The organism is Streptomyces sp. NPDC037271, from assembly GCF_055603605.1.
Map to the genome: position 1 here is coordinate 176,454 of NZ_JBVJVN010000012.1, position 55,253 is coordinate 231,706.

Here is a 55,253-nt window from a genome sequence, read left to right on the forward strand (position 1 = left end):
AAAACCCCCCCCCACCCCCACTCGGCGGCGAGCACCCCCCCCCCCCCCCCCCCCCCCCGGGGGGGGGGGGCGGCCCCCCCCCCCGGCCGGTGATCGCGGGGCTCAGTCCTGCTTCGAAGGGATGATCTCCCACTCGGAGTCGTCGGAACCGGCGCAGTCGAAGATCACCAGCCTGGCGTCCATGACACCGACGCTCGAGCCGGCGACGTCCAGGCACGCGTTGTTGCTGGCGAAGTTGCGGATCCAGTAGTTCCCGCTCTCCTGCTTGTCGACCCACCAGAGCTGGTTGTCGCCGGTGGTGCCGTTGCAGGTGAACTCGGAGACCGGCGTCGTGAGGTCGTTCGCCCCGTAACCGGGAAGGTCCATGCAGAGCTGGTCCTTGACGTTCCGGATCTGGAAGAGCGCCGCCCCGCCGGGGCCACCGTTCGGGACCTTCACCTCCAGGTCCCAGAGCTGGTTGTCGGCGTCGGTCGGATCGCAGTGGGACTGCCAGACGGGACCGTCGATCTTCCCCATCTCGTGTCCCGGGAGTTCGGCACACATCGTGGTGACGACATTGCGCAGCAGGACCCTGCTGGCCGGCACCACGCCGGGCTCCTTGGCCGGCTCCTTGGCCGGCTCCTTCTCGCCGCCGCCACCGCCGCCACCGCCACCGTCATCGCCGCCACCGCCGTCGCCCTTCGGCTCCTCGGAGGAGGGCTGCTCCGGCGCGGGCTGCTGGAGGGGCGCCGACTCGCCCGCACTGGGCAGCGCCTGCGGGCCGGCACTGGCGTTGGGGCTGGGCGCGAGGGCGCTGCCCGCCTGCTCGAGCTGCTCGGTGGCGCTGGTGCGGACCTGGGGTTTGTACGCGATCCAGATCATCACGAAGGCGATGGTCAGCGCGAGGGCGATACCGAGGAAGGTCGCCAGCCAGCGAGGCAGGAAACCGCGCTGGACATACGTGCCCTCGACCTCCGTGGGGTCCACCCCGGACCGGCGCACCGCCAGGGTGTACGGCCGTTCCTCCTTGGACCCGAACCAGATGATCTGCCGCGGCTTCAGCGTCGTCTCCACGAACGCCGCACGGCCCGGCTCGATCTGCACGTTCCCCGGGCGGATCTCGTACGACAGGTGGTCCCCGTTGTCGCTGCCGGCGACCGACGCCGTCACCTTCGTGTTGCCGAGGTTGTCCACCGCCAGCCGCGGACGCCCCCGGAACCGCCCCTTCACGGTCGGCGGCACCAGCTCCGCGCGCACCTCGGTGAACGGCGTGACCGTCAGATTGCCCTCCGGAACGGTCACCGCGTCCGGATGCTCCGTCGGGGTGATCCGCACCGCATAAGGGTTCGGCCCGGCGACCGAGTCAGGGGTACGGGGCGGGGCGAACGTCAGCTCCACCGTCCCCGTCGTCCCGGGATACAACCGCAGCGTCTGCGGCTCCACCGTCGTCCAGGGCGCCACGTCCCCCACGGGCTCGAACCGGTACTCATCCACCACATCACCGGTGTTGCGGACCCGCAGGCGCACACGCGTGCTGCTGCCGGGGTCGACCGTGGCGGACGCGGGCTCCAGGGAAGTCCAAAGGCTCACACGAAGACGCTACGGGTTCACCGATGTTTCGTCAGGAGCCGTTGGGGCAGACTGATTTGCCCGAACGCACCGCCCCACCCGGCTGCCGGAGCACTACTCCGCGTCGTCGACGTGGTCAGTGGCCGCCCGCTGGGCGAGGACGGACGGGGCCGTCTGCACCCCCGCGGCGAAGGCGGCGCCGTCGGCAGCCGCGGTCCGCTCGGAATCCTGGCCCGGGTCGGTCACGGTGACTCCGGCGCCGTTGTTGTTGCCGGTTTCGCGGTTGCCTCTGAGGTTCTTGTCGACGTGGCCCAGCTCGTGGCCGATGAGGTCCTTCCGGCCGGCCGCCTGCGGCCCGAGGAAGACGTGGGTGCCGACCGTCATGGCCTGGGCGCCCAGCGCCACGGTCGCGCGCTGGGCCGTCGGGTTGTCGTGGATGCGGGCGGCCGAGAGGTCGTTCTGGTAGAACGACCCCGCCTCGGAGAGCAGCGACCCGGACAGCGGACGGCTCGGAGTGGCCAGGGCCGCGTCCAAGAGCTGGCGCTGGCCCGCCGGGCTGCTGTCCTCGACGCCGCCGTGCCCGCAGCCGGCACCGTGCACGTGCTGGTCCTCGTCGACGAGGCGCGAGACGACCCGGTTGCCGACGGAGCGCTGGAGCGCCAGGGCCGTCGCGGGGGTCATCGGCCCGCCTCGCGCGCCGATGGGCGCGGTCACCGCGCGGCGCGGGGCCGCACCGGTCCTGGCGGCCTTCTCGCCGGCGGCTTCCTCGTACGCGCGCACCATGCTCCCCTCCACACCTGACGGTTGGCCACCCACCCTTACCCGAGCACCCCGTTCCCCGGCAGGTCCGCGCGGGCAACCACGAGGGCAGCACCGCCGGACCGGGCCGCTGCCGGACCGGCGCGGACCGGCGTGCCCTCGGCGGGGCGTCGCCGGCCGGCCGCGGCGGTGCCGGTCAGGCGCGGACCGGCGTGCCCTCGGCGGGGCGTCGCCGGCCGGCCGCGGCGGTGCCGGTCAGGCGCGGACCGGCGTGTCCTCGGCGGGGTGTCGCCGGCCGGCCGCGGCGGTGCCGGTCAGGCGCGGACCGGCGTGCCCTCGACGGGGCGTCGCCAGCCGGCCGCGGCGGTGGCGGTGGCGGTGGCGGTCAGGCCGAGGAGAGCTGGTTGGTGATCTCCTTCTCCCAGGCGCTCTGCAGTTCGGGCTTGTTGAGCGACTCCTCCCACTCCTGCTGCGACAGCCTGTGCTGGACCGGGCCGGCCTTGAGGACCACGAGCAGCGCACGTGCCGGTGTACGGATCTCGGCGGGAACGCTCTTGCCCACGGGGACGTCCGGTCCGGCGGCGAGCGCGTAGAGCTGCTGCGCCATGAAGTGACGCTTGCCCTGCTTGACGGATTTCGTCACCTTGAAGAACTCCTTCAGCGCGTCGCCCCGTGGGGCGCCGTCGGCCGACGGGGCCTCGGGCATCCGCGTCTCGCCCTGGGCCAGGGTGGGCCGGGCCCACCGGTCGGGGTGGCGCGCCTCCTCGTACCGGTTGCTGCCCGCCCTGGATCCCTTGTAGACGGCGTTGCCGAGCAGGAACGCCGCTGCCACGCCGGCCACGGCGGGTGCGGCCGGACCGCTGACCGCCCCGGCTGCGGCCGCGATCGCCAGCCCGCCGCCGGCGGTACGCACCGAGTTGCCCCCCAGGTTGGCGATGCGCTTGCCCACCTTGGTGTGCTGCTTGTGCCGCGCGTACCGGCCCACTTCGGCGAGGTGGGCGTGGAGTTGGTTCGTGAAGCCGTTGACCTGCCGGGCGAACTTCGCCATGTCCTCCTCCCTCGCGGCGGCGAGATGGAGCAGCCGGCGGGGCGGCAGGGCCTTGACCCGGTCCAGTCCCTCCTGCGCCTGCCCCAGCCGGTCGAGCACCTCCTGGAGCCGCCCCGCGGCCTCCGGAGCCTCGCCGGGGGCTTCCTGGACCATTCCCTTGAGTGCGCGGTCCTTGTGGTAGGTCTTCCAGATGGCGGCGGCGTCACGGGTGGCGATCAGCACGGAGAAGACCACGGTGGCACCGCCGGTCATCTCCGCGAGGGCGGTCACCCCGCCCAGCTGGCCGGCGTTCCTCGCCGCGGCGTTGCCCACGCTCCCGACGTCTCCGACGACCATGGCGGTGTTCTGCGCCGCGCCGAGAGGCTTGCCGTTCACGTCCTTCCTGGGCTTGTGGGACTCCGGCCCCGTGGCGTTGCGGCCCTTGAACCCGGCCGCCAGGGCGCGCAGGTCGTTGAAGAGCCCCAGGGAGTCGGTCACGAGGTTGATCCCGGAGCCGACCTGTCCCTGGATCGCGGTGTCCTGCACCTGACCGGCGTTCGACGTGGCCAGCCCGTGCGACCGGACACCCCCCTCCGTCGGCCCGTTGATGCGGGTGGCCATCGTGTCGGGCACGTCGAGGACCTTCTTGGACTTGTCGGCTTTGGAGGTGCCGAGGATCTGCGTGAGCTTCCCGGTGGCCTCCTTGAGCTTGTCCCGGGCACCGAACAGGCTCCGTGCCCCGCTGCTCTGCCGGGCCTCCGCCGCAACCTCCGCGCCCGCCGCTTCCGGCTCCCGGCGCTTCTCCGCCGCCGCGGCCGCCAGCTCCGCCCGCCGGCGCCGCTCCGCCGCCGCGGCCCCCTCCTCCCGGGGTCCCGCCGCCGCAGCCTCCTCCGCCTGCGGCCGCTGCTGCGCCGCCGCGCCCGCCGCTCCCGGCTGCCGGCGCCGCTCCGCCGCCGCGGCCGCCAGCTCCGCCCGCCGGCGCCGCTCCGCCGCCGCGGCCTCCGCCTCCCGGGTGGGAGCACTCGACGCGCGCTGGATCGCTGCGGTGACGGCTCTGTTTCCCGCGCTGGCCTGCAAGGAGGCCAGCGCGGGCTGCGGCCGCTGAGGGCGGCGCCGAGCCGGATCGGCGGCGCGGCGTGTCTGCGTTTCGTGCGAGCGGTCCAACACGGGTGACTCCTCCTAAGGGACCGGCTGAAGGACCGGACCGGCCTGCGGCCTCTCACCAGGCGGCCGGCAGCCGTGGTCCCGGCAGGGCGCCGGATGGCCGGCACCCCGTTGCGGCACCGAGGACGCCGTGGAACCGGCGGCCACCCCGAGGGCTCCGTGCCCCGGCTGCCGCACGGCTGAGGCCGGCGGACGGCTCCGGCCGGCGCACGCCGCTCGCGCGGACCGCGGCGGCCGGCACCACGGGCCGTGACCCGCCGCGCCCGCGCCGGCCCCGGCCCGTCCCCCGATCCGTCCCCGGCCCGTCCCGTGTCGCGCGCCCGCATCCCTGAACGGCGACCACGACCGCGGCCGGTTCCGTCACCGTTCCCTCCCCCGCGGTGCCGCGCCCCGGCGCGGCTGGACGGCTCACCCGGTCCGGACATGGCCACGAGGTGTCATCCTGGCGAACTGATACCCAACACCCGCTGTTGAACCAGAAACGGCAGCCGTCCACCAGAGAAGGACGAGGAGTCTGCCCCAACGGGCACGACCAGGGGCAGCGGACATGCCCCCACTCCGGCACCCGAGGACGTTTCGCCGGCGCGGACGCGCGCGCGAGGCTGAGGGGCGTCCTGTCTCGTACCCCGAGGAGAGCAGAGCATGCCGTCCTACCTGTCGCCCGGCGTCTACGTCGAGGAGGTGGCCAGCGGCTCGCGCCCGATCGAGGGAGTGGGCACCTCGGTGGCGGCCTTCGTCGGGCTCGCGCCCACCGGCCCGCTGAACGAGCCCACGCTGGTGACCAACTGGACGCAGTACGTCGCGGCCTTCGGTGACTTCACCGGCGGGTACTACCTCGCGCACTCCGTCTACGGGTTCTTCAACAACGGGGGCTCCGCCGCCTACGTCGTCCGGGTCGGCGGCTCGCCCGAGGACGCCTCCGGCGACGCCGTGGACACGGGCTCCGCCCCCGCCGCGGTGACGGGTTCCGCCGCCCCGGCCGCCCTCCCCGCCGCCGAGCCCAGGCAGCTCGGCACCTTCGCCGTGACGGCCACCGGCGCCGGCCAGAACGGCCCGCTGACCGTCGAGGTCGCCGACCCCGAGGGCGAGGGCCCCGCCGAGCGCTTCAAGCTGATCGTCAAGGACGGCGACAAGCCGGTCGAGACGTTCGACGTGAGCGCCAAGAAGGGCAACCGCTCCTACGTCGTCACCCAGGTCAAGGAGCGCTCCAAGCTCATCACCGTGACGGAGGCCGCGCCGTCCGCGCAGCTGGCCCGCCCGGAGAACCAGACCCTGACGCTGCCCGCGCCGCCGGCCGCCGCCCCCGCCGTACCGGCCGGGCAGGACCGGAGCGCCGCGCACCCCGGGCCGGCCCAGTACCTCGGCGACTCCGCGGACCGCACCGGTTTCGGCGGCCTGGAGGCCATCGACGAGATCTCCATGGTCGCGGTGCCCGACCTGATGGCCGCCTACCAGCGCGGCGCGATCGACCTGGAGGCCGTCAAGGCCGTCCAGCTCGGTCTCATCGCCCACTGCGAGCTGATGGGCGACCGCGTCGCCATCATCGACCCGCCGCCGAACCAGAACGCCCGTCAGATCCGCGTCTGGCGCCAGGAGACGGCCGGTTACGACTCCAAGTACGCGGCCCTGTACTACCCCTGGGTCAAGTCCTTCGACCCGGCCAGCGGCCAGTCCCGCCTGGTCCCGCCGAGCGGCCACGTCGCCGGCATCTGGGCCCGCAACGACTCCGAGCGCGGCGTGCACAAGGCCCCCGCGAACGAGGTCGTCCGCGGCGCCGTCGACCTCGAACTCCAGATCACCCGCGGCGAGCAGGACCTGCTCAACCCGATCGGCGTGAACTGCATCCGCTCCTTCCCGGGCCGCGGCATCCGCGTCTGGGGCGCCCGCACCCTGTCCTCCGACCCGGCCTGGCGCTACCTGAACATCCGCCGGTACTTCAACTACCTGGAGGAGTCGATCCTGCTCGGCACCCAGTGGGTGGTGTTCGAGCCGAACGACCACAACCTCTGGGCCCGCATCCGGCGCAACGTCTCCGCGTTCCTCGTCAACGAGTGGCGCAGCGGTGCCCTGTTCGGCGCCCGCCCCGAGGAGGCGTACTACGTCAAGTGCGACGAGGAGACCAACCCGCCGGAGTCGGTCGACCTCGGCCGGGTGATCTGCGAGATCGGCATCGCCCCGGTCAAGCCCGCCGAGTTCGTGATCTTCCGGCTGGCCCAGTTCTCCAGCGGCAGCGGGGAGCTGGAGGAGTAGGCCCCGCGCCTGCGCCCGTAGCGCCCGCACGCCTCTTCGTAGGCAACCTCGTACGCAACCGCCAAAACGCCTCAGAAGGACAGAGAACACATGAGTCTCAGCCCCGGTGACTCCCTTACTTCACATAATTTCGGCCTCCAGATCGACGGCGTGATGGTCGAGTACCTCGCGGAGGTCAACGGCCTCAGCATCGAGCAGGACGTCATCAAGAGTTACCAGAACACCCAGGCGGGCAAGCCGGAGGTCAGCCTCCTGCCGGGTACGCAGAAGGACGGGCAGTGCACCGTCGTGCGCGGCATGACCCAGTCCCCGGCGTTCACGTCGTGGATCAACGACTCGATCGCCGGTCAGATGAGCACGGCCCGTAAGAACGCCTCCATCATCATGATGGATTACCAGAACAACCCGGTGAAGCGTTACAACATGCGCAACGCCTGGTGCAGCAAGATCGACGCCAGCGCGCTCAAGGCCGGCGAGGCCTCCCAGCTCTCCGAGACCGTGACCATCGTCTTCGAAGAGCTGGTCATCGAGTAATGCGGCGTTCGGCTGCCGGGGCGTCAGCCCCGGCCCCCCAGACCGCGGCGGCGGGAGCGGACTTCCCCCGTTCGGCTCCCGCCGCCGCTCCGGCGGAGACACCGGCCGGTCCTCCGGCCGGCCCGCCCGTCGACGTGGCACCGCGGCAGCGGTTGCAGACCGAGTTCGCCTTCGAGCTGCCGCGCGGGTACGTCGACGACTCGGGCACGGTCCACCGGGACGGTGTGATGCGCCTGTCGACGGCACGGGACGAGCTGATCCCGCTGCGCGACGTGCGGGTCCAGGAGAACCCGGCGTACCTGTCGGTGGTGCTGCTCGGCCGGGTCATCACCCGGCTGGGCACGCTGGCGATGGTGCACGACGGGATCGTGGAGAACATGTTCGCCTCCGACCTGGCGTTCCTGCAGGACTTCTACCGCCAGATCAACGCGGAGGGCCACACCCGCGCGGCCGTGCAGTGCCCGCACTGCACGGAGCCTTTCGAGGTGGAACTCGGCGGGAGCCGCCTGGGGGAATCGTGACGTACGCGACCGACCGGCTGCACGAGGAGATCGCGTACGTCGCCTACCACTTCCACTGGAGCCTGGAGGCGATCCTGGACCTGGAACACCAGGACCGCCGCCGGTACACGGACCAGATCGCGTCGCTCGTGACGCGTGGCACGGCGGAGGGCTGATCGGTGGGATTCCTGGACCGGCTGCGGGGACGCCATGACGGCACCGGCGGGGGGCGGCAGACGCCCCCGGCCGAGGCCCCGGGCCCGGCGGGGGGCGGGGGCGAAGGTGCGGCACGTACCACGCCCGACCCCGCGCCGCCCGTGGCCGTCGCCGCCTGGGCGGGCCTGCCGCCGATCCAGCGGGCGACGGGCACCTCACCCGCCGGTGTCGCGGACGCCGGGTTCGGAGGACGGCTGCCGACGTGGCAGAACCCGTCGTTCACGGGGACGCCGTCCCCCGCGGTACTGAACCCGGCATCGGGCGACAGCATGCTGTCCGGCGCGCTCGGCACGCCGGCCCGCCCGGCGGGTCCCGAACGTCCCGCGCAGGCGCTGCCGTCGGCGTCCCCGCCCGGCGCCCCCGCGGTACAGCGGATGCCGGTCGCACCACTGCGGGCGATATCCGGGCCGACCCCGTCGCCCACGACCATGCCCGCGCCCACGACCATGCCCGCGCCCGCGCCCACGGCTTCCGCGCCGGACACGCGGACGGGTCCGGCCGCCACGCCCGCACCGGCGTCCGCCCTCCCGGCGACGCCGGTGCAGCGGTCGTACTCCGCCGGGCCGGCGTCGTCCGCGGCTCCGGCGAGCACACCGGCGCCCCGCGCGTCCCGCGGCGTCCGCGTGACACCGGTGCCGCCCGCCCCGCCCCGCCCCCGGAACCCGCTGACCAAGGCCCCGTCCGGGCCGTCGGCCGTGCAGCGCCGGGCCCTGCCCGCGACCCGCCGGTCCTCGGACGCCGGGCCCGCCTCCTCGGGTACGGCGCCGTCGTCGTCGGGTACGGCGCCGTCGTCGTCGGACGGTGACCGCGGGGACCCCGGCTCGGCGCACCCCCGGGGCACCTCCCCGAGCCGCCCGTCCGGTGACGGAGCGGCCGCACCCGCGGCATCCGCCGACGCCCCGGTGCAACGGGCCGTACGCCCGCACCAGCACCGGCCGACGGCCACCGACGCCCCGGCAGGCCTCCCGGTGCAGCGAGCGGTGCCCGGCCCCGGTGCCGCGCCTGCCGCCGGTGCCCGGGGCGGCTCCCCCGCACCATCCGGCTCCGGCGACGGCGCGGCGACCGGTACGCCGGTCCAGCGCGCCGTGCCCCGGGCCGACGGCCGGACCTCACCCACGGTGAGCAGCGGTACGGCCTCCGGCACGCCGGCCCAGCGAGCGGTGCCGCAACCCGACACCCGGACGACGCCCGCGCCGGGCGACGCCCCGGCACCCAGCACACCCGTACAGCGCGCCGTACCGCGGACCGGCGGGCGGACGGCTCCCGCGGCGAACGCCGACGCGGCCCCCGCTGCTCCGGCACAACGCGCCGTACCGCAGTCGGGTCCGGCTCCGAGCACCCGCACCGGTCCCGCCCACGGGGCCGCTCCCACCGGCGGACGCCGGGCCACCCCGCCGCAGGCCACGACGCCCGGCGCCCCCGTGCAGCGGGCGGTGCCGCAGCACCCCGGCCCGGATTCCGCCACCCGCGCCGACCCCGGGCCCGCCACCTCCCGGCCCGGCAGCCGGACGGCGTCCGCACCCGGCAGCGACACGACGACCGGCACGCCAGTGCGAGGCGCCGTGCCGCAGCCCGGCCCCGCACCGGCCGGTGCGGCGGGCGACCCCCCGGTACAGCGGGCGGAGTCCCGGCCCTCCACCGGCTCCACCCCCGCCGCCGCCCCCGGCACCACCCCGGCCCCGGCACCCACCCCCACGCCCAAGGCCGGCCCCGCCACCGACCGGACGGCCGCCCCGGCCGCCCCGGCCGACAGCGGCACGACCGGCCTCCCGGTGCAGCGGGCGGCGTCCCGGCCCGCCGGCGGCACCCCGCGCACCGGCAGCACGGCGACACCCTCGGCGTCACCGTCGTCAAAGGCCGTACCGCCCGCCGGACAGCCGGCTCCCCCGGTCGGCGACAGCACGGCCGGCGCGCCCGTCCAACGGGCCGTGCCCCCGCGCGACCAGCCCGCCGTTCCCGCCGTGCGAGCGGCGTCCGCACCTGACGGCGGCGCGACGACCGGCGCCCCGGTGCAGCGGGCGACCGCCCGCACCGACCGCGCCGCAGCGGCCTCCGGCGCACGCGACGACAGCCGCGGCAGCGCCTCCGGAACCGGTGCGACACCCGGCACCCCGCCGGTACGACGCGCCGTGGCACGGACCAGCCCCGCGCAGGGATCCGGCAGCGGCAGCGGCGAAGGACGGCCCACCGCGTCCCGGCCGGCCGGCACCGACCTGCCGTCGGGCGGCCCCGCGGGGCAGGGGCGGCACGCGGGCGCCCGCGGAAACACTCCCTCCGGCGACGCCGGCGCGGCGACCGGCGTACAGAGGTCCGCGACACCTCCCCCGTCGGCGAACCGTTCCCCCGCGGCCACCGGCCGTCCCGTCGCCCCACGCGGCGCGCAGTCCCCTGCCCCGAGCGGCGCGCAGTCCCCTGCCCCGAGCGGTACGCAGCCCTCCGCCCACAGCGGTGCGCGGCCCCCCGTCCAGCGGCAGGCGGCAGCCCCCGTCCGACCGAAGGCACCGCAGCCCGCGCATCCCGCGCCGGTCCGCCGCGCCCCCGACGCCGCCGACCCGACGACGCCCGGCACGGCACCGCGCTCGCCTTCCAGTTCCGCCGGCCCCGTCGGCCCCGCCGCCGTCACCTCGCACACGACGCCGCCGCCGGTTCAGCGCGCCACGGACCGGTCCGCCGCTGCGCCGAACACACCCGCGGCCGGGCCGACGCCTGCCGCTCACCACGCCACCCGCGACACCCGCGACACCTACGTCGCCCCCGCCCCGTCCGACCCGCCCGTCACGTCCGCGCCGCCCCTCGTCCAACGGTCCCTCCCGGCGCCCGCCGAACCGGCGGGACCGGCCGGCCCGGCCGCCGTACCCCTCACCAAGAAGGCGGCCACCCCCGCCCCGGCACGTCCGGTGCAGCGCAGCGCCACGGCGCCCCGCGTCGGCCTCGGCGCCCCCGTCTCCAGGCCGGTCACCGCCGTACGCCCGAACACGGGCCCCGAGGCCACCCCGCAGGCATCCCCCGCCGCCGGCCCGGCACCGGCCACCCCGGCCCCTCGCCGTTCCCCGCTCGGCGCTCCCCTGGCCACTGCGCCGGCCGGCACCGCGCCGCTGACGGCCCGGACCCCGGCCCCCGACGCCCCCCGCACCGAGGGACGTACGCCCCCGCCGGTCCAACGGGCCACCGCCCAGGCCGCCGCCCCCTCGGCACCGCCCCTCGCCCCCACACCGCCCTCCCCCGCCGCGGCCTCGTCGCCCCCGGCGTTCCCCGGAGCGGCCGTTCTCGCGCCGTCCCTCGCGCAGGCCTCCCCCACCCTCGGCGGCCCCACCCCCGGCGGCCCCACTCCCGCGCCCCCTGCACTCCCCGCGCCCTCCGCGCCCCCCGTCCAGCGCGCCCACGCCACCCCGCCCGCGTCCACCAGGGCCGCCGTACCTCTGCGCCGGCCCGCGCCCCCCGGCGCCACCGCCACCCGGACCGCGCTCCCGGTGGCCCCCCTCACTCCGCCCCGGCCGGCGCCGCCCGCCCCGCTCCCGGCCGCCGGCGCACCGGCGGCGGCGCCCGCGCAGACGACGCCCGAGCTCCCCGTGCAGCGCGTGTTCGGCCGCGGCCGCACCACCGGTGCCCTCGCCGCGGCGGCGGCGTCCACGGTGGCTTCCAGCCTCAGCCGCTTCCGGCACTCGTCGTCCTCGCAGCACACCCCGCCGGCCGACCCGCCGTCCGGCCCCCCGGCCGACCCGCCGCCCGCGTACAGCGCGTCCCCGCCCGGCGGCCCGCCCCCGTACACGGCCGTGGCCGCCTCCTCGGGCGCGGCGCCTGCCGACCCGCCGCCCGCGTACACGGCGGTCCCGGACGGCGGGTTCGACCCGCGCGAACTGACCGACTTCCAGCTCGACGAGCTGGTGCACCGGATCATCGGCCGCGTCACCCGCCTCGTCCGCACCGACCTGCGGATGGATCGCGAACGGATCGGCAGACTCCGCGATCCCCGCTGACCGGTCCCCTCCCGGCCGGCCACACCCCGACCGGCCCACCGCCACCGCCGCCGACGCCGACGCAAGCCGAGCCGCCACGGCACACCCGACAGAAAGGCCCACCCCCGATGCCCCGCCAGGACCCGGGCTCCACGATCTGGTTCACCCTCACCATCGACGGCGAGAGCCTCGGCTACTGGAACGGGTGCGACGGCCTGTCGTCCCAGGTGGAGATCGAGCAGCGCCAGGAGGGCGGCAACAACGGGTTCGTGTGGCAGCTGCCCACCCGCGTCTCCTTCTCCAACATCCGGCTGACCCGCCCCCTCACCCCGGACACGGCGAAGGTCGCCAAGTGGATCTCCTCCATCCAGACCGGGATCAACCGGCCCACCGCGCAGATCTCGGCCCTGCGCGCGGACGGGTCGCTGGTCGCCCGCTGGGGACTGATCGACGTACTGCCCGTCAGCTGGCAAGGGCCCAGCCTCGACCCCAACAGCCCGGCCGTGGCCACGGAGGTCCTGGAGATCACCCACCACGGATTCACGGACTGACGGCGCCACAGAGCAGAGAGGAACACCCATGGCCAAAGGCAGCAAGGGCGCCGGCAAGAGCCTCGTACGCGCCAACCTCGCGATCCACGAGCCCCCCACCGGCACGACCACCACACCCGGTGCGCTACTGCGTACGTTCGACTTCGAGTTCAACCCGGCCCAGCTGTCCCTCACCCAGCGGACCCAGTGGAAGGCGACGCCGACGGCGGCCGTGCGCAAGGCCGCGAAGCCGCAGTTCATGGGCGCCGAGCCGCGGGAGATGACCCTGGAGATCTTCCTGGACTCCTCCATGAGGCCCACCGGCAACACGGTGATGAAGAAGGTCGAGTCCCTGCTCACCTGCTGCGAGGTGACCTCCAACAGCCTGTCCGCCAAGCAGCCGTCGCCGCCCTGGGTGGTCTTCGAGTGGGGGTCGTTCTCCACGGCCCGGTTCACCGCCTACGTGGCGTCCGTCGAGGCCTCGTACACGCTCTTCAGCACCACCGGCGTCCCCATCCGCGCCACCTGCCAGGTGCATCTGGTCGAGATCCCCGGCCCGACCCGCGGGCAGAACCCGACCTCCGGCGCGCTCACCGCGCGGCGCGTGCACCGGGTCGTCGCCGGCGACTCGCTCGAGTCGCTGGCCTGGCGCGAGTACGGCAGCGCCAACTCCTGGCGGGCGATCGCCGAGGCCAACGGCATCGACGACCCGTCCCGCCTGACGAACGGCACCGAACTCATCCTGCCGGCCGCCGAGGAGGTGCCTCACTGATGGTGCGCCCCGCGTTCTCCAGCATCGTCGAGGTGCGGATCGGCTCCGCGAAGCTGCCCGACGACATCGCACCGATGCTCGTCGAGGGCTGGGTCGACCAGGGCGTCGGCGTGCCCGCGGCCTTCCGGCTCACCTTCCGCGACCCCTACCACCTGGTCCTCGACAAGCTGGCCGTGAAGTTCGGCACCAGGGTGGTCATCACGCCGGTCGCCGACGGCCAGGGCGTCGGCAAACCGCTGCTGACCGGCGAGGTCACCGCCATGGAGGTCGACTACGACGGCACCGGCAGCTTCACCGTGATCCGCGGCTACGACTTCGGGCACCGCCTGATGCGCCAGCGCCGGGTGGCCGCGTACCGCAACCAGAAGGCCTCCGACATCGCCCGCAAACTCGCCGCGATGGACGGCCTGTCCATCGGCAGGATCCAGCCGACGAAGGGCATGTACGGGTTCATCAGCCAGTCCAACGTGACCGACTGGGACTTCCTCTCACGGCTCGCCGACGAGAACAACGTGGTGATGTACGTGGACGCCAAGGGGAAGTTCCGGTTCGTCACGGCGAACCCGTCCGCCGGCGCGCCCTCCCCGAAGACCAAGGGCGAGGAGAGCGCCTTCGTGCTCCAGGCCGGCCACGACATCCTGCGGCTGCGGGCCGCGGTGACCGCCGCCGACCAGGTCGGCAAGGTCGAGTCGCGCGGCTGGAACGTCACCACCAAGAAGAAGATCACCGAGATCGCGCCGGCCCAGACCGACCCGGGCATCACCATCGGCTCCACGCCCGGGGAGGCCGCCGGCAAGTTCAAGGCCGCCAAGCTCGTCGAGACCGCCAACCCCTACGACAAGCAGGACGAGGTCCAGCACGCCGCGAAGGCCCTCGCCGCCGACGTCACGTCCTCCTTCGCCGAACTGGAGGTCGCCGTCTACGGCAGCCCCGACCTGCGGCCCGGCGTGCCGGTCGCGCTCAGCGACGTCGGCAAGCCCTTCGAGGGCAAGTACACCGTCACCTCGGTACGCCACCACTTCGGCGACGGCAAGGCCTACGAGTCCTGGATCAACGTCAGCGGACGCCAGTGGCGTTCCCTGTACGGGCTGGCCTCGGGCGGCAGCGGCGGCACCGACCCGGCGAGCGCCGCCCGGCTGCCCAGCGTCGCCAACGCCATCGTCACCGACGTGCAGGACCCCCTCAAGCAGGGCAGGGTCAAGCTGCAGTTCCCGTGGCTGGACGACACCTACGTCAGCGACTGGGCGCGCAGCGTGCAGATGGGCGGCGTGGGCGGCGGCGGCGTCTTCCCCATGGACGTCGGCGACGAGGTGCTGGTCGCCTTCGACCGGGGCGCCCTCGACCACCCGTTCGTGATCGGCGGGCTCTACAACGGCCGGGACGTGCCGACCAAGGTGAACGACGTGCCCCTGCACGACGGCCTGAAGAAGCAGGCCACCCGGCACACCCTGTCCGACCGTCAGGGCAACCGCGTCGACCTGCTCAGCCAGCGGACCGGCGGGCGCAAGCAGGGCGTCCGGATCGCCAGCGGCAACGACAAGCTGACCATCAACCTCGACCGCACCAAGACCGAGATCACCGTCGACAGCAAGGGCACCGTCAGCATCACCGGCAGCCGTTCGGTGTCGATCGACGCGGGAACGGACCTCAGCCTCAGCGCCGGGCGCAGACTCAGCATCAAGAGCGGCGGGATGCTCGACATCCAGGGCCGCGGCATCGTCAACGTCAAGTCGCTGACCGGCGCCGTCACCGTCGACGCGATGGGCGCGCTCAACCTCAAGGCCCTGGGCGCCACCATGATCTCCTCCGGTGGCACCCTCCAGGTCAACTCCATCGCCAACGTCGGTATCCGCGCGGCGACCCTCATGCTCCAGGGCGTGGTCCTGGTCAACAACAAGCCGTACCCACTGCCATGACAGCGGCACCGAAGACTCTCCACACGACAAGGGCGGTTCTCTGATGGCCGAGCAGTTCGTCGGCTCCGGCTGGGCGTTCCCCATGCGCATCGGGCCCACCGGCGGGATCGCCCTCGTCAGCGGCGAGCAGGAGGTGGAGGAGGCCATGCGGCTCGTCCTCGCCACCGCTCCCGGCGAGCGGCCGATGCGGCCGGAGTTCGGCTGCGCCATCCACGACCTGGTCTTCGCCCCGGTCAACGAGCAGACCGCCGGCCGCATCCAGCACGAGGTGTACGTCAGCCTGGACCGCTGGGAGCCGCGCATCGAGGTCCACGACGTCGAGGTCTCCACCGGCGAAGGCCAGAACGTCCTGTACATCGACGTCCGCTACTCGATCCGCGGCACCAACAACCCGCGCAGCCTCGTCTTCCCGTTCTACGTCATCCCCTCCCACGACGAGCCGGACCTCCCCGACGGTCCCGCCGGCCTCCCGGGCTCTTCCGAAAGCGACCGCTGATGCCCCTGCCCTCCCCCAACCTCGACGACCGGCGCTTCCAGCAGTTCGTCGACGACGCCAAGCGTTACATCCAGCAGCGCGCCCCGGAGTGGACCGACCACAACGTCTCCGACCCCGGCATCACGCTCGTCGAGACGCTCGCCCACATGGCCGACCAGATCGTCTACCGCCTCAACCGGGTGCCGGAGAAGAACCACCTCGCCTTCCTCGACCTGGTCGGCATCACCCTCTTCCCGCCCTCCGCCGCCCGTACGGACGTCACCTTCTGGCTGTCCGCGCCGCAGGAGGACACGATCCTGGTCCCGGTCGGCACCGAGGTCGCCACCCTGCGCACCGAACGCGACGAGGCCGTCGTCTTCGCCACCGAGCGCGACCTGAACATCGTCCCGTGCTCGCTCGGCCACCTGGTCGTGCAGCACCGCGGCGAGCCCGTCACCGACCGCACCACGGACCTCGCCGAGAGCAAGGACGTGATGTGCTTCGCCGAGGCGCCCGGCCCCGGCGACTGCATGCTCATCGGCCTCACCGCCGCCACCCCGCACTGCGCGCTCGCCCTCGAACTCGACAGCCGCGTCGACGGCGTCGGCGTCGACCCCCGCCAGCCGCCGCTGGTCTGGGAGGCCTGGACCGAGGACGGCTGGCAGCCCTGCGAGATCGACCGCGACGGCACCGGTGGCCTCAACCGCCCCGGCGACATCGTGCTGCACGTCCCCGGCGGCCACGTCCTGTCCCGCAACGGCGGCCACGAGGCCGGCTGGATCCGCTGCCGCGTCACCGAACCGCTGCCCGGCCAGCCCTTCTACACCACCTCGCCGACCATCCGCTCCGCCGAGGCCTACACCATCGGCGGCACCACCGGCACCGTCCACGCCGAGACCGTGTACGACGAGGCCCTCGGCGAGTCCACCGGCCTGCCCGGCCAGCGGCTGACGCTCGAACACGCCCCCGTCGTCGCCGACGACCCGCCCGTCATCCTCCAGACCGCCGCCGGTGACGGCGGCTGGCAGGACTGGCAGGTCGTCCCGCACTTCGCGGGCTCCCGCCCCGACGACCACCACATCACCCTGGACGCCGCCACCGGCGAGATCGCCTTCGGCCCCGCCGTCCGCGAACCCGACGGCACCCTGCGCCAGTACGGCACCGTCGCCCCCAAGGGCGCCGTCATCCGCGCCCGCCGCTACCGCACCGGCGGGGGCAGGGCCGGCAACGTGGCCCGCGGCGCCGTACAGGTGCTGCGCACCTCCATCCCGTACGTCTCCGAGGTCGTCAACCGCGAGGCCGCCCGCGGCGGCGTGGACGGCGAGACCGTCGAGGAGGCGAAGCTCCGGGCGCCGATCACGCTGCGCGCCCAGGAACGCGCCGTCACCCTGCGCGACTACGAGGAACTCGCCCGCCACGCCGCCCCCGAGACCGCCCGCATCACCTGCCTGGAGGGCGAGGAGAACGAATACGGCGCCCACGCCGTCCGCGTCCTCGTCGTCCCCCAGGCCGTCCCCGACCCCGGCGGCCGGCTCCGCTTCGAACAGCTCGTCCCCGGCGACGCCCTCCTGAGCCGCATCACCCGCCACCTCGACGAACGCCGCCTCATCGGCACCCGCCTCGCCGTCGGCCCGCCCTACTACCAGGGCGTCACCGTCGTCGCCACCGTCCACGCCTTCCGCGGCGTCGACGCCGACCGCGTACGCCGCCAGACCCACGACGCCCTCTACCGCCACCTCGACCCGCTCACCGGCGGCGCCGACGGCAAGGGCTGGCCCTTCGGGCGCCCCGTGCAGACCGGTGAGGTCTTCGCCGTGCTCCAGCGCGTGCCCGGCGTCGAACTCGTCGACGAGGTCGTCCTGCACCCCGCCGACCCCCTCACCGGCAAGCGCGGCGACCCCACCGACCGCATCGACCTGCAACCGCCCGCGCTGGTCTTCTCCTTCGACCACCGCGTCCGAGTGATCGGGGACGGCGCGTGACGGCCACGACGTACCGGGGTTCCGTCGACGGACTCGGCTCCTCGCTGCCCATCAGCACCCTGCTCCCGGCCGTCTTCGCCGACGACGACCTGGCCCAGCGGTTCGTCGGCGGACTCGACGACGTCATCGCCCCCATCCTGAGCGTCCTGGACTGCCTGGACACCTACTTCGACCCCGCCCTCACCCCGGCCGACTTCGCCCAGTGGCTCGGCACCTGGGTCGGCGCCGAGACCGACGGCACGGAACCCGAGGACCGGCTGCGCGCCGCCGTGGCCGCCGCCGCCCGGCTGCACCGCGTACGCGGCACCCGGCAGGGCCTGTCCGAGGCCGTACTGCTCGCGTTCGGCGTCGAACCCGACATCACCGAGAGCGGCGGTGCCGAATGGAACGCCCGCCCCCTCGGCCCGTTCCCCGGCAGACCCCGCCCCCGTCTGCACGTCGCCCTCCGGCTGCCCGACCCGACCCCGGCCGACACCCATCGGCTGGCCGCCCTCGTCGCCGCCGCCCGCCCCGCTCACATGCCCTACACGGTCGAAGTGACCGCCTCCGAAAGGACCCCGGAGAGATGACCACGCAGAACTGCGCCGAGTGCGGAACCCGCGCGGAACCGGGCCAGTCCTTCTGCGACGCGTGCGGCGCCGTACTCCGCTGGGACCAGTCCGGCGCCCGCACCACGCAGCCCGCGGCCTCCTCGGCCGACCAGAACCCCGGCTGGGACGCCTTCGCCCGCCCCGGCCCCGGCGGCACGGGCGTGCCCCCCGCCCGGCACGACCGCCCGGCGCCCGCCGCCACCGGCGGATCGGACGACGACACCGCGGAGACCCCGTGGGTGCCCAACCCGCGCCACCCGGCGGACGCCTCCGGGCCCGGCGGGACGGCCGGGACGGCCGGGACCGACGCGGCACGTCGCGACACCGACGGTGCGTGGAGTGCCGGGGGCGCCGCCGTAGCCGGGGGTGCCGCGGGAGCCGCGGGAGCCGCGGGAGCCGCCGCGGCATCCGGAACACCCGGGTCTGCCGGGACCACCGGAGCGGGCGGCGCGGGCAGCGCACCCGCCGCTCCCGCCTCCGCCTCCACCCCTGGCCGCGCTCCGGGCGCCGACGAGACCGCCCCCACCACCCCCATGGCGTCCGCTCCGCCCCCGAACGCCCTCACCGACACGATGTCCGACCGGGCCCGCTCCCTCCTCGTCCCCGTCGCCGAACCGGAGGCCCAGGGCCCGACCCCGCCCCCCGCCGTCGCCCCCGTCCTGCCCGGCCGCCCCGACGCCGACCGGCCGCAGGTCCGCGCCCCCGCCCACCAGCCGGACATCGCCAACGGCCCGCCGTGCCCGTGGTGTTCCACGCCCAACCGTCCCGACCGCCACTACTGCGCGCGCTGCGCGATGCCCCTGGACCGCACCGACGAGCACACCACCGCACCCGCCCCCTGGTGGCGCCGCCTCTTCGGCGGCCGGCGCAGCGAGACCCCCTGGGCGGGCGACCGCCCCCGCCTGCGCCGCGTCTTCGACCGCATCGGCACCTGGATCACCGTCCTCGTCGTCATCACCCTGGTGGTCCTCGGCTTCGTCTACATCCCCGACGGCATCCAGGCCACCCGCGACCACTTCGCCAAGCGCGCCCCGGTCTCTCCCGACCGGATCACGGCCTCACGTTCCTTCACCGGACACAATCCCGAGCTCCTCATCGACAAGCGGAGCAACACCTGGTGGGGCCCGGGCGTCTCGGAGTCCGGCCAGGGCCAGTGGGTCGAGGTGCACTTCACCGAGCCGACCCGCCTCCTGGACCTGATCATCACTCCGGGCACCTCCACCAAGGCCGACAAGCTCACCGAATCGGCCCTGCCGCACCGGGTGAACGCGACGATCACCATGAAGGACGGCACGACCAAGACCCGCGACATCACCCTGGACCAGGGCGCGGGCGGACAGCGCCGCCCGTTCCGCGTCGGCGAGGTCACCAAGGTCCGCTTCACCATCGAGTCGGCCCACGCGGCCTCCGCCAACAAGCAGGTCGCCATCGCGGAGATCGAGTTCTTCGGCCGCTCCAGCGCCAACCGCACCTGATCCCAGCGGGAACGTCAACGGCCCCCTGGCTTTCGAAGGCCAGGGGGCCGTTTTCCTTGAGCCCCCTGTCGGATTCGAACCGACGACCTACGCATTACAAGTGCGTTGCTCTGGCCATCTGAGCTAAGGAGGCACTCGCGCGGCAGAGCGCGCGGAGGCTGCTCCACTGTACACAGAGCCGGTGAACGATGGGGTTCGAAAATTTCGGCGAAGTTCACAGCCTCACAGGTACTGACAGATCAGGTGAACGCCAGGTACCGTCCTGCCCAGCTTCACCTGTGTGGACTACACCACACCACCTTCCTACAACGGATCGTCCGGCACGTTCCTGCCGGTAGAAGGGGGCCCATTCACCATGGCCACAGTTACGTTCGACAAGGCGACCCGCGTCTACCCGGGTTCCACGAAGCCCGCCGTCGACGGTCTCGACATCGACATCGCGGACGGCGAGTTCCTCGTCCTGGTCGGCCCCTCCGGTTGTGGCAAGTCCACCTCGCTCCGCATGCTCGCGGGCCTCGAGGACGTCAACGGCGGCGCCATCCGCATCGGTGACCGCGACGTCACGCACCTGCCGCCGAAGGACCGGGACATCGCCATGGTGTTCCAGAACTACGCGCTCTACCCGCACATGACCGTCGCCGACAACATGGGCTTCGCGCTCAAGATCGCCGGCGTCAACAAGGCGGAGATCCGCAAGAAGGTCGAGGAGGCCGCGAAGATCCTCGACCTCAGCGAGTACCTGGACCGCAAGCCGAAGGCGCTCTCCGGTGGTCAGCGCCAGCGTGTGGCGATGGGCCGCGCGATCGTGCGTGAGCCCCAGGTGTTCCTCATGGACGAGCCGCTGTCCAACCTGGACGCCAAGCTCCGCGTCTCGACGCGTACGCAGATCGCCTCGCTCCAGCGCCGCCTCGGCATCACCACCGTCTACGTCACCCACGACCAGGTCGAGGCCATGACGATGGGCGACCGCGTGGCGGTCCTGAAGGACGGTCTGCTCCAGCAGGTCGACAGCCCGCGCAACATGTACGACAAGCCCGCCAACCTCTTCGTCGCCGGCTTCATCGGCTCCCCGGCCATGAACCTGGTCGAGGTCCCGATCACCGACGGCGGCGTGAAGTTCGGCAACAGCGTCGTGCCGATCAGCCGCGACGCCCTGAAGGCCGCCTCCGACAAGGGCGACCGCACGGTCACCGTCGGCGTCCGCCCCGAGCACTTCGACGTGGTGGAGCTGGGCGGCGGGGCCGCCAAGAGCCTGTCGAAGGACTCCGAGGACGCCCCGGCGGGCCTCGCGGTCTCGGTGAACGTCGTGGAGGAGACCGGCGCCGACGGCTACATCTACGGCAGCGTCGAGGTCGACGGCGGGACGAAGGACCTCGTGGTCCGCGTCAGCAGCCGTGCGGTGCCGGAGAAGGGCGCGACCGTGCACGTCGTGCCGCGGCCGGGCGAGAGCCACGTCTTCTCGTCCTCCACGGGCGAGCGCCTCACCGACTGAGGACCCGCCCGCCGAGGACCCGCACGCCGGGAGACCGCGCGCTGAGAAACCACGCGGCCGGGTGAAATCACCCGCGTTGACGGAAAGTGCCCCGCAGCCTGCTGCGGGGCACTTTCCGTTGTCGACAAATACCCCGCCACAACGGACGTTTCGAGCAGCGGACGTCAATGCCCTACCCATTTCCCACCCCCTCCCGTTCCCCTGAACGGGTGACTAAATGTCGCCAAATCATTACCAGGCGCTACCCTCACTCGCGTGAAGCACTCCGTGAAGCACTCCACCACCCGACAGACGCGACGCGGCCGGGGCCCCGCCCGCCGGATCGGCCGCTCTCTCGCCTTCGTCCTGCCCGTCGTCCTGGTGCTCTCCGGGACTCTCGCGGTCACCCGAGTCAACTGGTCGGGAGACCCCGCGGACTCGGTGCTCGCCGCGTCGCAGGCCTCGTCCTCGAAGACGTCCACCGGGACCGCCGCCCGTGCACCGCACGAGGTGCTGCGCGACCGGCTGCTGACCGAACTGCAGGAGGAGGACCCGGGCGTCGCCCTCACCCACCTCCAAGAAGCCGTGAACGAGCGTCCGTCGCTGGCCCGCCACTGCGCGTCGGTCGCCCGCTCCCTCGGCCGCGCGGCGGTCAAGGTGTACGGTCCGACGCGCGCCCAGTCGTACGCGCGCCCCGTCTGCGACACCGCCTTCGCCTCGGGCGTCCTGGCCGCCCACGGCTGAGCCGGCCGGGCCGGCCGAACAGAACACCCTTCGGAGGCCGGCGGGGCGCCGCGTACAGTGCGGGCATGACCGATCCGAACGCCGCGTCCCGCCGCCCCGTTCAAGCCGTCGTCCTGGCCGGCGGACAGGGTTCCCGGCTGCGTCCCTACACCGACGACCGGCCCAAGCCGATGGTCGAGATCCCCGGCACGGGGACTCCGATCATCGGCCACCAGCTCGCCTGGCTCGCCGAGGAGGGCGTGACGGACGTCGTGGTCTCCTGCGGCCATCTGGCCGAGGTGCTGCAGAAGTGGCTGGAGACCGCCGACCTGCCGCTCTCCGTCACCACCGTCGTCGAGACGGAACCCCTCGGCCGCGGCGGCGGCCTCAGGTACGCCGCCGCGCACCTGCCGCACCCGGACCGGCCCTGGTACGCCACGAACGGCGACATCTGGACCCGTTTCTCGCTGCGCGACATGGCCGACTTCCACGCCGAGCGGGACGCCGTCGCGACCCTCGCCCTGGCCCGCCCGCGCCTGCCGTGGGGCGCCGTGCAGACGGACGGCTTCGGCCACATCACCGACTTCATCGAGGCACCGCCGTCGACCTTCGAGATCAACGCCGGTGTCTACGTCTTCTCCCCCGCCTTCGCCACGATGCTCCCGGAGCGGGGCGACCACGAGCGGACGACGTTCCCGAGGCTGGCCCGTGAGCGCCGGCTGGCCGGCTTCCCGATCCCCCAGGGCTCCTACTGGCGCGCGATCGACACCGCGAAGGACCTGACGGAGGCGGCACGGGAACTGGCGGCCCTGGCCGGCCGCTGAGGGACCGCTCCCCCTCCGCGATGCGCTGTTCGTCGAGGGCAAGGAAGACACCCTGGCCGCGTAGCTCGGCGTCGGCCTGGAGTGGCGGTGAAGGGCGATCCGGGGCCCTACGGGACCGGCTTGCGCATGCGACAGGTGCTCGGGGTCGCCGTCCGGGCGGAGTGTCCGACCAGCTCGGCGGCCTTGTGTTCGACGGCGGTCAGGAAGACTGACGGGGCGGTCCGGGCACCTCGACAACCGCACGGACTCCAGGAACACCCGAGCATGCCCACCGGCCACCGCGACGCACCGGAAAACTCCAAGATCCCCGACAGGGCCGAGCTCAGCCCATGTTGGCGAATGTGAGCTCGGCCATGACCCAAAGGCCGAAGAGCTGGAGCCCCAGAGCGCCGACCGCCACTCCCGACGCGGCGCCGGTGGTCAGTCGGCGCCGCACAAACCTGTACACAGCAAGCGTGACGGCTGCGACAAAGAGGACCAGGATCACGGAAAGGGGCATATCTACCTCTATGGAAGGATTGCAGCTCGACGGTATGAGCGCACCCGGATAACAGCGTCGCCGGATCTCAACCGTCTAGACGAAGTCGGTCGCGCATTGGTTCACCGGGTTCTGAGCGCATCGGAACCTGCGGAAGACCCGCCAAGACTTCGGAAGGGCGGGCGCCGTCTTGTCCGACGGGGCGCGTCACACACATGCGCAGCCGGCAACCGCATGAACGCCCAGTACGCCACCACGCTGCTACGAACCCTGCTCGTTCTGGCGAACCCCCGTGTCCTGCTGCTTCTGCATCCGGACTTCACCGAGTTCGGGGCTTCTGGGCGCCGCCTCTTCGCTCCCGTCCGCCAGATCGGCGACCGCCGTACGCGGCTCGCAACGCCCCCGACGGAAGACTAAAGGGCGGGGCCGGGAAGATGTTGGCCACTCATCGTCTGTGAGTGGCCACAACTTCCCGGCCCCGGCACCGGCGTCAGCCCAGGAGGCCGCCCACGAGGCCCCTGCCCGGCTCTCCGGTGGAGGAGGAGCCGCCGCCGTCGCCGCCGCTTCCGGTGCCGGAGCCGCCGGTCGAGCCGCCGCTGCTGCCGCCGCCGGTCGTGGTGCCGCCGGAGGTGGGTCCCGCGGTGGTGCTCGGCGCCTGGCGGGCCGGGGAGGACTGCCGCGGCGGGGCCTCGCCCGTGGTGCCCTGGGTCTGGCTGGGGGTGCCGCCGCCGGTGGCGGTGCCGCTGTCGCGGGTCGCTCCGGGGGTGGTCGCGGCGCCCGTGGACGGCGTGGGCGCACCGCTGGTGGCGCCCTGGGTGGGTGATGCGGAGGCCTCCGGGGTCGTCGGCTTCCGCGTGCCGGGTTCCCGCGGGATCGGGGAGCCGGGCAGTTCGTTGCGCGGGGACTCGCCGGGCCCGGGGACGATCACGCGGTCGGCGTCCCGGACGGCACCGCCGAGCAGCGAGCCGACGAGGAGGGTGATGCCGGTGACGAGGAAGGTGACGAGGGCGCCGCGGCGCAGGACGTAGCGGCGCAGGTCCCAGATGTCGGCGCGGGGGCCGAGGCGGCGCCAGGCGCTGCCGGCGAGCCGGCCGTCCACCGAGTAGACCGGGGCACCGGCGATGATCAGCGGCGACCAGGCGGCGAGGTAGATGATGTCGGGCGCGTCGTAGACGGGGACGCTCTTCCAGCTGACGGTGACGAGGAGCGCCGCGGACAGGCCCGCGCCGATGACGGCGCCGACGCGCTGCCAGCAGCCCAGGACGGTCAGGACGCCCACGATCACCTGGAGGAAGGCGATGACGAGTCCGGAGCCGACGGGGTGGGCGAGGGCGAACTGGCGCAGCGGCTCGGCGATGTCCCAGGGGTGCAGGGTGTTGAGCCACTTGACCATGGAGCCGCGTTCGCCGCCGTCGAAGTAGACGGGGTCGCAGAGCTTGCCCATGCCGGCGTAGACGGAGATGAAGCCGAGGAAGACGCGCAGCGGCAGCAGCACGACGCCGAGGTTCATGCGGCGGCCGGGGAAGTAGGCGTGCCGTGCCGGGTCGTCGGCGTGGCGCCGGGCGCGCGGTCCGGCCGGTTCCGGGCCGTCGTCGTACTCGTCGTCGTAGTCGTCGTAGTCGTCGTGCCCGGGGGCCGGGTCGAAGTCCTCGCCGGTGTAGGCGGGTTCGTCGTAGGCGCTGCCGACGGTACGCATGGCGGGCAGCAGGCGGGTGCCGTCGGGGGCGGGGCCGCGCTGCGCGCCGACGAGGGGGGTCTCGATGGTCTGGGTGGCGGGGCCGTCGTCGTAGCCGTCGTAGCCCGGGGCGCCCTCGTCGAAGCCGTCCCGGTGGATGACCTGGGTGGCTCCGGCGTCGGCGCCCTGCTCGTCGGTGTGGTGACCGGCTCCGGCCCGCACCGCCTGGAGCAGCCGGTGGGCGCCGGTGTCGTCCGGGTCGGACCGCCCGCTCCAGACGACGGCGCGACGGCGGGCGGGGGCCGGGGCGGCGGGCCCCGCGGTGCCGGCGAGGGGCATGCGGGCGGTGTCCTGGGTGGCGCTCAAGTGCCGCGCGATCCGCGGGGACCGGGTCCGCCGCGCGGAGGCACCGAGCTGCACGCGGAAGCTCGCGTGATTGACGATGACCTGGGCCGGATCGCTCGGCACCTTCACCATGCTCAGCGCGGGAGCGTCGTCGATTCCCGACGAGCGGTCCCCCGTGGGTGTGCGGGGTGTTCTGGTGTCCACACTCATCTAACCGAGTGACGTGTCGTTAGGACACTGCCTTGACCGCCCAGATCTGTCCGGACCGCGTCAAGCTTGTCCGGAGAGCCGGGAACACCCCGTGTGGGCGACCGCGCCGAACACCCGTTCTCCGTTCGGCGCGCCGCCCCTCACTCGGCGACGCCGGCGCGGCGCCTCGTACGGCACGGTCCCCGCCGCGACACCGGCGGCCCCATCCTTCTGCCCCGCTCGCACGACCACGCGGCTTCGCACGACCACGCGGCTTCGCACGGCCGCGCCGGCCTCCGACCGGCGGTCACCGCACCCCGAGCCCGCGTCAGACCCGCCGGCGCGACGCCTCGTACAGCACGATCCCCGCCGCGACACCGGCGTTCAGCGACTCCGCACCGCCGGGCATCGGAATCCGCACCCGGACGTCGCACGTCTCACCGACCAGCCGCGACAGGCCCTTGCCCTCGCTGCCGACGACGATGACGACCGGACCCGACAGTGCCTCCAGGTCGCCGAGTTCGGCCTCGCCGTCGGCGGCGAGGCCGACGACCGTGATCCCGGCCTTCTGGTAGGTCTCCAGCGCCCGCGTGAGGTTGGTGGCGCGGGCCACCGGCGTGCGGGCGGCCGTGCCGGCGGACGTCTTCCAGGCGCCCGCCGTCATGCCGGCCGCGCGCCGCTCGGGCACGACGACGCCGTGGCCGCCGAAGGCGGAGACGGAGCGGACGACGGCACCGAGGTTGCGCGGGTCGGTGACACCGTCGAGGGCGACGATCAGCGGGTCCGCGCCCTCGTCGTGGGCGGCGGCGACCAGGTCCTCGGGGTGCGCGTACTCGTACGGCGGGACCTGGAGGACGAGCCCCTGGTGGTTGAGCCCGTTGGTCATCCGGTCGAGCTCGGGACGCGGCGCCTCCATGAGGTTGATGCCGCCGCGCTCGGCCGCGAGCTGGAGCGCCTCGCGCACCCGCTCGTCGTTGTCGATGAACTGCTGGACGTAGAGCGTCGAGGCGGGCACGCCTTCGCGCAGCGCCTCGTAGACGGGGTTGCGGCCGACGACGAGTTCGGACGTCGACCGGCCTCCCCCGCGTCGCTGCGGCGTACGTCCCGTGGCGCGGCGTGCCTTCGCGTTGGCGGCACGCTGCTTGGCGTGCCCCTTGCGCATCTCGGCGGGGGGCGTCGGCCCCTTGCCTTCCAGGCCCCGGCGTCGCTTGCCGCCGCTGCCGACCTGCGCGCCCTTCTTGCCGGACATGCGGCGGTTGTTCGCGGCCATGAGTTACCTGTCTCCGCTCTCTACGGGAGTGTGCGTCGTACGTGCGTTGTATGCAGTGTGCCGCCCGGGAGGCCGGGCGGCACAATCGATCTACGGGAACCCGCGGGGTCCACGGGCCCGGACTTCGGTGACCGGGCCCGGGGTCAGCGGGAGCCGAGGCTCCAGCGGGGCCCCTGCGGACCGTCCTCGATGACCAGGCCGGACTGTCCCAGCTGGTCGCGGATGGCGTCCGCGGTGGGCCAGTCCTTACGGGCCCGCGCGGCCTCGCGCTGGTCGAGGACGAGCCGTACGAGGCTGTCGACGACGTGCCTCAGGTCCTCGCCCTGCTCCTGCTCCCCGGCCCAGTGCGGGTCCAGCGGGTCGAGGCCGAGTACCCCGAGCATCGCACGGACCTCGGCGAGGCGGGCGACCGCGGCCTCCTTGTCGTCGGCTGCCAGCGCGCTGTTGCCCTGCCGGACGGTGGTGTGCACGACGGCGAGGGCGCCCGGGACGCCCAGGTCGTCGTCCATCGCCTCGGCGAAGGCGGGCGGCACGTCGGCGGCGGGCTCGCCGGCGTGGCCGGCGAGCTCGGTGACGCGCTGCACGAAGCCCTCGATCCGCGCGTACGCCGACTCGGCCTCGCGCAGGGACTCCTCGCTGTACTCGATGGTGGAGCGGTAGTGCGGGGTGCCCAGGTAGTACCGGAGCACGACCGGGCGCCACTGCTTGACCATCTCGCTCACGAGCACGCTGTTGCCGAGCGACTTGGACATCTTCTCGCCGCTCATGGTGACCCAGGCGTTGTGCACCCAGTACCGGGCGAAGGCGTCGCCGAAGCCGCGGGCCTGGGCGATCTCGTTCTCGTGGTGCGGGAAGATCAGGTCGATCCCGCCGCCGTGGATGTCGAACTCCTCGCCCAGGTACTTGTGCGCCATGGCGGAGCACTCCAGGTGCCACCCCGGGCGGCCCCGGCCCCACGGCGTCTCCCAGCTGGGCTCGCCGGGCTTGGCCGCCTTCCACATGGCGAAGTCCCGCGGGTCCCGCTTGCCGCTCTCGCCCTCCCCGGAGGGCTGGCGCAGCTCGTCGAGGTCCTGGTTGGACAGCGACAGGTACCCGGGCAGGGACCGTACGTCGAAGTAGACGTTGCCGTCGGCCTCGTAGGCGTGGCCGCGCTCGATGAGGCCGCGCATCATCTCGACCATCTCGGTGATGTGGCCGGTGGCGCGGGGCTCGTAGGTGGGCGGCAGGCAGCCGAGGGCGTCGTAGGCGTCGTTGAACGCCCGCTCGTTGTCGTACCCGATGGACCACCAGGGGCGGTTCTGGTCCGCCGCCTTCCTGATGATCTTGTCGTCGATGTCGGTGACGTTGCGGATGAACGTGACGTCGTAGCCGCGGTACGCGAACCAGCGGCGCATGATGTCGAAGTTCAGCCCCGACCGGATGTGCCCGATGTGCGGGGCGGCCTGCACGGTGGCACCGCACAGGTAGATCGAGACGCAGCCCGGCGTGAGGGGGGCGAAGTCACGGATCTGCCGGGCGCTGGTGTCGTACAGGCGAATAGTCACGGGTCCAGGGTAGTAGGCGCGGGGCAGTGCCAGGGGCGCACTTGCCCGCTTGTTGCCCGACCGAGTCGGTGAGACGGGGGGAGGGAAGGGGACGGGAGGGGACGGGAGGGGGAGTCTCTTGTCCGATGGCCGGCCGAGTCGGCTGGTCGGTGGGTGCGGGCCCGGGGGCCAGGTGACGGGGCGGAGCCCCTGCCGGGTGCGGGCCGAAGCCCCTGCGGGGTGCGGGGACGAAACCCGTACCGGAGCACGGGGCCGAGCCCCTGCCGGGTGCGGGGACGAAACCCGTACCGGAGCACGGGGCCGAGCCCCTGCCGGCTGCGGGGACGAAACCCGTACCGGAGCACGGGGCCGAGCCCCTGCCGGCTGCGGGGACGAAACCCGTACCGGAGCACGGGGCCGGAACCCGAGCCGGGGTACGGGGGCGGAACCCGCGCCGGAGCACGGGGACGAGCCCCGTACGGCACCACCCCCGCGGCACCGTCACAGGCGGCGCCCGCACCGCGCCCCCGCACTCACTCCACCCGCGCCACCAACGCCGTGGCCACCGCCATCAGCCCTTCCCCCCGTCCGGGGAACCCGAGCCCGTCCGTCGTCGCCCCCGACACGGACACCGGCGCCCCCACCGCCTCGGACAGCACCTTCTGCGCTTCCTCGCGGCGCTTGCCGACCTTCGGCCGGTCACCTACCACCTGCACCGCGACGTTCCCGATCCGGAACCCCGCCGCCCGTACGATCCGCGCGGCCTCCGTCAGGAGCGTCACCCCGGACGCCCCGGACCACTCGGGCCGCCCGGTGCCGAAGTGCTGGCCCAGGTCGCCGACCCCCGCGGCGGAGAACAGCGCGTTGCACGCCGCGTGGGCGACGACGTCCGCGTCGGAGTGGCCGGCCAGCCCGGCCCCTTCGCCCTCCCATTTGAGTCCGGCGCACCACAGTTCACGTCCGTCCTCGAACGCGTGGATGTCCGTACCGATCCCGACCTGCGGCAGCACGGGGAGTCCGTCCGTCTCAGAAGCCATCGTTCAGCCTCCTGCGCGCCAGTACGGCCTCCGCCAGTACCAGGTCGAGCGGCCGTGTCACCTTGAACGCCTCTTCGTGTCCCGGCACGACCATCACCGTCAGCCCGAGCTGTTCGACCATGCTCGCGTCGTCGGTGACGTTGTCGCTCACCGTCTCGTGGGCGCGCACCAGCGTCTCCCGGTCGAATCCCTGTGGTGTCTGCACCGCGCGCAGCCGCGCCCGTTCCGGCGTCGCCACCACCGGCTCCGGCTCGCCCGGGACGGCGGCGGGCTCGACCTGCTTGACCGTGTCGGCGAGCGGCAGCGCCGGCACCACGGCGGGCGCGCCCTCCCGTACTGCCTCGATCACGGCGTCCACCGTGTCGACCGGCACCAGCGGCCGGGCCGCGTCGTGCACGAGGACGGTGTCGTAGTCGGCCGGCAGCGCGTCCAGGCCGAGCCGTACGGACTCCTGCCGCGACTCGCCGCCCGGTACGACGAGGAAGTCCGTCCTCTCCGGCAGCGCGTGGGCGTCGAGCAGGCTCTTGACCTCGGTGGCTCCGTCGGGCGGGGCCACGACGACGACCAGGGAGACCGCACGGGAGGCGGCCATCGCCCGGACGGCGTGGATGAGCATGGGAGTACCGCCCAGCGCGCGCAGCGCTTTCGGGGCTCCCGGTCCAAGCCGTACGCCCCGGCCGGCGGCGGGAATCACGGCCGCGGTCCGGGTGTTCGCACGGGCGTCGGTGGGCATCTCGGCGGGCGAGGGACGCGATTCGTCAGACATCGGTTCCTGTCAGGTTTGTGTGCTCGACCAAGTTGGGTATGGCCTCACCGTGCCGGGCGCGACGCCTTGACCGGACCCTTCCGTGACCCTGGTCGAGCCAGCAGCCCGGGCCCGGCACGCCAGGACCGGGGGAATTCTCCCGGGACGGGCGTCCGAAGACGAATCAGAGGACGGACCCGGCTCCCGGGTGCGAACATGCCGCAGCGCCCGGCGACAGCAGAAATGTCATCGGGCACCGCGGCATTCAGTGCGCTGAACCGGGCGTGCAGCGGGCTGCGTCTCGCCTCAGGAGGCGAGCACCTCGTCGAGCAGGGCCTCCGCCTTGTCCTCGTTGGTGTTCTCCGCAAGCGCGAGCTCGCTCACCAGGATCTGGCGGGCCTTGGCGAGCATGCGCTTCTCACCGGCGGAGAGTCCGCGCTCGCGCTCGCGCCGCCACAGATCGCGTACGACTTCCGCGACCTTGATGACGTCGCCGGAGGCGAGCTTCTCCAGGTTTGCCTTGTAACGACGCGACCAGTTCGTGGGCTCCTCGGCATACGGCGCGCGCAGCACCTCGAAGACCCGGTCCAGTCCGTCCTGACCGACCACATCACGCACGCCGACGAACTCCGCATTGTCCGCTGGCACACGTACCGTCAGGTCACCCTGGGCGACCTTCAGCACCAAGTAGGTCTTGTCCACGCCTTTGATCTGGCGAGTTTCGATAGCCTCGATCAGCGCGGCCCCGTGATGGGGATAGACCACGGTGTCGCCAACCTTGAACGTCATGTGACAGGTACCCCTTCCGTGGCTATCCAGGGTAACACGGAAACGGCGTCTTCTGAATGGCGTTTTCGCAGGTCAGGGCATATCTCGGGGCTTGACAACAGCGACGGGAACGTGCTGCGCGGAGCGAGCGGAAGAAAGTATTCGCAGGTCGGAGCGGCTCTTCGGGCCGGGCGAAACGTGCACGTCACACACCCCCGGAGGCCCGTTCGCCCGTCCGAAGGTTCCCTTATGTCCGGTTCCAGGCGTGCGACTTCCGCTACTCCGTTCGGTGACCTGAGCGGGGTTCCGGACGAATCCGGAATTGATCACGAGGGTCCTCCGGCCGGCCCTCGGATGATCAATTTCCTGGCCGTCCGCGCATTCCTTCACGCAAAATTCGCGCACCGATCGGCGACTCGTATGGCGTGGGGCCTCTTATATGAATGAGGGACGCGCGCAAGCGGCAAAGCGACCGGGACGCGGCCCTGGAGGCACCGGGGAGGGGACCAGGGAGCACCGGGCGGAGGACCCGGGCGGAGGACCGGGCGGAAAACGGGTGGAGGCCGGCCGGGGAACCGCACGGAGACCGGCCGGGGGGCCAGGCGGAGACCGGGAAGAGCGCGGCGCGCCCTCCGCGCCTACCGCCTGCCGGGCGAAGCCCGCGGCTCGGGGGAGGGTCGGGTGCGGCGCCCGGGGAACGGCTCGGTAGCCTAAGCCCTGCTGACAGTCACTTAGGGCGGCTTTATCCGTTGCCGCCACCCCGCTCGAGTCCAAGGAGTTGCCGCCGCCGTGAGCAGCAGCCTTCGACGCGGTGCCCTCGCCGCCGCCGCCATCGCGTTCTCGATCGCCTCGCTCGCCGCGTGCGGTGCCGGTCACAACGCCCAGACGCTGGAGATCAAGCCGGACAACGCTGCGACGACCGTCGGTGACATCCAGATCCAGAACGCGATCGTCATCACGCAGCCCGACCCGGAGTCGACCGGCCCGGCCGCGGTCTCCGCCACCCTGTTCAACAACGGCCGCACGGACCAGACCCTCGAGTCCATCACCGTGGACGGCGCCGGCGAGCCCGTCGAGCTGAAGCCCGCCGAGGGCGAGGAGGGCGCCGGCGACGGTCTGACCGTCCCGGCCGGCGGTTCCCTGATCCTCGGCGGCGAGGGCAACGCCTCGGCCGTCCTGACCGGCGGCCGCGAGGCCGTCGAGGACGGCGACGCGCAGAAGGTCACCTTCGCCCTCAGCAAGACCGGCGACGTGAGCCTGGAGGCGTTCGTCGTCCCCGCCGACAGCTACTTCTCCGAGTGGGGCCCGAGCGACGTGCCGGCCGCGCCCGGCGCGTCGTCGCAGCCGTCGCAGGAGACCTCCGGGGAGCCGTCCGACGGCGAGTCCGCGGGCGGCCCGTCGGACGGCGAGACCTCCGGCGCCCCGTCCGACGGCGAGACCTCCGGGACCGAGGACGCCGCCGGAACCGGTGAGTCCGCGGGTACCGGCACCGAGACGGACGCCTCCTCGCAGGAGGAAACGGCCGGCCACTGAGCCCCGTACCACCGCTCGTACCGCGCGAAGGGCGGGACCTCTGCAGAGAGGTCCCGCCCTTCGCCGTACGGGGTTGTCCGTACGTCACGCACGGGCGCGGAGCCGGCGGTACCGACCGCACCGGCCGCGCAGGCCGCTCTACGGCTCGAACTTGTAACCGAGCCCCCGCACCGTCACCAGGTACCGCGGCGCGCCCGGGTCGGGCTCGATCTTGGCGCGCAGCCGCTTGACGTGGACGTCGAGGGTCTTGGTGTCACCGACGTAGTCGGCGCCCCAGACCCGGTCGATCAGCTGCATGCGGGTCAGCACGCGGCCGGCGTTGCGGAGGAGCATCTCCAGCAGGTCGAACTCCTTGAGCGGCAGGTCGACCTTGGTGCCGCCCACGGTCACGACGTGCCGGTCGACGTCCATGCGGACGGGGCCGGCCTCCAGTGCGGCGGGGGCGACCTCCTCCGGCTCGCCGCGGCGGCGCAGCACGGCACGGATGCGGGCGACCAGCTCGCGGGAGGAGAAGGGCTTGGTGACGTAGTCGTCGGCCCCTATCTCCAGGCCCACGACCTTGTCGATCTCGCTGTCCTTGGCGGTCACCATGATCACGGGGACGTTCGAGCGGCCGCGCAGCTGGCGGCACACCTCGGTGCCGGGCAGTCCGGGCAGCATCAGGTCGAGGAGGACGAGGTCGGCGCCGTTGCGCTCGAACTCGTCGAGTCCGTCGGGCCCGGTGGTCGCGACGGCGACCTCGAAGCCCTCCTTGCGGAGCATGTACGACAGGACGTCGGAGAAGGACTCCTCGTCCTCGACGACGAGCACACGGGTCACGGAAGGACCTCCGGGGCGGGAAGCGTTTCGTACGGGGAAGTGTGGGGGGATGAAGAAGCGGACCGCCCGTTCTCGGCGATTTCTCCGTGTTCCACGTGTCCCAGGTCCATCTGTTCGACCTGGTCCACGCGGTTCTCGTGGTCATCGCGGGCGGCCCGCCGCGGTGCGCGGTCACGGGCGGCGCTGCCCGACTCCGGCAGTCGCAGGGTGAAAGTGGAGCCCTGGCCTTCGGCGCTCCACACCGTGACCTCCCCGCCGTGCGAGGCGACCACGTGCTTGACGATCGCGAGACCCAGACCGGTGCCTCCGGTGGCCCGGGAGCGGGCCGGGTCGACGCGGTAGAAGCGCTCGAAGACGCGCTCCTTGTCCTTGTCGGAGATGCCGATGCCCTGGTCGGTCACGGCGATCTCGATCAGGTCGCCGCCGGGGGCGCCCACGCGGCGGGCTGCTATGCCGACGCGGGTGCGGGCGGGCGAGTAGTTGACGGCGTTCTCGACGAGGTTGCCGAGGGCGGCGGCGAGCTGGCCGCGGTTGCCGCGTACGTGCAGATCCGCCGTTCCTCCGGCGGCCATGGTGATCTGCTTGGTACCGGCTGCCTGCCGGCAGCGGTCGATGGCCTCGGCGACCAGCTCGTCCACCCGGACGGGCTCGGCGTCGTCGAGGGGGGCGTCGTTCTGGACGCGGGACAGGTCGATGAGCTCCTGCACGAGGTTGGTGAGCCGGGTCGCCTCGATCTGCATGCGCCCGGCGAACCGCTCCACCGCCTCCGGGTCGTCCGAGGCGTCCATGACGGCCTCGGAGAGCAGGGAGAGCGCCCCGACCGGCGTCTTCAGTTCGTGGCTCACGTTGGCGACGAAGTCGCGCCGTACGGCCTCGATCCGCCGGGCCTCGGTGAGGTCCTCGACGAGCAGCAGCACCAGCCGCGACCCGAGGGGCGCGACGCGCGCGGAGACGGCGAGCGCCTCCCCCCGCCCGTTCCCCCGTCTCGGCAGGTCCAGCTCGACCTGCCGTATCTCCCCGTCCCGCCGGGTGTCCCGGGCCATCTGCAGCATGGGCTCGACGGCGAGCTTGCCGCCCCGGACCAGGCCGAGGGCGTACGCCGCCGAGCTGGCCTTGACCACCGCGTCGGCCTCGTCGAGGACGACCGCGGAGGAACGGAGCACCGACAGGACGGTGTCCACGCCGGGCGGGAGCACCGGATCGGTGTGCAGGGAGGTGCGGGTGGGGCGGCGCTGGTCGCGCTCGCTCCAGCGGAACGCCAGCATGGCGATCACGCCGGTGAGCACTCCGGCGATCGCTGCCACTGCGGCGACCGCCGCGTTCACGTCCATGCGTCCAGGTTAGGCATGCCGAACGGCCCCGCCCCAGCCATCGGACTGCGACCTCGAACACTCGTCGCCCAGAGTTCACCTTGGAGCCAGGGATGGTTCATTTGTGGTGCCGGAAACGGACGCGTACGGGCCGGAACGTGTAAGCGTGGGGGCACGGTGAGGGGTTGCGAGCCGGTGCGAGCCAGTGCGAGCCCCCTAAATGGACGTACGAGAGGGAACCCTGATGCGGGACGCGTACCACGAGGAACTGGATTCGATCGGCGACAGTCTGGTGGAGATGGCCCGGCTGGTCGGATCGGCGATCGGACGCGCCACGACCGCCATCCTCGACTCCGACCTGAAGCTCGCCGAGAACGTGATCGAGGGCGACCAGAAGGTCGACGAGCTCCACCACGAACTGGAGGCCCGGGCGATAGCCCTGCTGGCCCGGCAGCAGCCGGTGGCGACGGACCTGCGCATCGTCGTCACCTCGCTGCGGATGTCGGCCGACCTGGAGCGCTCGGGCGACCTGGCCCAGCACGTGGCCAAGCTGGCCCGGCTGCGCTACCCGGAGCGTGCGGTGCCGCACGACCTGCACGCCACCATCCTGGAGATGGGCCAGCTCGCGCAGCGCCTGATGGCCAAGGCGGCCGAGGTGATCATCACCAAGGACGTCGACCTGGCCCTCCAGCTGGAGCAGGACGACGACGCGATGGACCTCCTCCACCGCACCCTCTTCCAGCACCTGATGGACGACCGCTGGAAGCACGGCATCGAGACGGCCGTGGACGTCACCCTCCTCGGCCGCTACTACGAGCGCTACGCCGACCACGCCGTCGCGGTCGCCAAGCGGGTGGTCTACCTGGTCACCGGCGAACACGCGGACGACTTCCAGCCGGACATCCAGCCGCCGACGCAGGCCGAAGGGGCCTGACGCAGGCCGGACGGAACCGGCCCGGCGGAACGGGTCCGGGGGGACGGGTCGAGGGGGACAGGTCGGCAGGACGGATCGGGCCGGTCGGCCCGGTCTGGCGGCCCGGGCGGGCCGGTTGGCCCGGTCGGGCGGGCAGGCCGGGGGCGCGCGCGTTCGCCCCAATGCGCCGTTGCTGCGACTGGCTCCCAGGGCGTGCAATGGGCCCAGGCACCAGCCTCCAGGAGGAACCATGGCCGATTCCCCCAGCACCAGCCCCGACCCCGCACAGGAACGCCCCACCGAACAGCCGCCCGAGATCCGCAGCCTGCCCCTGGTCGCCGCGTGCGGCTGCGGCTCGGGCTGCGGCTGCGGCTGCCAGTCGGGCAATCCCTGCCAGTGCGGCTGACGCGGTAAGCAGCGAAGAGCGGTACGGCGTGGTACGGCGTCCGGGTTCGCCCCGGACGCCGTACGGGCGCACCCTGAAGGAAAGACCCTGAAGGGGGTGCGAGGCCATGGCTCACTTCATGGACGTGCACCACGGAATGCACGGCATCACCGCGGACCAGCTCCACCAGGCCCACCAGGCGGACCTCGCCGTGGAGAAGGACGAGGACGTCCACTTCGAGCACGCGTGGGCGGACCCGGAATCCGGCACGGTCTACTGCCTCTCCGAGGCCCCGTCGGCCGACGCCGTCCAGCGCGTCCACGAGCGCGCGGGCCACAGGGCGGACGAGATCCACGAGGTCCCGCTGACGGTGTAGGCCTTCTCCCTGGCCCAGGTGCCGCGTCGTCGACCTGAGTACGGGTGCTCGGGCCCGTCGGCCCGTCCCCGTCCGACCCTGGAGGCAGGACGGGAACACGACGCACGGGGAGACCTGCATCCGATGAAGACCGGGAAGCCCACCGGGAAGACCAGCCCGATACGCACCTTCACCCGCCTGGCCTTCGCCAACCGCGCCTCGGCGGTCTACCTCGCCATAGTCGGCGGCGCGACGGCCGTCGCCGCGCTGGAACCCCTCTTCGCGAACAGCCCCGACGCGTCCCTCGTCTGGATCTGGCCGGCCCTGTCCACCTTCCCGGCCTTCGGCTTCGTCGCCTGGCTCGGCGAATCGGGCTGGGGCGGCGACGCGCCGACGTGGTTCTTCGTCGGTGGCATCGCGGTCTCGGCACTGGTCCAGTCACTGGCGGTGGGCGCGGCCTGGCAGGGCCTGCGGGGGCGGCGTCGCCGGCGCGGGCGGCTGACGACGGCCGTCTGAGGCGGCGGCGCGGCTGACGACGGCCGTCCGAGGCGGCGGGGACGGCTGACGACGGCCGTCCGAACCGGACGTCCGGCTCATCGATCGACCTTCCGACGCTGTACGGCGGCGCACGCGAAGCGCCGACCGGCACCCGTTCCCGGAACTCCGCGGCCGCCTGGAACACACCGTCGCGGCCGCACTGCGGCCCCCCGGTGCGGACGGAGGGCCCGGTGCGGCCGCCGGCGGCCGTGTCACGGGCGCCGAGGCGGTTACCAGGACAGGGCGTCCGCCGCGTTGTCCTGCCAGTAGGTGACGGTGGCGGCGCTGTTGAAGAACACACCGCCCTTCGGCAGCTTCAGGGTCTTCTCCTGGCCGGCCGTGCCGCCGTTCTTGTCGGCGAGGATCACACCCAGGGTCTTCTCGTTGCCGCCGCCCTCGCCGTCGGGGGAGTACGTCAGGATGCCCGCGTAGGCGGACTGACCGGGCTCGAGCGTCACCACGGCCTGCGGGGTGGTCTCCTGGGCCCACGCCAGCGGGGCCTGGGCGTCGGCGCCGGCCCTCAGGTAGGGGGCGCTGTAGGCGTAGCAGGGCTTGGTGCCGGTGTTGGTGGCCTTGAGCAGCAGGTGGTTGACCGGACGGGTCACCTCGGTGACGGTCAGCGCGGTGTTCGCCGCGGTGCAGGTGACGACCGACGGGGCCTGCTTCGGCGCGGCGACGGCGGTCGTCCCGGCGGCCTGGATACCGACGAGGGCGAGGGCGGCGGCGGCGACCACGGAGGAGGCGGCCGAGCGGGAGCGGAAGCGGTTGGCGATACGCATGACGGGTCTGCTTTCTCCGAGTACCAGGAAGACGTTCCTGTGGTGGCGGACGGTGCCGGTCGGTCACGTCCCCGCCGTACTGCCCGGGGCCCGAGTGGGCGCCGGAACGCGGGTCATGAGGACCGGGTTGAGCGCGGCGGACCACCGTGTCCGGCGAGGTGCCGTGCTGTTGATGACCCAAGCCTGTGCCACCCGGCGTCCCATCCGCCATTCCATCGGCAATTGCGGGACGCTGGAATGCGTAAACCACCTCTGACCTGGAAGAATGCCGCCTTCCTGGGACGCCGAATGGAATGGACGGCCGGCGCGGAACGCTGGGGCGCGTGCTGACGCGCGGTGTTGCCGCTGGAGTTGAGGCAGCGTCGTCCCGGGCCGAGTCGGCCCGAGCCCAGCAGTAAGCCCCCGCGCCGCGAAGCAACCGCAGGGCGAGGGCTCAGTGATGGTGCGGTCAGACGTCGGGGTCTCAGCCCTTCGGCTGGGTGAAGCGGATGCGGTTGCCGAAGGGGTCGCGCAGACCGCAGTCGATCCCGTACGGACGCTCGGTGGGTTCCTCGGTGAACTCCACCCCCTTGCCGAGCAGCGTCTCGTAGGTCTTGCGGCAGTCGTCCGTGGTGAGGATGAGCCAGCCGCCCATGGCTCCCTTGGTCACCAGTTCGCGCACCTGCTCCGCCGTCTCCTCCGACATCGCCGGCGCGCCCGGCTTCTCCAGAAGGATCTGCCGCTCGGGGTGGCCGGGAACGCTGACGGTCAGCCAGCGCATGAACCCCATGTCGACGTCTGCGGTGATCTCCAGGCCGAGCTTGCCGACGTAGAAGTCGAGGGCCTCGTCCTGGTCGAGGACGTATATCTGTGACTGCGTGATGGCGTTGAACATGACACTGACACTAGTGATCAGCCGGGGCGAGAACTTATCCAAAACTGCTCAGTCGGCAGGGCCTCTATCGGCCGGTCAGGCATACGGTCGGGCCCACGCCATCGTGAAGCAGGTCGGCACGCCCGCGGCGACCGCTTCCTTGCGGTACGTCCGCGGCGACCGGCCGACGATGTCGCGGAACGTACGGCTGAAGGTACCCGGGCTGGTGAAGCCGACCTCGAAGCTGATGTCTGTAACGCTGTGGTCGGTCTCCCGGAGCAGGAACATCGCCCGTTCCACGCGACGACGCTGCAGGTAGCGGTGTGGTGTCTCACCGAACGTGGCCCGGAAGGTACGCGTGAAATGCGCCTGCGACACATGCGCGATGCGGGCGAGGGCGGGGACGTCCAGCGGCTGCGCGTAGTCGCGGTCCATCACGTCACGCGCTCGGAGCATACGGCGATTGGTCTCTTCTGCGGCGCGGCTCACGACCCCATCTCATCACGGTCCACCGGGACAGCCCCTGCGCGGCGGATCGGCAAGTGGTTCGGCAGGATGCTCGGACGCGGATACTTCGGGGAGGAAACCCATGCACGCTGAGGATGGCGCTATCGATCTGATCCATCTGGCCGACAGACCCGGCACCAGTGGCCACAGTGTCTCCGTGCGCGTCCTGGGCCGTTGTCAACCCGGAGTTCTGACCGGTCACGACCTCCTCGAGTGCGAGATCGTCATCGTGGCAGAGGAGTCCCTCAACGCCTCCTTCGTGGTGACCCTCTTCCCCGAGGACCTGGAGGACTGGGAGGAGGTTCTGGGAAGGCTGGAGGCCGGACGGTTCGCCACGTGGCTCGTCTCCGGGCGGACTCCTTCCCTGAGGTTCAAGCCCCAGGAGAACGGCGGGCTCTTGGTGTCCGTGCACGACGGGCCGTCGACCGGAATCACAGTCACCCTCCCGTTGTCCGTGCTGCCGCCGACGTGGACCGCCGATCAGCGTGACCTCCTCACCCGGGCGCGTGGGGTCTATCCCCGTGAGGTGGTCGAGACGTCACCCGGTACGCACGCGTGGCGGCGTGATCGCCATGCCTGACGGCCCGGAGACGGCCCCAAGACAGCGACAAGCCCCCTGCCCGTGGGAGAAGCGCAGGCAGGGGGCTTGTTCGTGGGCGCTTACTTCTTCTTGCCCTGGTTCTTGACCGCCTCGATCGCGGCGGCGGCCGCGTCCGGGTCCAGGTAGGTGCCGCCCGGGTTCAGCGGCTTGAACTCGGCGTCCAGTTCGTAGGAGAGCGGGATGCCGGTCGGGATGTTCAGGCCCGCGATGTCGGCGTCGGAGACGCCGTCCAGGTGCTTCACCAGGGCGCGCAGGCTGTTGCCGTGGGCGGCGACGAGGACCGTGCGGCCGGTGAGGAGGTCGGGGACGATCGCGTCGAACCAGTACGGGAGCATGCGGACGACGACGTCCTTCAGGCACTCCGTCTGCGGGCGCAGCTCCGGCGGGAGCATCGCGTAGCGGGCGTCGGAGAACTGGGAGTACTCGGCGTCGCGGTCCAGCGGCGGCGGCGGGGTGTCGTAGGAGCGGCGCCACAGCATGAACTGCTCCTCGCCGAACTCGGCGAGGGTCTGGGCCTTGTCCTTGCCCTGGAGGGCGCCGTAGTGGCGCTCGTTCAGGCGCCAGTGGCGGTGGACGGGGATCCAGTGGCGGTCGGCGGCCTCCAGCGCGAGCTGGGCCGTGCGGATCGCGCGCTTCTGGACGGACGTGTGGACCACGTCGGGCAGGAGGCCGGCGTCCTTGAGCAGCTCGCCGCCGCGCGTCGCCTCCTTCTCGCCCTTCGGGGTGAGGTTGACGTCCACCCAGCCGGTGAACAGGTTCTTCTCGTTCCACTCGCTCTCGCCGTGGCGGAGGAGGATCAGCTTGTACGGTGCGTCGGCCATGGCTCCGAGCGTAATCGAACCGCCTGACCGCCCGCGCGCCGCGCCCGCAGGGCGGACGGTTGACGGGAATTGTTAATCGGGTGGCTCCCGAGGAGCGCCCGTTTGTAAGTTCTGCTTGCCGCACCAGGCACTTACATCTGTTCTGCCATCTGCTTACGGGGGTCCCATGTCAGTCGCCGGACTGAGACGTGCCGCGCGCGAGACCGTCTCCGGGCTCCCCCGCGAGTTCTGGTGGCTGTGGACCAGCACCCTGGTCAACCGGCTCGGTGCCTTCGTCGCCACCTTCATGGCGCTGTACCTGACCATCGACCGCGGCTACTCCGCCTCGTACGCCGGTCTGGTCGCCGCGCTGCACGGGCTCGGCGGGGTCCTGTCCTCGCTGGGCGCCGGGGTGATGACCGACCGGCTCGGGCGGCGGCCCACGCTGCTCGTCGCGCAGGCCTCCACCGCGGTGTCCGTCGCACTGCTCGGCTTCGTGCGGGACCCGGTCGCCATCGCGGCCGTCGCCTTCCTGGTCGGCATGGCGAGCAACGCCTCCCGGCCGGCCGTGCAGGCGATGATGGCGGACATCGTGCGGCCCGAGGACCGTATCCGGGCCTTCTCGCTCAACTACTGGGCCATCAACCTCGGCTTCGCGATCTCCTCCATGGCGGCCGGGTTCATCGCCGAGGTCAGCTACCTCGCCGGGTTCCTGGTCGAGGCGGGCATGACCATGGCCTGCGCCGTCCTCATCTTCGTGAAGCTGCCCGAGTCCCGGCCGAAGGAGGACGCCGGCGAGGCGTCCGGCGCGGGGGACGCGACGCCCGTCTCCCTCGGTACCGTGCTGCGCGACGGGCGGTACATGGGTGTGGTCGGGCTGTCCTTCCTCATCGCCCTGATCTTCCAGCAGGCGTACGTCGGGCTGCCGGTGGCCATGGGTGAGGCGGGGTTCACTCCGGCCGACTTCGGCATGGCCATCGCCGTCAACGGTGTGCTGATCGTCGTGCTCCAGATTCCCGTCACGCGGTTCATCGAGCACCGCGATCCCCGGCTGCTGCTCGTCGGCTCGGCGCTGCTGGCCGGGTACGGCTTCGGGCTCACCGCCTTCGCCGGGTCGGTCGGCGTCTTCGCCCTCACCGTGTGCGTGTGGACGCTGGCCGAGATCGTCAACGCGCCGACCCAGACCGGGCTCGTCGTCCGGCTGTCGCCCGTGCACGGACGCGGCCGGTACCAGGGGATGTACACGATGTCCTGGGCGGTCGCCTCCCTCGTGGCCCCGCTGATGTCCGGGTTCGTCATCGACCGCTGGGGCGCCGAGTGGCTGTGGGGCGTGTGCGCCGTCGTCGGGACGGTGGCGGCGGCCGGGTACTGGGCGCTCATGCGCCGGCTGCCGGAGGAGGACCCCACGGTCTCGAAGACGGTCCCCGAGGCGGCCCCCGAGGCGGTCTCCGAGGCGGGTTCGGATGCGGGTTCGGAGGCGGTCCCCGGGGCGGTCCCCGGCACGTCCGAGTCCGCGAAGGCCGAGGTCACCAACGCCTGACGGCCACCGTCGGGCGCCGGGCCCGCTCACGGGTGCATCCGCGCCCCCTTCAGCACCTTGTCCACCGCGTTCTTCGGGCCGTAGACCGCGAGGCCGACCAGGTCCAGCCCGGCCGTGGGCACGGCCCGTACCGCCGCACGGTTGTCGCGGTCGTTGCCCGTGGTGAAGAGGTCGGACGTGAACAGCGCGCGGGGCAGGGCGCGCGACAGCACGCGCGCGTGGGCGTTCACCAGCGTCTCCTTGGTGCCCTCGAAAACCAGCACCGGCTGTCGGAACATCGGCAGGTAGCCGACCGCGTCGGCGTCCTCGTAGGGCTCCCCGATCACCTCGGGGACCTGTGAGCCCAGGCCGCTGACCAGGAAGGCGGTGACGTTGAGGCGCTGCCAGGTCTCCAGGTCCTCGCGCAGCAGGACGGCGATCTTGGTGTCGAAGCGGATGGGGTCGTCTGCGTCGTGCGTGCTCATGGGGTGAGACTGCCGGTCGGCGTACGGCCCGGTCTTGTACGTTTTTTGCATGGCCGCCGACCGGGACACGCGGAACGTCGCCGCCTGGCGCCCACGAGTCCCGGGCGTCGTCGAGGTCTTCCACGCCCACTACACCGAGTACGCCTACCCGATGCACGTCCACGAGGCGTGGACGCTGCTCATCGTCGACGACGGGGCCGTGCGGTACGACCTGGACCGGCACGAGCACGGCACCCCGCACGACACGGTGTCGCTGCTGCCCCCGCACGTGCCGCACAACGGCTCCCCCGCCACCCCGGACGGCTTCCGCAAACGCGTCCTGTACCTGGACGCCTCACGGCTCGGCGACGACCTGATCGGCCCGGCCGTCGACGCCCCCGACCTGCGCGATCCGGTGCTGCGGCGGCGGGTCGGGCAGTTGCACGCGGCGCTCGCCCTGCCCGGTGACGAGCTGGAGGCGGAGAGCCGGCTGACGCTGATCGGCGAGCGGCTCCACGCCCATCTGCGGCCCCGGTGGGACGGGAGTCCGGCGCGCCGGGATCCCGTCCTCGCCCGCCGGCTGCGGGAACTGCTCGACGAGCGGGTCGTCGAGGGGATCGGCCTGGACGACGCGGCCGCGCTCGTGCACGCCCATCCGGCCCACCTGGTACGGGCGTTCAGCGGTGCCTACGGCATCGCGCCGCACCAGTACCTGATGTCCCGCCGTGTCGACCGGGCCCGGCGGCTACTGCTCGCGGGGCGCACCCCGGGCGACGTGGCCGCCGCGACCGGCTTCTGCGACCAGGCCCATCTGACCCGGCACTTCAAGAGGCTCGTGGGCGTCACGCCCGGCCGCTACCGCACCAGCGGCCGGCACTGAAGGGTCGTCAGGCACCTGAGGGGAACCGCCTGAGGGGAGCCGCCTGAGGGACGCCGGGCTTCCGACAGACGTCAGTCCCCCGCGCGCTCGATCAGGTGCTGGAACGCCTCCAGGTTCCGCGTCGACTCCCCGCGCGCGGTCCGCCACTCGTACTCCTTGCGGATGGCGGACGCGAAGCCCAGCTCCAGCAGGGTGTTGAAGGCGCCGTCGGCGGCCTCCAGCACCTGGCCGAGGAGGCGGTCGATCTCGTCGGCGGTGACGGCGGCGAGGGGCAGCTTCGCGGTGACGTAGACGTCGCCGAGGCGGTCCACGGCGTAACAGACGCCGTACAGCTTGAGGTTGCGCTCCAGCAGCCAGCGGTGGACGGCGGGTTCGTTCTCGTCGGGGTGGCGGATGACGAAGGCGTTGAGGGAGAGGGAGTGCCGGCCGAGGAGGAGGGAGACCGTGGTCGAGAGCTTGCGGGTGCCGGGGAGCTTGACGACGTAGTTGCCGGGCTCGGGGCTCTCCCACTCCAGCCCGGCGTCCTTGAGCGCCGCCTCGAGCACCTGTGCCGTCTTCTGTGCCGCCTCAGCCATGGTGGGAGCGTACGCGACGGCGGTGGGAGTGGATCGCGGCCGTGTAGGCGTCGGCCGTCGCGGCGGCGGCGCTGTCCCAGCCGAACGACTGGGCGTGCCGGGCTGCGGCGTCGCCCATCCGGGGTGTCAGCTCCGGGTTGTCGGCGAAATCGCGCAGCACGCGCGCGTACGCGGCGGGGTCGTGGCCCTCGACGAGGCGGCCGGTGTGCCCGTCGCGCACGGCGACCGGGAGGCCGCCGACCGCGGCGGCGAGGACCGGTGTACCGGCCGCCTGGGCCTCTATGGCGACCAGGCCGAAGGACTCGCTGTAGGACGGCATCACCAGCACGGAGGCGGCCCGGAACCAGTCGGCGAGCTGTTCCTGCCCGACGGGCGGGCGGAACCGTACGACGTCGGCGATGCCGAGCCGCGCGGCGAGTTTCTGCAGGCCCTCCGGCTTGGCGAGGCCGCTGCCGCTGGGGCCGCCCACGACGGGGACGACGATGCGGGAGCGCAGGTCGGGGCGTTCGTCGAGCAGGACGGCGACGGCGCGGAGGAGCACGTCGGGGGCTTTGAGTGGCTGGATGCGGCCGGCGAAGAGCGGGATCAGCGCGTCCTGCGGCAGGCCGAGGCGGGCGCGGGCGGCGGCGCGGGCGTTCGCGGTCTCCCCGGGGCCGGGTTCGGAGCCCTTGGGGAAGGGACGGAACCGTTCGAGGTTCACGCCGGGGTGGACGACGGCGACCTTGGCCGGGTCGGCGGCGTAGTGCCGGACGAGTTCGTCGGCCTCCTCCGCCGTGTTGGCGATCAGGCGGTCGGAGGCGGCGACGATCTGCGTCTCGCCGATGACGCGGGCGGCCGGCTCGGGAGTGTCGCCCTCCGCGAGGTTGGCGTTCTTGACCTTGGCCATGGTGTGCATGGCGTGCACCAGAGGGGCGCCCCAGCGCTGGGCGGCGAGCCAGCCGACGTGGCCGGAGAGCCAGTAGTGGGAGTGGACCAGGTCGTAGTAGCCGGGACGGTGCCCGGCCCAGGCCTGCATCACGCCGTGGGTGAAGGCGCACAGCTGGGCCGGCAGCTCCTCCTTGGCCAGGCCCTCGTACGGTCCGGCGTCGACGTGGCGCACGAGGACGCCGGGCGCCAGCTCGACGGTGGGCGGGAGCGTGGCGGTGGTCGCGCGCGTGAAGATCTCGACCTCGATGTTGATCGCGGCGAGGCGCTGCGCGAGTTCGACGATGTAGACGTTCATGCCGCCGGCGTCGCCGGTGCCCGGCTGGTGGAGCGGTGACGTGTGCACGGAGAGCATGGCGACGCGGCGGGGCCTGCGCAGCAGCCGGAGCCGCGGGGAAGCCGCCGGTGAGCGACGCCCGAGCCTGCTGACGTACTGGCTCACGAGCCGTTCCTCCTCGCTGCGGACATGCCGTGCGGAGGACACGCGCCGCCCTCCAAGGGGTGCGAACACCGGATGGCGGTGCTCCATTTCCGGTTTCCCGACCTTTGCCGAATCATTACCGCTGATCGCTCAACCGTTCGAAGCGAGATTGCGTCAAGACGGGGAGGAACCGGGAGACGCTCCGAAGGGAGCGGACCCGGCTCGGCCGCATACCCTCGTACGCATGCCCTCCCGCGCCACCGCCCTCCCCCACGCCCGGCTCCGCTCGCGCGGCGGGACCCCCATGAGCGGGGAGAGCCCCATGAGCGGTGGGACCCCCACGGGCGGGGAGACCCCCATGAGCGGGGGGCACTCGTCGTGAGCACGGTCACGCGCGTCGTGGGCACGGTCACGCGCGGGACGACGAATCCGAACCGGCTGCGCCGCATGGACCGCTGGATCGCGGCCACGCACGGTGCCGAGCTGCGCCGCGCCGCCGATCCCGTCGCCGTCGACCTCGGCTACGGCGCGGCCCCCTGGACCGCTGTCGAGCTGCTGCACCGCCTGCGCACGGTCGCGCCGCACGCGCGCGTGGTGGGCGTCGAGATCGACCCCGCGCGGGTGGCCGCGGCCGAGCCGTACGCGCGCGCGGGGCTCGTCTTCCGCCACGGCGGCTTCGAGGTCCCCCTCTCCCCCGGCTCCCGCCGGCCCGTCCTCATCCGGGCGGCGAACGTGCTGCGCCAGTACCACGAGGACGAGGTCGCCGCGGTCTGGCGGCGGCTGTGCGCGCGGCTCGCGCCCGCGTCGGAGCACTCCGGCGGCGGGCTCCTGGTCGAGGGGACCTGCGACGAGATCGGGCGCCGGCACGTATGGGTGGCGCTCGGACCCGAGGGGCCTCGCACGGTCACCTTCGCGACCCGGCTGGGCTCCCTGGACCGCCCCTCCGACCTGGCGGAACGGCTCCCGAAGGCGCTCATCCACCGCAACGTCCCCGGCGAGCCGGTGCACGCCTTCCTGCGCGACTTCGACCGCGCCTGGGCCGCCGCCGCGCCCTACGCCTCCTACGGCGCCCGCCAGCGCTGGATGCGTGCGGTGCGGGATCTGACCGCCGGCTGGCCGGTGACGGACGGGCCGGTGCGGTGGCGCCAGGGTGAAGTGACGGTGCGGTGGGAGGCGTTGGCGCCGCGCGCGTGAACCGGCGGCGGGACGGCAGGCGGAGGGCGGGAGGGCGAGAGGGCCGGAGCGCGCGAAGGCCGGGAACACGCGAAGGCCGGGAACGATCTCCGTGCGGCGTTCGTCACATAGCGGGGGGCGACGAGGGGCGGAGGAGGAATCGCCGTACGGCGACGAGACAGACGGGGCGAAAGGGGAGGGAAGCAGGAGACAGGCGCGGCCTCTGTCGCTTTCCGCGCCGGCATGGCACGATCCCCCCGGACGACCTATGTTACTGACGGTTAATCAGCTTGGGGGCGAGGTATGCGTACGGGGAAGCATGGCTTGATGACCGCTGCCGTGACCGTGGTCTGCGCGGTCACCGTGCTCGCGGCACCGGGCACGGCGTTCGCGGACCCCGGGCCCGCACCCTCCCCGCGCGCCCCCGGCGCCTCCCCCACCGCCTCCGCGCCGGCCGCCACTCCCGGCAAGGACCTCGAGGCCGTACGCAAGAAGCTCGACGAGCTCTACCGCACGGCGGCCTCCGCGACGGAGGAGTACAACGCCGCCGAGGAGAAGACGCAGAAGCAGTCGGCCGAGGTCGTCGAGCTGGCCAAGAAGATCGTCAAGGGCCAGGAGAAGCTCGACGGCCTGAAGGACCGCGCGGGTGCGGCCGCCCGCTCCCAGTACCGCACCGGTGGCCTGCCCGACGAGGCCAGGCTGGTGCTGAGCGACGACCCCGAGGACTTCCTCGACGGCACCGACCGGGTGATCCAGGGCCAGCGCGCGACCAAGGGCCTGCTCGGCGAGCTGACCCGCGCGCAGGAGGACCTGAAGGCCTACACGGCGGACGCCTCCGCCCAGTTCAAGGAGCTGGAGGCCAACCGCAAGGCCAAGGCCACCGCCCAGAAGAAGATCGAGAAGCAGATCGCGGCGGCCGAGAAGCTGGAGTCCGAGCTGGAGCAGGAGGAGAAGGAGCGGCTCGCCCGGCTGGAGCGGGAGGCCCAGGCCAGGGCACAGACCGCCTGGCTCGGTTCCGGCATCCTCGAGGATCTGGACACCGAGGCGACGGAGCGGGGCCGGAAGGCCGTCGCGTACGCCACCGCCCAGGTCGGAAAGCCGTACCAGTGGGGCGCCGAGGGCCCGAAGGCCTACGACTGCTCCGGTCTGACCTCGCAGGCCTGGGTGTCGGCCGGGCAGGCCATCCCGCGCACCTCGCAGGAGCAGTGGAAGCAGCTGAAGCGCGTCGACATCGAGGACATGCGGCCCGGCGACCTGATCATCTACTTCGACGACGCCAGTCACGTGGGCATGTACGTCGGCGACGGCTCCGTCGTGCACGCCCCGCGCCCGGGACGCTCGATCACGATCGCGGGAGCGGGCTCGATGCCGATCCTCGGGGTCGTGCGCCCGGACACGGGCACGGACACGGGCACGGACACGGGCACGGCGCCCTCGGAGTGACCCCGGGCGCGGGCGCACCCGCGGACCTCCGACGCCGGGCCCGGCCCACCGGGCGACACGGGCCACGCGCCCGGCGCGGGCACGTGAAGCGGGTGACGACAAACGGGTGACGGCAAAACGGCTGACGACGAACGGCTGACGTGAAGCAGGCCACGTGAAGTGGGCCACGTGACCCAGTCCACGCCCGGAGCCCCGCCCCGCGTGACGTTCGTCATCCCCGGGCCCCGGCCGACGTGTCCAACTGCGGTACGTAACGCGGCATATGACAGTGGCCGATGGCCGCCCGACGTGTTCTGGACCATTCCGCAGCGGTGCCGTCACCCGCTATGGTCCCCGTCGGTGGGTCGAGGTCCCTCGCCCCGCCATGCCCTCGGGGGGAGGGAAGGAAAACCAAGACGATGCCCGTACCCGTACCGCGGCAGAGGGCGATCCCGGCCGTGGAGTGTGGTCAGGCGCCCGCCGCGTCCCTGGACAGCGGCCCTTCCAAGGAACAGGCCCCGGCCAGGGCGACGAACCCGGCCGAGAACCCCACCACCCGGCGAGAGCACCCCACGGAGAAGCGCGAGAAGACCACGAACGAGACCACGAACCAGCTCGAGAGCACCGGCCCCGGCAATCTGACGCTGCTGCTGATCGAGGACGATCCCGGCGGCTCGCCGATCGTGCCCGACCTGCTCGACCAGACCGGCAAGCCGATCCGCGTCCGCACCGCCCGCAACCTCACCGAGGCCGAGCGGCTGCTGACCGACGACGTCCACTGCATCCTGCTGGACCTCGCCCTGCCGGCCCCCGCCCCGGCCCGCAACAGCGCCGAGGGCAACGGGAGCGGCAACGGAAACGGGGACGCACGCGGTGACGACGAGCTGACGGTGCTCAGGCACGTGCTGGAGCTCGCGCCCCGGCACGCCGTACTCGCGCTGACCTCCTCCAGCGACGCCGAGCGCGGCGCGGAGGCCGTGGCGGTCGGCGCCCAGGACTACCTGTTCCGCGACGAGCTCGACGGCCGGCTGCTGAGCCGGGCGATCCGCTACGCCGTCGAGCGCAAGCGCTCCGACTCGGCGGAGCGGCGCCTGGCCGAGGGCCGGCTGCGCGCCCAGGAGAACCGCCGCCTGGAGCGCGGCCTGCTGCCGACCCCGCTGCTGGCCGGCTCCCCGCTGCGCTTCGCCGCCCGCTACCGCCCCGGCCGCTCGCGCGCCCTGCTCGGTGGTGACTTCTACGACGTCGTCCGCACCCCGGACGGCACCGTGCACGCCATGATCGGCGACGTCTGCGGGCACGGCCCGGACGAGGCGGCCCTCGGTGTGGAGCTGCGGATCGCCTGGCGCGCGCTGACCCTGGCGGGGCTCTGCGGCGACGAGCTGCTGGGCACGCTCCAGCAGGTGCTGGAACACGAGCGCTCGGACGACGAGATCTTCGCGACCCTGTGCGCCGTGGACATAGCCCCCGACGGCCGCCGCGCCGGCCTGTGCCTGGCCGGGCATCCGGCACCCCTGGTCGCCGGCCCGGGCACGCCCGCCCGGCTGCTGCCCTACGACAACAACGGCCCGGCGCTCGGGCTGCTGCCGGGCGCGCGCTGGCCGCGCATGCAGGTGGAGCTGGGCGCCGAGTGGAGCCTGATGCTCTACACCGACGGCCTGATCGAGGGCCACGTCGGCGGGGGCCGGGAGCGGCTCGGCCAGGACGGCATGGTGGAGATGGTCCGCCGCCAGCTCTCCGAGGGGCTGCGGGGCGAGCAGTTGCTGCGGTCGACCGTCAACGAGGTCCGCGAGCTCAACGGCGGCGAGCTGACGGACGACGTGGCCGTGGTGTTGCTGGACCGGACGGGCTGAACGGGCCGAACGGGTCGAACGGGCCGAACGGGCCGAACTACTCGAGCCGAGCCGCACGATCCGGACGCCCCGCACGGCCGTGCACCATCCACATGGCCTGCGCGGCCGGCACGCTCCGCCCACCCCCGCACCGACGACCGCCGTGCGGATCACCGTCGTACTACGCCGGCCACGACCACGGGCCCGCTTCGGCGCGGGTCGTGCCCACGCGGCGGAGCCGCATGAGGTCAGCGCTCCCGGCCCCGAGGGGCGTGCCTCAGCGTCCGCCGTTGTACGGGCCGTAGGGGCCGTCGCTGCTGGAGCCGCGGCGGGTGCTGCGCCCGCCGCCCGACAGGCCGCGCAGCGCGGGCCGTACGTCGACCATGTACACGATCGTCGCGATGAGCCCGATGATCGGCAGGAACGACAGGATGTTGAAGATCAGGTTCACCACGAAGGCGAGCCCGAGAATGATCAGCCAGAACGGCTTGGTCTTCTTGTCGGCCGCGCGGTAGGCGTCCTCACGGCGCATGGCGGCGTCGATCAACGCGAAGCCGCTGAAAAGGATCAGGGCGATGCTCAGCAGCCACATGAAGCCTGCGAACCCCTGCATCAGCACAACGTCCACCACCAGACTCGGATCGTCTCTACGCCGTCACCGTACCCGGAGAACGGGCCGGACACCCCAAGGGTGCCCGGCCCGTGCCGTGCTCTCGGTATCCGTCGCCCCGGTTACTTGGCGGGCGGCGTCGTCTTCTTCGCGGTGGCGTTGGTGCTCTTCCTGGCCGGAGCCTTGCGCGGCGCGGGGGCCTTCTTCGCCGCGGCGGGCTTGTCCTCCGTGACCTCGACCGGCTCGGACTTGGCCGGCTTGGACGGCTCGACGGCCACGGCGAGCTCCTCCACCTCCTCGGCGAGGTCCTCGATGCCTTCGGCGGCCTCGCCGCGCCAGGTGCGCACCGCGTGCTCGCCGCGCTCGGCGACCTTCTCGTAGGTCTCCCGGGCCTTGATGGCGTACTCGGCGGCGACGCCGACCGAGCGCAGCGCGAGGTCCTGGGCGGTCTCGCCGAGCTTCCTGAAGTCGGCGTCGAGGGAGCCGAAGAGCTCGTTGGCCTTGGCCTGGAGGGTCCCCTGCGTCTCCTTGACGCGGGCCGTCGCCTTCTCCTGGACGGCCTTCGGGTCGGTGTTGCGCACGGCGTCGATACGGGAGGGCGCCTCGGCGCGCAGCTGCTCCACCAGCACCGGCACCTTCTTGGCCTGCTGGAAGGCCAGGTCGGCGGTGCCCGCGGCGAAGTAGAGCGGGGTGGGGTCGCTGAGGGTCTTGCGCAGGTCGTCGGTGATGGCCATGGTGATGGTCCTCCGGGAATACGTTCGGCTGAGGGTTTGTGGTGGTCCCGCGTCCCGGGCGGCCGGCCGCTCGCTCCGGCTCACCCGGCCGTCTGCTGCGGGCCGGCGTCACTGCCGCCGGTCGTACGGGGGCGGTGTACGGGTATGGAGGCACCGCCGTCGAGGGTGTCGTCCGCCGGTCCGTCCTGGGCCGCCGCCGCGGCACCGCCGGATCTGCCGGGTCTGCCCCGGGCCGCCGCCTCGTCGTCGTCCGTGTCGGCCACGAACCCGTTCTCCTTGCGGAAGGACTCGTAGATCTGGAGCAGCACCTGCTTCTGCCGCTCGGTCAGCGAGGGATCGGCGAGGACGACCGCACGCGTCTCCACCTCGTCCCGGTCCCGCTCGGCGTCGAGGATCCCGGCGCGCACGTACAGCGTCTCGGCGGAGATCCGCAGCGCCTTGGCGACCTGCTGGAGCACCTCCGCGCTCGGCTTGCGCAGCCCGCGCTCGATCTGGCTCAGGTACGGATTGGACACGCCCGCGGCATCGGCGAGCTGCCGCAGTGACAGCTGCGCGGTGCGCCGCTGTTCGCGCAGGTACTCACCGAGATTGCCGACGTTGAGCGATGCCATGCCTCCACGATGCCCCAAGCCGCTAACTGTTGCAAGCACGCGCTTGCAATAGTGCGCCTCCGCGCCACCCGCGCCTCCTGCGGCCGGGCCGGGTGCATGCCCAGACCGCCGCGCGTGCCGAGGGCATCGCCGAGCAGTTCCTTCGGCACCCGGTTGACATGACGGCTGTCCGACCGGTCCCAGCGCCCGCGCGAGCGCGTCGACGGTCACGCCGACGATCGCCCGGAGTTCCTCCGGGCTCGACCCGGCCCTACCCATCACCGCGAGAGACTGTTCACGGCCGCTACGTGTACGGCGAAGTCCTCGGCGTTCTCGTCGGACATTCCGCCGGCCTTCAGCGCGGTGCGCAGGCGCGGGCGCTGGAGGCCGAACAGCTCTTTGACGTGCTCCGCGACGCTCGGGCTCAGCGCCGGGCCCGGAAGCGATCCCCCTCGACCCGACTCTGGCGTTCAAGAGCTGGCACCTCGCGTTCCACGTGGTGCCCGGCCTTCCCGAGACGCTGATAGCCGGCCGCGAGCGGGAGTACATCAGCTGGTTCCTGACGACCAAGTCCCTCGCGCCCGACGCGTTCGAGGAAGCAGAGCTCGACCACTACGGCGCGGCCCTCGCCGTCGACGGCGGCCTGCGTGCCGGCCTCGCCTACTACCGTGACGCCGCCGAGTCCGCGCGCAAGAACCGCGCGGCACTCCAGCAACGGCGACTGACCGCGCCCGTCCTCGGAATCTCCAGCAGCCACGGCTCGATCCCGGACATGGCGGCCTCCAGCAGCACGTGGGCCGAGAACGTGACCGGCGTCATCGTGCCCGACGCCGGTCACTACATCCCCGAGGAGCAGCCCGAGGCCGTCGCCGCCGCCCTCACCGACTTCGTCAGCGGCCGTTGGCGCTCCAGCAGGAGGGCAGACAAACACCATGCTCAGTCTCACCTCCGCGGCGCTGAGGCGATCAGGGTCGCCGGCGGGATCCTCGGCAGCCTCGCCGCATACTGCCCGCGGCATCAGGAACCCACCGGTTCCTCCTCCTGTTCGAGCAGGCGGCGCTGGGCGACGAGGTAGCCGAGTTCGGCGCGGCTGCGGCTGCCCAAAACTTCGGCGACCTTCTTGATGTTCGCGGAGACCGTACGGGAGCTCACGCCCAGGCGGGCGGCGATCGTCTCGTCGGTGTGGCCGGTGACGACCATGCGGAGCATGGCGGCGCGGACCGAGTCGGTCAGCGGATTCGGGCGGTGCTGTTCGGCGACGAGGGAAACCGGCTGGGCACGTTCCCACGCGTGCTCGAAGACCTTGACGAGGAAGGCGACGGCGCCGGGGTGCCGGACGGCGAGCGCGGCGGTCTTGCGTTCCGGGATGCCGGGGATGAAGGCGACCGCACGGTCGCAGATGATGACGCGTTCGAATATCTCGTCCAGGGTGCGGACTTCGGCGCCTTCGGCCGTCACGCGCTCTATGTAGGCGAGGGTCGGCTGGTGTGAGCGGACGCTGTGCTGGTACAGCGTCCGCTGTCCGACGCCGCGCCGCACGAGTGCGAGGTCGCGGGGCAGGGCCTCGGCCAGGAGGGCCGGGGAGCGGCCGCCGCCCGGCTGTGCCGTGAGCAGTTCCTCCTCGCAGGCATCGACGGCCAGCCGCAGTGACTGGCTGATCACATCCGCGCCCCTCAGGGACTCGATGGGGACTCCGGCGTCGTGGTGCGCCCTGCGGTAGAGGCTTTCCGCGGCCACGAAGGAGGACCGCAGTGACGCCAGCGTGTTCTCGTGGTGTTCGATTTCCCGCACCACGGAGCGGCAGACTTCCGCCTCGGCGACGTTCGGGGGGATCGGGACGTAGAATCCGGCCACGCCCGGCAGGGGGCGCAGCAGCCCATAAGCGATGAGGCAATCGGGAACCACTCCCGATATCGTCCCGTCATTGAGGGCTTCACCGTAACGCTCCAGGCCCTGAGTGCAGAAATACACCTCTCGCGAAGATCCGTCAACGCCCCCTCGGTCGTTGCCTTTGTCCTCGATACCCTTTTCCTGACACATATACCCCCCTACATGTTGTCGCGTTGCGTAATCCCGACGTCTGCCGCCCTCGCGCTCCCATCCGCCCGCCTTCATGATTGACCAGGTTGGGGGGAGCGCGGTCGAGCACGTCCCCACCCAGGCCTTTCGACCTGATTCGGGGCCGCGACTGATCATTGCCGCCCGAACGGCGAGATATTGCTAAACGTGGAACTACTCACACCGGCGAGGTATCAACGATGTCCCAGACTGTCCGGTACGGCCACGCCTGCGCCGCACTTGCCGTGGCTATCGCGGATACGCGCGACGACTCGGCCTGGGGGCTGAATTCGGCCATTGGGAAGTAGTTTAGCCGTCAAGGAATTCCGTGTGACGCAAGAAGAACCCGGGGGTCTTTCCCGCAGTTCTTCCGGCATGTCTGGGTTCTTTCAGCGGATCTGGCGGTTTCCCCGGGATGGCATCGAAAGTTCACTTGCGCGCCGAAAAATTCACAGCACACCGACCTCTGGGGGAAATGCAGTATGTCCAGCGAGCGGTACGACGTCGTTGTCGCCGGTGGAGGCCCCGCCGGGCTGGTCACGGCGGCCCTCGTGGCCGGGCGGGGGCACCGGGTGCTGCTGCTGGAGCGGGACGCGTGTCCGGGGCTCGTCGACGGCGTCGAGGTACGTGAGCGGTGTGCCGCCGTCAACGTGGTCACCGAGAACGAGCGGGTCACCGGGCTGCGTCACCGTCCGGAGGAGGGCCCGGCCCGTACGGTGCGGGCCCGCTATGTGGTGGACGCCTCGGGCGGCGACAGCCTGTTGCGCCGTCATGTCGCCGGTGGCCGCGGCTGGTCCGGACTGGCCGTGTACGCCTGCTTCGAGGCCGACTTCAGTCGGGTGAGAGGAGCACGGCGCTTCCCGTTCGGCGGCGGCTGGTTCTGGATCGCGCCGGCCGGCCGCGGGCTTGCCCGTGTCGGGGCGGTGGTGCGGCAGGATCTGGCGGACCGGGTGCACGAGGATCCCGAGGGGTCGCTGTACGGCTTCGCCGAGGAGTGTCCGCCGGTCAGGGACTTCCTGGCGGGGGCCGCACGGGTGCGCGGCGGCCGTCACGGGCGGATCCGGGTGTGCCCGCACCGGTCGTACGCCGCCGACCGGCTGTGGCGTCCCGGGATGGTGCTTGTCGGCGACGCCGCGTGCTCCTGGGCGTCGGATTCGCTCCCGCCGCATGGGATACGTCTGGCCTGCTGCGGCGCCGGGCTCGCGGCCCGCGCCCTCGACGGGTTTCTGCGCGGAACGGCGGACGAGGGGGCCGCCTTCGCGGAGTTCGAGAAGCGGTACAGGGAGGCGTACGGCGAAGTCCTCCACGGCGACGGTCCGTGTTCCCCGCTGCCGGGCCTCCCCACCGTGTCCGCCGGGGCGGGCGTCAGTCGGTGACGAGGTCCTCCGGCGCGGACCGGGCGAGTCCGGCGAGCGTGCCGAGTGCCTGGGAGAGGACGTCCGGCTGCGGTGAGGCGAGCCCCACCCGGATGGCGTTGGGGGCGTGGCCGCCGCCGATCGTGAACGCGGCCGCGGGCACCACCCCGATGCCGTGCCGCGCGGCGGCGGCGACGAACGTGTCCGCGCGCCACGGGCGGGGCAGCTGCCACCAGCAGTGGTAGGAGCGTGGATCGCTCTGCACGGCGAAACCGGCGAGGTGCCGGGCCGCGATCTCCTGCCGTACCGCCGCTTCCCGCTGCTTGGCGTCCACCAGCTTCTTCGCGGTGCCGTCCTGCTGCCAGCGGTGGGCGGCCTCCAGGGCGAAGCGCATGGGGGTCCAGCCGCCCGACCGGAGAGCGGCGGCGATCTCGCTCGCCAGGGCGGCGGGCGCCACCGCGAAGCCGAGGGTCAGGCCGGGGGCGATGCGCTTGGACAGGCTGTCGATCAGTACGGTCCGCTCGGGGGCGTACGCGGCGAGCGGTGCCAGTTCGTCGCGCAGGAA

The 55,253-nt window shown here is 72.7% G+C and carries 52 protein-coding genes, 1 tRNA gene and 1 pseudogene (1 of these 54 only partly in view); 29 read left to right on the forward strand and 25 right to left on the reverse strand.

The annotated features are described in order from the left end of the window. Positions 1–102 precede the first annotated feature (102 nt). From ACZ7G3_RS21775 to ACZ7G3_RS21785, 3 genes are all read right to left on the reverse strand, one after another. A complete protein-coding gene (locus ACZ7G3_RS21775; protein ID WP_470927639.1) occupies positions 103–1,569 on the reverse strand; it encodes an RICIN domain-containing protein in 1,467 nt (488 codons plus the stop codon). 93 nt (positions 1,570–1,662) lie between these two features. Beyond that, positions 1,663–2,331, reverse strand: a complete 669-nt coding sequence (locus tag ACZ7G3_RS21780; RefSeq protein ID WP_426596850.1) for an eCIS core domain-containing protein — start codon at positions 2,329–2,331, stop codon at positions 1,663–1,665. 361 nt (positions 2,332–2,692) lie between these two features. Beyond that, positions 2,693–4,501, reverse strand: coding sequence for a hypothetical protein (locus tag ACZ7G3_RS21785; RefSeq protein WP_470927641.1), 1,809 nt, complete (start codon positions 4,499–4,501; stop codon positions 2,693–2,695). Positions 4,502–5,140: 639 nt separating this feature from the next. Between ACZ7G3_RS21785 and ACZ7G3_RS21790 the strand changes: the two genes are divergently transcribed. From ACZ7G3_RS21790 to ACZ7G3_RS21845, 12 genes are all read left to right on the forward strand, one after another. Continuing rightward, positions 5,141–6,748 (forward strand): phage tail sheath subtilisin-like domain-containing protein, encoded by a 1,608-nt coding sequence (locus ACZ7G3_RS21790; RefSeq protein WP_426596852.1) that lies wholly within the window; start codon positions 5,141–5,143, stop codon positions 6,746–6,748. 90 nt (positions 6,749–6,838) lie between these two features. Further along, complete coding sequence (locus ACZ7G3_RS21795; RefSeq protein WP_426596853.1) at positions 6,839–7,282, forward strand: phage tail protein; 444 nt, start codon at positions 6,839–6,841, stop codon at positions 7,280–7,282. Then, on the forward strand, positions 7,282–7,803 hold the full coding sequence (locus ACZ7G3_RS21800) for a hypothetical protein (RefSeq protein WP_426596854.1): 522 nt from the start codon (positions 7,282–7,284) through the stop codon (positions 7,801–7,803). The genes ACZ7G3_RS21795 and ACZ7G3_RS21800 overlap by 1 nt, the downstream gene beginning before the upstream one ends. After that, a complete protein-coding gene (locus tag ACZ7G3_RS21805) occupies positions 7,800–7,958 on the forward strand; it encodes a DUF6760 family protein (protein WP_007450918.1) in 159 nt (52 codons plus the stop codon). Before ACZ7G3_RS21800 ends, ACZ7G3_RS21805 begins: the two co-directional genes overlap by 4 nt. 3 nt (positions 7,959–7,961) lie before the next feature. Next, entirely contained in the window at positions 7,962–11,975 is a 4,014-nt protein-coding gene (locus ACZ7G3_RS21810) for a DNA polymerase III subunit gamma/tau domain-containing protein (protein ID WP_470927644.1), read from the forward strand. Positions 11,976–12,082: 107 nt separating this feature from the next. Next, the gene (locus tag ACZ7G3_RS21815) at positions 12,083–12,505 is read left to right on the forward strand and encodes a phage tail protein (protein WP_426596856.1); all 423 of its coding nucleotides are present in this window, start codon (positions 12,083–12,085) and stop codon (positions 12,503–12,505) included. A gap of 28 nt (positions 12,506–12,533) precedes the next feature. Continuing rightward, positions 12,534–13,256 carry a CIS tube protein gene (locus ACZ7G3_RS21820; protein ID WP_426596857.1) on the forward strand — a complete coding sequence of 241 codons (723 nt, stop codon included), beginning with the start codon at positions 12,534–12,536 and terminating at the stop codon, positions 13,254–13,256. Next, on the forward strand, positions 13,256–15,172 hold the full coding sequence (locus tag ACZ7G3_RS21825) for a VgrG-related protein (protein WP_470927646.1): 1,917 nt from the start codon (positions 13,256–13,258) through the stop codon (positions 15,170–15,172). The genes ACZ7G3_RS21820 and ACZ7G3_RS21825 overlap by 1 nt, the downstream gene beginning before the upstream one ends. Positions 15,173–15,215: 43 nt before the next feature. Then, positions 15,216–15,668, forward strand: coding sequence for a GPW/gp25 family protein (locus tag ACZ7G3_RS21830; RefSeq protein WP_426596859.1), 453 nt, complete (start codon positions 15,216–15,218; stop codon positions 15,666–15,668). Next, a complete protein-coding gene (locus ACZ7G3_RS21835) occupies positions 15,668–17,629 on the forward strand; it encodes a putative baseplate assembly protein (RefSeq protein WP_470927648.1) in 1,962 nt (653 codons plus the stop codon). Before ACZ7G3_RS21830 ends, ACZ7G3_RS21835 begins: the two co-directional genes overlap by 1 nt. Beyond that, entirely contained in the window at positions 17,626–18,198 is a 573-nt protein-coding gene (locus ACZ7G3_RS21840) for a phage tail protein (protein ID WP_470927650.1), read from the forward strand. Before ACZ7G3_RS21835 ends, ACZ7G3_RS21840 begins: the two co-directional genes overlap by 4 nt. Then, a complete protein-coding gene (locus ACZ7G3_RS21845) occupies positions 18,195–19,694 on the forward strand; it encodes an NADase-type glycan-binding domain-containing protein (protein ID WP_470927652.1) in 1,500 nt (499 codons plus the stop codon). Before ACZ7G3_RS21840 ends, ACZ7G3_RS21845 begins: the two co-directional genes overlap by 4 nt. A gap of 59 nt (positions 19,695–19,753) precedes the next feature. Here the strand turns inward: ACZ7G3_RS21845 and ACZ7G3_RS21850 are convergent. Continuing rightward, positions 19,754–19,827: transfer RNA gene (locus ACZ7G3_RS21850), tRNA-Thr, on the reverse strand. Positions 19,828–20,049: 222 nt separating this feature from the next. Between ACZ7G3_RS21850 and msiK the strand changes: the two genes are divergently transcribed. From msiK to ACZ7G3_RS21865, 3 genes are all read left to right on the forward strand, one after another. After that, positions 20,050–21,186 carry a diacetylchitobiose ABC transporter ATP-binding protein MsiK gene (gene msiK / locus ACZ7G3_RS21855; protein WP_470927654.1) on the forward strand — a complete coding sequence of 379 codons (1,137 nt, stop codon included), beginning with the start codon at positions 20,050–20,052 and terminating at the stop codon, positions 21,184–21,186. A 267-nt stretch (positions 21,187–21,453) separates the two neighbouring features. Next, a complete protein-coding gene (locus tag ACZ7G3_RS21860) occupies positions 21,454–21,909 on the forward strand; it encodes a hypothetical protein (RefSeq protein WP_426596918.1) in 456 nt (151 codons plus the stop codon). Between the two features lie 65 nt (positions 21,910–21,974). Continuing rightward, the gene (locus ACZ7G3_RS21865; protein ID WP_426555613.1) at positions 21,975–22,712 is read left to right on the forward strand and encodes a nucleotidyltransferase family protein; all 738 of its coding nucleotides are present in this window, start codon (positions 21,975–21,977) and stop codon (positions 22,710–22,712) included. Between the two features lie 322 nt (positions 22,713–23,034). Here ACZ7G3_RS21865 and ACZ7G3_RS21870 read toward each other — a convergent pair whose 3' ends face one another. After that, a complete protein-coding gene (locus tag ACZ7G3_RS21870; RefSeq protein ID WP_470927656.1) occupies positions 23,035–23,199 on the reverse strand; it encodes a hypothetical protein in 165 nt (54 codons plus the stop codon). Between the two features lie 225 nt (positions 23,200–23,424). Between ACZ7G3_RS21870 and ACZ7G3_RS21875 the strand changes: the two genes are divergently transcribed. Further along, entirely contained in the window at positions 23,425–23,607 is a 183-nt protein-coding gene (locus tag ACZ7G3_RS21875) for a hypothetical protein (protein ID WP_470927658.1), read from the forward strand. Between the two features lie 73 nt (positions 23,608–23,680). Here ACZ7G3_RS21875 and ACZ7G3_RS21880 read toward each other — a convergent pair whose 3' ends face one another. From ACZ7G3_RS21880 to ACZ7G3_RS21905, 6 genes are all read right to left on the reverse strand, one after another. Beyond that, positions 23,681–25,420 carry a DoxX family protein gene (locus ACZ7G3_RS21880; protein ID WP_470927660.1) on the reverse strand — a complete coding sequence of 580 codons (1,740 nt, stop codon included), beginning with the start codon at positions 25,418–25,420 and terminating at the stop codon, positions 23,681–23,683. Between the two features lie 307 nt (positions 25,421–25,727). Next, positions 25,728–26,669, reverse strand: a complete 942-nt coding sequence (rlmB, locus tag ACZ7G3_RS21885) for a 23S rRNA (guanosine(2251)-2'-O)-methyltransferase RlmB (RefSeq protein WP_426596866.1) — start codon at positions 26,667–26,669, stop codon at positions 25,728–25,730. Positions 26,670–26,812: 143 nt separating this feature from the next. Next, the gene (gene cysS / locus ACZ7G3_RS21890) at positions 26,813–28,213 is read right to left on the reverse strand and encodes a cysteine--tRNA ligase (RefSeq protein ID WP_426596867.1); all 1,401 of its coding nucleotides are present in this window, start codon (positions 28,211–28,213) and stop codon (positions 26,813–26,815) included. Between the two features lie 512 nt (positions 28,214–28,725). Beyond that, positions 28,726–29,229, reverse strand: coding sequence for a 2-C-methyl-D-erythritol 2,4-cyclodiphosphate synthase (ispF, locus tag ACZ7G3_RS21895; RefSeq protein ID WP_470927662.1), 504 nt, complete (start codon positions 29,227–29,229; stop codon positions 28,726–28,728). Continuing rightward, positions 29,219–29,995 carry a 2-C-methyl-D-erythritol 4-phosphate cytidylyltransferase gene (ispD, locus tag ACZ7G3_RS21900; RefSeq protein ID WP_426596869.1) on the reverse strand — a complete coding sequence of 259 codons (777 nt, stop codon included), beginning with the start codon at positions 29,993–29,995 and terminating at the stop codon, positions 29,219–29,221. Before ispD ends, ispF begins: the two co-directional genes overlap by 11 nt. A 285-nt stretch (positions 29,996–30,280) precedes the next feature. Then, positions 30,281–30,763 carry a CarD family transcriptional regulator gene (locus ACZ7G3_RS21905; protein WP_003953493.1) on the reverse strand — a complete coding sequence of 161 codons (483 nt, stop codon included), beginning with the start codon at positions 30,761–30,763 and terminating at the stop codon, positions 30,281–30,283. 768 nt (positions 30,764–31,531) lie between these two features. Between ACZ7G3_RS21905 and ACZ7G3_RS21910 the strand changes: the two genes are divergently transcribed. Next, the gene (locus tag ACZ7G3_RS21910; protein WP_426596870.1) at positions 31,532–32,275 is read left to right on the forward strand and encodes a copper chaperone PCu(A)C; all 744 of its coding nucleotides are present in this window, start codon (positions 31,532–31,534) and stop codon (positions 32,273–32,275) included. Positions 32,276–32,413: 138 nt separating this feature from the next. Here ACZ7G3_RS21910 and phoP read toward each other — a convergent pair whose 3' ends face one another. Together phoP and phoR are read right to left on the reverse strand one after the other, a co-directional pair. Then, a complete protein-coding gene (gene phoP, locus ACZ7G3_RS21915) occupies positions 32,414–33,085 on the reverse strand; it encodes a two-component system response regulator PhoP (RefSeq protein WP_466747773.1) in 672 nt (223 codons plus the stop codon). 5 nt (positions 33,086–33,090) lie between these two features. After that, a complete protein-coding gene (gene phoR, locus ACZ7G3_RS21920; protein ID WP_426596871.1) occupies positions 33,091–34,425 on the reverse strand; it encodes a two-component system sensor histidine kinase PhoR in 1,335 nt (444 codons plus the stop codon). Between the two features lie 223 nt (positions 34,426–34,648). On the opposite strand from phoR, the gene phoU reads away from it, so the two are divergent. From phoU to ACZ7G3_RS21940, 4 genes are all read left to right on the forward strand, one after another. After that, positions 34,649–35,338, forward strand: coding sequence for a phosphate signaling complex protein PhoU (gene phoU, locus ACZ7G3_RS21925; RefSeq protein WP_426596872.1), 690 nt, complete (start codon positions 34,649–34,651; stop codon positions 35,336–35,338). A 229-nt stretch (positions 35,339–35,567) separates the two neighbouring features. After that, positions 35,568–35,723 carry a hypothetical protein gene (locus tag ACZ7G3_RS21930; protein WP_470927665.1) on the forward strand — a complete coding sequence of 52 codons (156 nt, stop codon included), beginning with the start codon at positions 35,568–35,570 and terminating at the stop codon, positions 35,721–35,723. Positions 35,724–35,829: 106 nt separating this feature from the next. After that, entirely contained in the window at positions 35,830–36,078 is a 249-nt protein-coding gene (locus ACZ7G3_RS21935; protein WP_426596874.1) for an SCO4226 family nickel-binding protein, read from the forward strand. Positions 36,079–36,201: 123 nt separating this feature from the next. Beyond that, the gene (locus ACZ7G3_RS21940; protein ID WP_470927667.1) at positions 36,202–36,573 is read left to right on the forward strand and encodes an SCO4225 family membrane protein; all 372 of its coding nucleotides are present in this window, start codon (positions 36,202–36,204) and stop codon (positions 36,571–36,573) included. Positions 36,574–36,824: 251 nt separating this feature from the next. On the opposite strand, the gene ACZ7G3_RS21945 is transcribed toward ACZ7G3_RS21940, so the two are convergent. The 3 genes from ACZ7G3_RS21945 to ACZ7G3_RS21955 form a co-directional block, all read right to left on the reverse strand. Further along, positions 36,825–37,373, reverse strand: coding sequence for a DUF4232 domain-containing protein (locus ACZ7G3_RS21945; protein ID WP_470927669.1), 549 nt, complete (start codon positions 37,371–37,373; stop codon positions 36,825–36,827). Positions 37,374–37,836: 463 nt separating this feature from the next. Beyond that, the gene (locus ACZ7G3_RS21950; RefSeq protein ID WP_470927671.1) at positions 37,837–38,247 is read right to left on the reverse strand and encodes a VOC family protein; all 411 of its coding nucleotides are present in this window, start codon (positions 38,245–38,247) and stop codon (positions 37,837–37,839) included. A gap of 75 nt (positions 38,248–38,322) precedes the next feature. Next, entirely contained in the window at positions 38,323–38,682 is a 360-nt protein-coding gene (locus ACZ7G3_RS21955; protein ID WP_426596878.1) for a helix-turn-helix domain-containing protein, read from the reverse strand. Positions 38,683–38,815: 133 nt separating this feature from the next. On the opposite strand from ACZ7G3_RS21955, the gene ACZ7G3_RS21960 reads away from it, so the two are divergent. Then, positions 38,816–39,313, forward strand: a complete 498-nt coding sequence (locus ACZ7G3_RS21960) for a DUF5959 family protein (RefSeq protein WP_470927673.1) — start codon at positions 38,816–38,818, stop codon at positions 39,311–39,313. A gap of 80 nt (positions 39,314–39,393) precedes the next feature. Here ACZ7G3_RS21960 and ACZ7G3_RS21965 read toward each other — a convergent pair whose 3' ends face one another. After that, a complete protein-coding gene (locus ACZ7G3_RS21965; RefSeq protein WP_426520693.1) occupies positions 39,394–40,155 on the reverse strand; it encodes a phosphoglyceromutase in 762 nt (253 codons plus the stop codon). A 166-nt stretch (positions 40,156–40,321) separates the two neighbouring features. Here ACZ7G3_RS21965 and ACZ7G3_RS21970 point away from each other — a divergent pair, with 166 nt between their 5' ends. Beyond that, positions 40,322–41,674 carry an MDR family MFS transporter gene (locus ACZ7G3_RS21970; RefSeq protein WP_470927675.1) on the forward strand — a complete coding sequence of 451 codons (1,353 nt, stop codon included), beginning with the start codon at positions 40,322–40,324 and terminating at the stop codon, positions 41,672–41,674. A gap of 26 nt (positions 41,675–41,700) precedes the next feature. Here the strand turns inward: ACZ7G3_RS21970 and ACZ7G3_RS21975 are convergent, their stop codons facing one another. After that, positions 41,701–42,138: a DUF2000 family protein gene (locus tag ACZ7G3_RS21975; protein WP_470927677.1), complete on the reverse strand. Its 438-nt coding sequence runs from the start codon at positions 42,136–42,138 to the stop codon at positions 41,701–41,703. 49 nt (positions 42,139–42,187) lie between these two features. Between ACZ7G3_RS21975 and ACZ7G3_RS21980 the strand changes: the two genes are divergently transcribed. After that, positions 42,188–42,997 carry a helix-turn-helix transcriptional regulator gene (locus ACZ7G3_RS21980; protein WP_470927679.1) on the forward strand — a complete coding sequence of 270 codons (810 nt, stop codon included), beginning with the start codon at positions 42,188–42,190 and terminating at the stop codon, positions 42,995–42,997. 71 nt (positions 42,998–43,068) lie between these two features. On the opposite strand, the gene ACZ7G3_RS21985 is transcribed toward ACZ7G3_RS21980, so the two are convergent. Together ACZ7G3_RS21985 and mshA are read right to left on the reverse strand one after the other, a co-directional pair. Then, positions 43,069–43,572: a type III secretion system chaperone family protein gene (locus tag ACZ7G3_RS21985; RefSeq protein WP_426596883.1), complete on the reverse strand. Its 504-nt coding sequence runs from the start codon at positions 43,570–43,572 to the stop codon at positions 43,069–43,071. After that, a complete protein-coding gene (gene mshA, locus ACZ7G3_RS21990; protein WP_426520703.1) occupies positions 43,565–44,938 on the reverse strand; it encodes a D-inositol-3-phosphate glycosyltransferase in 1,374 nt (457 codons plus the stop codon). The genes ACZ7G3_RS21985 and mshA overlap by 8 nt, the downstream gene beginning before the upstream one ends. Positions 44,939–45,316: 378 nt before the next feature. On the opposite strand from mshA, the gene ACZ7G3_RS21995 reads away from it, so the two are divergent. The 3 genes from ACZ7G3_RS21995 (at position 45,317) to ACZ7G3_RS22005 (ending at position 49,362) form a co-directional block, all read left to right on the forward strand. Continuing rightward, complete coding sequence (locus tag ACZ7G3_RS21995; protein WP_470927706.1) at positions 45,317–46,111, forward strand: methyltransferase domain-containing protein; 795 nt, start codon at positions 45,317–45,319, stop codon at positions 46,109–46,111. A 282-nt stretch (positions 46,112–46,393) separates the two neighbouring features. Further along, entirely contained in the window at positions 46,394–47,533 is a 1,140-nt protein-coding gene (locus tag ACZ7G3_RS22000; protein ID WP_470927681.1) for a C40 family peptidase, read from the forward strand. Between the two features lie 398 nt (positions 47,534–47,931). Then, on the forward strand, positions 47,932–49,362 hold the full coding sequence (locus ACZ7G3_RS22005) for a PP2C family protein-serine/threonine phosphatase (RefSeq protein WP_470927683.1): 1,431 nt from the start codon (positions 47,932–47,934) through the stop codon (positions 49,360–49,362). A gap of 256 nt (positions 49,363–49,618) precedes the next feature. Here the strand turns inward: ACZ7G3_RS22005 and ACZ7G3_RS22010 are convergent, their stop codons facing one another. The 3 genes from ACZ7G3_RS22010 to ACZ7G3_RS22020 all read right to left on the reverse strand — a co-directional run bounded on the left by ACZ7G3_RS22010 (position 49,619) and on the right by ACZ7G3_RS22020 (position 51,296). Beyond that, on the reverse strand, positions 49,619–49,954 hold the full coding sequence (locus ACZ7G3_RS22010; RefSeq protein ID WP_426596886.1) for a DUF2516 family protein: 336 nt from the start codon (positions 49,952–49,954) through the stop codon (positions 49,619–49,621). A gap of 119 nt (positions 49,955–50,073) precedes the next feature. After that, positions 50,074–50,685, reverse strand: coding sequence for a hypothetical protein (locus ACZ7G3_RS22015; protein ID WP_470927685.1), 612 nt, complete (start codon positions 50,683–50,685; stop codon positions 50,074–50,076). 80 nt (positions 50,686–50,765) lie between these two features. After that, a complete protein-coding gene (locus ACZ7G3_RS22020) occupies positions 50,766–51,296 on the reverse strand; it encodes a helix-turn-helix domain-containing protein (protein ID WP_470927687.1) in 531 nt (176 codons plus the stop codon). A gap of 415 nt (positions 51,297–51,711) precedes the next feature. Between ACZ7G3_RS22020 and ACZ7G3_RS22025 the strand changes: the two are divergent. After that, positions 51,712–52,173: pseudogene (locus tag ACZ7G3_RS22025) on the forward strand (alpha/beta fold hydrolase); the annotation flags it as partial. Positions 52,174–52,292: 119 nt separating this feature from the next. On the opposite strand, the gene ACZ7G3_RS22030 reads toward ACZ7G3_RS22025, so the two are convergent. Beyond that, complete coding sequence (locus tag ACZ7G3_RS22030) at positions 52,293–53,180, reverse strand: LuxR C-terminal-related transcriptional regulator (RefSeq protein ID WP_470927689.1); 888 nt, start codon at positions 53,178–53,180, stop codon at positions 52,293–52,295. Between the two features lie 635 nt (positions 53,181–53,815). Here ACZ7G3_RS22030 and ACZ7G3_RS22035 point away from each other — a divergent pair. Then, positions 53,816–54,709 (forward strand): NAD(P)/FAD-dependent oxidoreductase, encoded by an 894-nt coding sequence (locus ACZ7G3_RS22035; protein WP_470927691.1) that lies wholly within the window; start codon positions 53,816–53,818, stop codon positions 54,707–54,709. Here ACZ7G3_RS22035 and ACZ7G3_RS22040 read toward each other — a convergent pair. Continuing rightward, a protein-coding gene (locus tag ACZ7G3_RS22040) for an aminotransferase-like domain-containing protein (protein ID WP_470927693.1) crosses the window boundary here: on the reverse strand, positions 54,699–55,253 show its end. Its footprint extends 792 nt past the window's final position; the window shows 555 of its 1,347 coding nt (coding positions 793–1,347); its start codon lies off the right edge, out of view; the stop codon is at positions 54,699–54,701. The genes ACZ7G3_RS22035 and ACZ7G3_RS22040 overlap by 11 nt on opposite strands.

What these genes read in the sequence shown, in the direction of transcription:
- msiK (WP_470927654.1), top strand. Translation starts at nt 20,050, where the DNA reads ATGGCCACAGTTACGTTCGACAAGGCGACCCGCGTCTACCCGGGTTCC.
- ACZ7G3_RS21830 (WP_426596859.1), top strand. Translation starts at nt 15,216, where the DNA reads ATGGCCGAGCAGTTCGTCGGCTCCGGCTGGGCGTTCCCCATGCGCATC.
- ACZ7G3_RS21845 (WP_470927652.1), top strand. Translation starts at nt 18,195, where the DNA reads ATGACCACGCAGAACTGCGCCGAGTGCGGAACCCGCGCGGAACCGGGC.
- ACZ7G3_RS21950 (WP_470927671.1), bottom strand. Translation starts at nt 38,247, where the DNA reads ATGTTCAACGCCATCACGCAGTCACAGATATACGTCCTCGACCAGGAC.
- phoU (WP_426596872.1), top strand. Translation starts at nt 34,649, where the DNA reads ATGCGGGACGCGTACCACGAGGAACTGGATTCGATCGGCGACAGTCTG.
- ACZ7G3_RS22020 (WP_470927687.1), bottom strand. Translation starts at nt 51,296, where the DNA reads ATGGCATCGCTCAACGTCGGCAATCTCGGTGAGTACCTGCGCGAACAG.
- ACZ7G3_RS21980 (WP_470927679.1), top strand. Translation starts at nt 42,188, where the DNA reads ATGGCCGCCGACCGGGACACGCGGAACGTCGCCGCCTGGCGCCCACGA.
- ACZ7G3_RS21985 (WP_426596883.1), bottom strand. Translation starts at nt 43,572, where the DNA reads ATGGCTGAGGCGGCACAGAAGACGGCACAGGTGCTCGAGGCGGCGCTC.
- ACZ7G3_RS21790 (WP_426596852.1), top strand. Translation starts at nt 5,141, where the DNA reads ATGCCGTCCTACCTGTCGCCCGGCGTCTACGTCGAGGAGGTGGCCAGC.
- ACZ7G3_RS21820 (WP_426596857.1), top strand. Translation starts at nt 12,534, where the DNA reads ATGGCCAAAGGCAGCAAGGGCGCCGGCAAGAGCCTCGTACGCGCCAAC.
- ACZ7G3_RS22010 (WP_426596886.1), bottom strand. Translation starts at nt 49,954, where the DNA reads ATGCAGGGGTTCGCAGGCTTCATGTGGCTGCTGAGCATCGCCCTGATC.
- ACZ7G3_RS21965 (WP_426520693.1), bottom strand. Translation starts at nt 40,155, where the DNA reads ATGGCCGACGCACCGTACAAGCTGATCCTCCTCCGCCACGGCGAGAGC.
- ACZ7G3_RS21875 (WP_470927658.1), top strand. Translation starts at nt 23,425, where the DNA reads ATGAACGCCCAGTACGCCACCACGCTGCTACGAACCCTGCTCGTTCTG.
- ACZ7G3_RS21945 (WP_470927669.1), bottom strand. Translation starts at nt 37,373, where the DNA reads ATGCGTATCGCCAACCGCTTCCGCTCCCGCTCGGCCGCCTCCTCCGTG.
- ACZ7G3_RS21825 (WP_470927646.1), top strand. Translation starts at nt 13,256, where the DNA reads ATGGTGCGCCCCGCGTTCTCCAGCATCGTCGAGGTGCGGATCGGCTCC.
- ACZ7G3_RS21930 (WP_470927665.1), top strand. Translation starts at nt 35,568, where the DNA reads ATGGCCGATTCCCCCAGCACCAGCCCCGACCCCGCACAGGAACGCCCC.
- ACZ7G3_RS21970 (WP_470927675.1), top strand. Translation starts at nt 40,322, where the DNA reads ATGTCAGTCGCCGGACTGAGACGTGCCGCGCGCGAGACCGTCTCCGGG.
- rlmB (WP_426596866.1), bottom strand. Translation starts at nt 26,669, where the DNA reads ATGGCCGCGAACAACCGCCGCATGTCCGGCAAGAAGGGCGCGCAGGTC.
- ACZ7G3_RS21940 (WP_470927667.1), top strand. Translation starts at nt 36,202, where the DNA reads ATGAAGACCGGGAAGCCCACCGGGAAGACCAGCCCGATACGCACCTTC.
- ACZ7G3_RS22015 (WP_470927685.1), bottom strand. Translation starts at nt 50,685, where the DNA reads ATGGCCATCACCGACGACCTGCGCAAGACCCTCAGCGACCCCACCCCG.
- phoR (WP_426596871.1), bottom strand. Translation starts at nt 34,425, where the DNA reads ATGGACGTGAACGCGGCGGTCGCCGCAGTGGCAGCGATCGCCGGAGTG.
- ACZ7G3_RS22005 (WP_470927683.1), top strand. Translation starts at nt 47,932, where the DNA reads ATGCCCGTACCCGTACCGCGGCAGAGGGCGATCCCGGCCGTGGAGTGT.
- ACZ7G3_RS21975 (WP_470927677.1), bottom strand. Translation starts at nt 42,138, where the DNA reads ATGAGCACGCACGACGCAGACGACCCCATCCGCTTCGACACCAAGATC.
- ACZ7G3_RS21795 (WP_426596853.1), top strand. Translation starts at nt 6,839, where the DNA reads ATGAGTCTCAGCCCCGGTGACTCCCTTACTTCACATAATTTCGGCCTC.
- ACZ7G3_RS21955 (WP_426596878.1), bottom strand. Translation starts at nt 38,682, where the DNA reads ATGCTCCGAGCGCGTGACGTGATGGACCGCGACTACGCGCAGCCGCTG.
- ACZ7G3_RS21780 (WP_426596850.1), bottom strand. Translation starts at nt 2,331, where the DNA reads ATGGTGCGCGCGTACGAGGAAGCCGCCGGCGAGAAGGCCGCCAGGACC.
- ispD (WP_426596869.1), bottom strand. Translation starts at nt 29,995, where the DNA reads ATGTCTGACGAATCGCGTCCCTCGCCCGCCGAGATGCCCACCGACGCC.
- ACZ7G3_RS21865 (WP_426555613.1), top strand. Translation starts at nt 21,975, where the DNA reads ATGACCGATCCGAACGCCGCGTCCCGCCGCCCCGTTCAAGCCGTCGTC.
- ACZ7G3_RS21880 (WP_470927660.1), bottom strand. Translation starts at nt 25,420, where the DNA reads ATGAGTGTGGACACCAGAACACCCCGCACACCCACGGGGGACCGCTCG.
- ACZ7G3_RS21905 (WP_003953493.1), bottom strand. Translation starts at nt 30,763, where the DNA reads ATGACGTTCAAGGTTGGCGACACCGTGGTCTATCCCCATCACGGGGCC.
- ispF (WP_470927662.1), bottom strand. Translation starts at nt 29,229, where the DNA reads ATGGCTTCTGAGACGGACGGACTCCCCGTGCTGCCGCAGGTCGGGATC.
- ACZ7G3_RS22000 (WP_470927681.1), top strand. Translation starts at nt 46,394, where the DNA reads ATGCGTACGGGGAAGCATGGCTTGATGACCGCTGCCGTGACCGTGGTC.
- ACZ7G3_RS21960 (WP_470927673.1), top strand. Translation starts at nt 38,816, where the DNA reads ATGCACGCTGAGGATGGCGCTATCGATCTGATCCATCTGGCCGACAGA.
- ACZ7G3_RS22035 (WP_470927691.1), top strand. Translation starts at nt 53,816, where the DNA reads ATGTCCAGCGAGCGGTACGACGTCGTTGTCGCCGGTGGAGGCCCCGCC.
- ACZ7G3_RS21835 (WP_470927648.1), top strand. Translation starts at nt 15,668, where the DNA reads ATGCCCCTGCCCTCCCCCAACCTCGACGACCGGCGCTTCCAGCAGTTC.
- ACZ7G3_RS21935 (WP_426596874.1), top strand. Translation starts at nt 35,830, where the DNA reads ATGGCTCACTTCATGGACGTGCACCACGGAATGCACGGCATCACCGCG.
- ACZ7G3_RS21800 (WP_426596854.1), top strand. Translation starts at nt 7,282, where the DNA reads ATGCGGCGTTCGGCTGCCGGGGCGTCAGCCCCGGCCCCCCAGACCGCG.
- ACZ7G3_RS21815 (WP_426596856.1), top strand. Translation starts at nt 12,083, where the DNA reads ATGCCCCGCCAGGACCCGGGCTCCACGATCTGGTTCACCCTCACCATC.